Origin of the sequence: Mycobacterium sp. 29Ha, from assembly GCF_032883055.1 — a bacterium.
In the GTDB taxonomy this organism is placed as follows: Bacteria; Actinomycetota; Actinomycetes; order Mycobacteriales; family Mycobacteriaceae; genus Mycobacterium; species Mycobacterium gallinarum.
The window spans coordinates 1-57,171 of sequence record NZ_JAMQTI010000026.1; the positions used below are offsets into that span (position 1 = coordinate 1).

At 65.2% G+C, this 57,171-nt stretch carries 54 protein-coding genes and 2 pseudogenes; 31 read left to right on the forward strand and 25 right to left on the reverse strand.

What is annotated here, in order from left to right:
• Positions 1-130 precede the first annotated feature (130 nt).
• The 5 genes and pseudogenes from M1248_RS26545 (at position 131) to M1248_RS26565 (ending at position 4,050) form a co-directional block, all read left to right on the forward strand.
• Positions 131-1,558: pseudogene (locus M1248_RS26545) on the forward strand (aromatic ring-hydroxylating dioxygenase subunit alpha).
• Positions 1,555-2,181, forward strand: coding sequence for a 3-phenylpropionate/cinnamic acid dioxygenase subunit beta (locus M1248_RS26550; RefSeq protein WP_317150207.1), 627 nt, complete (start codon positions 1,555-1,557; stop codon positions 2,179-2,181). The pseudogene M1248_RS26545 and the gene M1248_RS26550 overlap by 4 nt, the downstream one beginning before the upstream one ends.
• Positions 2,178-2,462: a dihydrodiol dehydrogenase gene (locus M1248_RS26555; RefSeq protein ID WP_174262169.1), complete on the forward strand. Its 285-nt coding sequence runs from the start codon at positions 2,178-2,180 to the stop codon at positions 2,460-2,462. The genes M1248_RS26550 and M1248_RS26555 overlap by 4 nt, the downstream gene beginning before the upstream one ends.
• On the forward strand, positions 2,459-3,271 hold the full coding sequence (gene hcaB / locus M1248_RS26560; RefSeq protein WP_317150208.1) for a 3-(cis-5,6-dihydroxycyclohexa-1,3-dien-1-yl)propanoate dehydrogenase: 813 nt from the start codon (positions 2,459-2,461) through the stop codon (positions 3,269-3,271). The genes M1248_RS26555 and hcaB overlap by 4 nt, the downstream gene beginning before the upstream one ends.
• A gap of 2 nt (positions 3,272-3,273) precedes the next feature.
• Entirely contained in the window at positions 3,274-4,050 is a 777-nt protein-coding gene (locus M1248_RS26565; RefSeq protein ID WP_232076330.1) for an IclR family transcriptional regulator, read from the forward strand.
• A gap of 15 nt (positions 4,051-4,065) precedes the next feature.
• Here M1248_RS26565 and M1248_RS26570 read toward each other — a convergent pair whose 3' ends face one another.
• Positions 4,066-4,512, reverse strand: coding sequence for a hypothetical protein (locus M1248_RS26570; protein ID WP_317150209.1), 447 nt, complete (start codon positions 4,510-4,512; stop codon positions 4,066-4,068).
• Positions 4,513-4,932: 420 nt separating this feature from the next.
• On the opposite strand from M1248_RS26570, the gene M1248_RS26575 reads away from it, so the two are divergent.
• Positions 4,933-6,072, forward strand: coding sequence for a serine hydrolase (locus M1248_RS26575; protein WP_317150210.1), 1,140 nt, complete (start codon positions 4,933-4,935; stop codon positions 6,070-6,072).
• Between the two features lie 45 nt (positions 6,073-6,117).
• Here M1248_RS26575 and M1248_RS26580 read toward each other — a convergent pair whose 3' ends face one another.
• The 6 genes from M1248_RS26580 to M1248_RS26605 form a co-directional block, all read right to left on the reverse strand.
• On the reverse strand, positions 6,118-7,041 hold the full coding sequence (locus M1248_RS26580) for a DUF4436 domain-containing protein (protein ID WP_163734866.1): 924 nt from the start codon (positions 7,039-7,041) through the stop codon (positions 6,118-6,120).
• 142 nt (positions 7,042-7,183) lie between these two features.
• Positions 7,184-8,065, reverse strand: a complete 882-nt coding sequence (locus M1248_RS26585; protein ID WP_163734868.1) for a DUF4344 domain-containing metallopeptidase — start codon at positions 8,063-8,065, stop codon at positions 7,184-7,186.
• Between the two features lie 110 nt (positions 8,066-8,175).
• Positions 8,176-9,435 (reverse strand): hypothetical protein, encoded by a 1,260-nt coding sequence (locus M1248_RS26590; RefSeq protein ID WP_317150211.1) that lies wholly within the window; start codon positions 9,433-9,435, stop codon positions 8,176-8,178.
• A gap of 95 nt (positions 9,436-9,530) precedes the next feature.
• A complete protein-coding gene (locus tag M1248_RS26595) occupies positions 9,531-10,013 on the reverse strand; it encodes a hypothetical protein (RefSeq protein WP_317150212.1) in 483 nt (160 codons plus the stop codon).
• Positions 10,014-10,059: 46 nt separating this feature from the next.
• Positions 10,060-10,446, reverse strand: coding sequence for a DUF2237 family protein (locus tag M1248_RS26600; RefSeq protein WP_083128014.1), 387 nt, complete (start codon positions 10,444-10,446; stop codon positions 10,060-10,062).
• Positions 10,447-10,654: 208 nt separating this feature from the next.
• The gene (locus M1248_RS26605) at positions 10,655-13,027 is read right to left on the reverse strand and encodes a lysylphosphatidylglycerol synthase transmembrane domain-containing protein (protein ID WP_317150213.1); all 2,373 of its coding nucleotides are present in this window, start codon (positions 13,025-13,027) and stop codon (positions 10,655-10,657) included.
• A gap of 133 nt (positions 13,028-13,160) precedes the next feature.
• Here M1248_RS26605 and M1248_RS26610 point away from each other — a divergent pair, with 133 nt between their 5' ends.
• The 3 genes from M1248_RS26610 to M1248_RS26620 all read left to right on the forward strand — a co-directional run bounded on the left by M1248_RS26610 (position 13,161) and on the right by M1248_RS26620 (position 17,463).
• Positions 13,161-14,519, forward strand: coding sequence for a cytochrome P450 (locus M1248_RS26610; protein WP_317150214.1), 1,359 nt, complete (start codon positions 13,161-13,163; stop codon positions 14,517-14,519).
• A 71-nt stretch (positions 14,520-14,590) separates the two neighbouring features.
• A complete protein-coding gene (locus M1248_RS26615) occupies positions 14,591-16,393 on the forward strand; it encodes a bifunctional serine/threonine-protein kinase/transporter substrate-binding domain-containing protein (RefSeq protein ID WP_317150215.1) in 1,803 nt (600 codons plus the stop codon).
• A gap of 107 nt (positions 16,394-16,500) precedes the next feature.
• Positions 16,501-17,463, forward strand: coding sequence for a hypothetical protein (locus tag M1248_RS26620; protein WP_317150216.1), 963 nt, complete (start codon positions 16,501-16,503; stop codon positions 17,461-17,463).
• Here the strand turns inward: M1248_RS26620 and M1248_RS26625 are convergent.
• Positions 17,457-19,049, reverse strand: a complete 1,593-nt coding sequence (locus tag M1248_RS26625) for a serine/threonine protein kinase (protein WP_317150266.1) — start codon at positions 19,047-19,049, stop codon at positions 17,457-17,459. The two genes, M1248_RS26620 and M1248_RS26625, sit on opposite strands and share 7 nt — an antisense overlap.
• A gap of 178 nt (positions 19,050-19,227) precedes the next feature.
• Between M1248_RS26625 and M1248_RS26630 the strand changes: the two genes are divergently transcribed.
• Together M1248_RS26630 and M1248_RS26635 are read left to right on the forward strand one after the other, a co-directional pair.
• Positions 19,228-20,670 carry a peptidase gene (locus tag M1248_RS26630; protein WP_317150267.1) on the forward strand — a complete coding sequence of 481 codons (1,443 nt, stop codon included), beginning with the start codon at positions 19,228-19,230 and terminating at the stop codon, positions 20,668-20,670.
• Positions 20,667-21,332 carry a DUF4333 domain-containing protein gene (locus M1248_RS26635; RefSeq protein ID WP_317150217.1) on the forward strand — a complete coding sequence of 222 codons (666 nt, stop codon included), beginning with the start codon at positions 20,667-20,669 and terminating at the stop codon, positions 21,330-21,332. The genes M1248_RS26630 and M1248_RS26635 overlap by 4 nt, the downstream gene beginning before the upstream one ends.
• A 91-nt stretch (positions 21,333-21,423) precedes the next feature.
• Here the strand turns inward: M1248_RS26635 and M1248_RS26640 are convergent, their stop codons facing one another.
• Positions 21,424-22,260, reverse strand: a complete 837-nt coding sequence (locus M1248_RS26640) for a peptidoglycan recognition family protein (protein WP_317150218.1) — start codon at positions 22,258-22,260, stop codon at positions 21,424-21,426.
• A 114-nt stretch (positions 22,261-22,374) separates the two neighbouring features.
• Between M1248_RS26640 and M1248_RS26645 the strand changes: the two genes are divergently transcribed.
• On the forward strand, positions 22,375-23,952 hold the full coding sequence (locus M1248_RS26645) for a serine/threonine-protein kinase (protein WP_317150219.1): 1,578 nt from the start codon (positions 22,375-22,377) through the stop codon (positions 23,950-23,952).
• 151 nt (positions 23,953-24,103) lie between these two features.
• Here the strand turns inward: M1248_RS26645 and M1248_RS26650 are convergent, their stop codons facing one another.
• Positions 24,104-25,456: a DUF4185 domain-containing protein gene (locus M1248_RS26650; RefSeq protein WP_163734895.1), complete on the reverse strand. Its 1,353-nt coding sequence runs from the start codon at positions 25,454-25,456 to the stop codon at positions 24,104-24,106.
• A 331-nt stretch (positions 25,457-25,787) separates the two neighbouring features.
• Between M1248_RS26650 and M1248_RS26655 the strand changes: the two genes are divergently transcribed.
• Together M1248_RS26655 and M1248_RS26660 are read left to right on the forward strand one after the other, a co-directional pair.
• Entirely contained in the window at positions 25,788-25,991 is a 204-nt protein-coding gene (locus M1248_RS26655) for a cold-shock protein (protein WP_083128005.1), read from the forward strand.
• 378 nt (positions 25,992-26,369) lie between these two features.
• Positions 26,370-26,924, forward strand: coding sequence for a DUF5994 family protein (locus M1248_RS26660; protein ID WP_163734898.1), 555 nt, complete (start codon positions 26,370-26,372; stop codon positions 26,922-26,924).
• On the opposite strand, the pseudogene M1248_RS26665 reads toward M1248_RS26660, so the two are convergent.
• Positions 26,852-27,066 (reverse strand): annotated as a pseudogene (locus tag M1248_RS26665) (hypothetical protein); the annotation flags it as partial. The gene M1248_RS26660 and the pseudogene M1248_RS26665 overlap by 73 nt on opposite strands.
• On the opposite strand from M1248_RS26665, the gene M1248_RS26670 reads away from it, so the two are divergent.
• On the forward strand, positions 27,017-27,157 hold the full coding sequence (locus tag M1248_RS26670) for a hypothetical protein (protein ID WP_317150220.1): 141 nt from the start codon (positions 27,017-27,019) through the stop codon (positions 27,155-27,157). The pseudogene M1248_RS26665 and the gene M1248_RS26670 overlap by 50 nt on opposite strands.
• A gap of 124 nt (positions 27,158-27,281) precedes the next feature.
• Entirely contained in the window at positions 27,282-28,532 is a 1,251-nt protein-coding gene (locus M1248_RS26675) for a KasA/KasB family beta-ketoacyl-ACP synthase (RefSeq protein WP_163734901.1), read from the forward strand.
• 35 nt (positions 28,533-28,567) lie between these two features.
• Here M1248_RS26675 and M1248_RS26680 read toward each other — a convergent pair whose 3' ends face one another.
• Together M1248_RS26680 and M1248_RS26685 are read right to left on the reverse strand one after the other, a co-directional pair.
• On the reverse strand, positions 28,568-29,452 hold the full coding sequence (locus M1248_RS26680; protein WP_317150221.1) for a cyclopropane mycolic acid synthase family methyltransferase: 885 nt from the start codon (positions 29,450-29,452) through the stop codon (positions 28,568-28,570).
• A 44-nt stretch (positions 29,453-29,496) separates the two neighbouring features.
• The gene (locus M1248_RS26685; protein WP_410506732.1) at positions 29,497-30,408 is read right to left on the reverse strand and encodes a cyclopropane mycolic acid synthase family methyltransferase; all 912 of its coding nucleotides are present in this window, start codon (positions 30,406-30,408) and stop codon (positions 29,497-29,499) included.
• Between the two features lie 380 nt (positions 30,409-30,788).
• Here M1248_RS26685 and M1248_RS26690 point away from each other — a divergent pair, with 380 nt between their 5' ends.
• The 3 genes from M1248_RS26690 to M1248_RS26700 all read left to right on the forward strand — a co-directional run bounded on the left by M1248_RS26690 (position 30,789) and on the right by M1248_RS26700 (position 34,551).
• Entirely contained in the window at positions 30,789-32,336 is a 1,548-nt protein-coding gene (locus M1248_RS26690; protein ID WP_163734910.1) for a serine/threonine-protein kinase, read from the forward strand.
• A gap of 104 nt (positions 32,337-32,440) precedes the next feature.
• Entirely contained in the window at positions 32,441-32,908 is a 468-nt protein-coding gene (locus tag M1248_RS26695) for a cyclic nucleotide-binding domain-containing protein (protein WP_163734912.1), read from the forward strand.
• Positions 32,909-33,183: 275 nt separating this feature from the next.
• Positions 33,184-34,551, forward strand: a complete 1,368-nt coding sequence (locus tag M1248_RS26700; RefSeq protein ID WP_163734917.1) for a serine/threonine-protein kinase — start codon at positions 33,184-33,186, stop codon at positions 34,549-34,551.
• Positions 34,552-34,566: 15 nt separating this feature from the next.
• On the opposite strand, the gene M1248_RS26705 is transcribed toward M1248_RS26700, so the two are convergent.
• On the reverse strand, positions 34,567-34,896 hold the full coding sequence (locus M1248_RS26705; RefSeq protein ID WP_163734921.1) for a hemophore-related protein: 330 nt from the start codon (positions 34,894-34,896) through the stop codon (positions 34,567-34,569).
• 116 nt (positions 34,897-35,012) lie between these two features.
• Positions 35,013-35,645: a TetR/AcrR family transcriptional regulator gene (locus M1248_RS26710; RefSeq protein WP_317150222.1), complete on the reverse strand. Its 633-nt coding sequence runs from the start codon at positions 35,643-35,645 to the stop codon at positions 35,013-35,015.
• 61 nt (positions 35,646-35,706) lie between these two features.
• On the opposite strand from M1248_RS26710, the gene M1248_RS26715 reads away from it, so the two are divergent.
• Entirely contained in the window at positions 35,707-36,705 is a 999-nt protein-coding gene (locus M1248_RS26715) for a hypothetical protein (RefSeq protein ID WP_317150223.1), read from the forward strand.
• A gap of 67 nt (positions 36,706-36,772) precedes the next feature.
• Positions 36,773-38,023: a serine hydrolase domain-containing protein gene (locus M1248_RS26720; protein ID WP_317150224.1), complete on the forward strand. Its 1,251-nt coding sequence runs from the start codon at positions 36,773-36,775 to the stop codon at positions 38,021-38,023.
• Positions 38,024-38,089: 66 nt separating this feature from the next.
• Here M1248_RS26720 and M1248_RS26725 read toward each other — a convergent pair whose 3' ends face one another.
• From M1248_RS26725 to M1248_RS26750, 6 genes are all read right to left on the reverse strand, one after another.
• Positions 38,090-38,761 (reverse strand): helix-turn-helix domain-containing protein, encoded by a 672-nt coding sequence (locus M1248_RS26725; RefSeq protein WP_317150225.1) that lies wholly within the window; start codon positions 38,759-38,761, stop codon positions 38,090-38,092.
• Entirely contained in the window at positions 38,754-39,983 is a 1,230-nt protein-coding gene (locus tag M1248_RS26730; protein WP_317150226.1) for a cytochrome P450, read from the reverse strand. The genes M1248_RS26725 and M1248_RS26730 overlap by 8 nt, the downstream gene beginning before the upstream one ends.
• Positions 39,984-40,179: 196 nt before the next feature.
• Complete coding sequence (locus tag M1248_RS26735) at positions 40,180-40,623, reverse strand: STAS domain-containing protein (RefSeq protein ID WP_317150227.1); 444 nt, start codon at positions 40,621-40,623, stop codon at positions 40,180-40,182.
• Positions 40,624-40,928: 305 nt separating this feature from the next.
• Positions 40,929-41,936 (reverse strand): alpha/beta hydrolase, encoded by a 1,008-nt coding sequence (locus tag M1248_RS26740; RefSeq protein ID WP_317150228.1) that lies wholly within the window; start codon positions 41,934-41,936, stop codon positions 40,929-40,931.
• A 138-nt stretch (positions 41,937-42,074) separates the two neighbouring features.
• Complete coding sequence (locus M1248_RS26745; RefSeq protein ID WP_317150229.1) at positions 42,075-44,348, reverse strand: hypothetical protein; 2,274 nt, start codon at positions 44,346-44,348, stop codon at positions 42,075-42,077.
• Between the two features lie 3 nt (positions 44,349-44,351).
• The gene (locus M1248_RS26750) at positions 44,352-44,666 is read right to left on the reverse strand and encodes a WXG100 family type VII secretion target (protein WP_317150230.1); all 315 of its coding nucleotides are present in this window, start codon (positions 44,664-44,666) and stop codon (positions 44,352-44,354) included.
• 297 nt (positions 44,667-44,963) lie between these two features.
• Here M1248_RS26750 and M1248_RS26755 point away from each other — a divergent pair, with 297 nt between their 5' ends.
• From M1248_RS26755 to M1248_RS26765, 3 genes are all read left to right on the forward strand, one after another.
• Entirely contained in the window at positions 44,964-45,182 is a 219-nt protein-coding gene (locus M1248_RS26755; protein WP_317150268.1) for a DUF3072 domain-containing protein, read from the forward strand.
• 125 nt (positions 45,183-45,307) lie between these two features.
• Complete coding sequence (locus M1248_RS26760) at positions 45,308-46,168, forward strand: transglutaminase family protein (RefSeq protein ID WP_317150269.1); 861 nt, start codon at positions 45,308-45,310, stop codon at positions 46,166-46,168.
• 41 nt (positions 46,169-46,209) lie between these two features.
• Positions 46,210-46,629 carry a pyridoxamine 5'-phosphate oxidase family protein gene (locus tag M1248_RS26765; protein ID WP_174262171.1) on the forward strand — a complete coding sequence of 140 codons (420 nt, stop codon included), beginning with the start codon at positions 46,210-46,212 and terminating at the stop codon, positions 46,627-46,629.
• On the opposite strand, the gene M1248_RS26770 is transcribed toward M1248_RS26765, so the two are convergent.
• Positions 46,614-47,408, reverse strand: a complete 795-nt coding sequence (locus M1248_RS26770; RefSeq protein WP_163734957.1) for a hypothetical protein — start codon at positions 47,406-47,408, stop codon at positions 46,614-46,616. The two genes, M1248_RS26765 and M1248_RS26770, sit on opposite strands and share 16 nt — an antisense overlap.
• Positions 47,409-47,538: 130 nt before the next feature.
• Here M1248_RS26770 and M1248_RS26775 point away from each other — a divergent pair, with 130 nt between their 5' ends.
• Positions 47,539-47,958 carry a hypothetical protein gene (locus M1248_RS26775; RefSeq protein WP_317150231.1) on the forward strand — a complete coding sequence of 140 codons (420 nt, stop codon included), beginning with the start codon at positions 47,539-47,541 and terminating at the stop codon, positions 47,956-47,958.
• Positions 47,959-47,967: 9 nt separating this feature from the next.
• Here the strand turns inward: M1248_RS26775 and M1248_RS26780 are convergent, their stop codons facing one another.
• Entirely contained in the window at positions 47,968-48,843 is an 876-nt protein-coding gene (locus tag M1248_RS26780; RefSeq protein WP_317150232.1) for a formylglycine-generating enzyme family protein, read from the reverse strand.
• A gap of 41 nt (positions 48,844-48,884) precedes the next feature.
• On the reverse strand, positions 48,885-49,472 hold the full coding sequence (locus tag M1248_RS26785; protein ID WP_163734970.1) for a TetR/AcrR family transcriptional regulator: 588 nt from the start codon (positions 49,470-49,472) through the stop codon (positions 48,885-48,887).
• 199 nt (positions 49,473-49,671) lie between these two features.
• Here M1248_RS26785 and M1248_RS26790 point away from each other — a divergent pair, with 199 nt between their 5' ends.
• From M1248_RS26790 to M1248_RS26815, 6 genes are read left to right on the forward strand one after another with little or no spacing between them, the layout of a single operon-like run.
• Positions 49,672-50,337 carry an HAD-IA family hydrolase gene (locus M1248_RS26790; RefSeq protein ID WP_317150233.1) on the forward strand — a complete coding sequence of 222 codons (666 nt, stop codon included), beginning with the start codon at positions 49,672-49,674 and terminating at the stop codon, positions 50,335-50,337.
• A gap of 36 nt (positions 50,338-50,373) precedes the next feature.
• Positions 50,374-51,591, forward strand: a complete 1,218-nt coding sequence (locus M1248_RS26795; protein WP_317150270.1) for a sedoheptulose 7-phosphate cyclase — start codon at positions 50,374-50,376, stop codon at positions 51,589-51,591.
• Positions 51,584-52,408 (forward strand): O-methyltransferase, encoded by an 825-nt coding sequence (locus M1248_RS26800; RefSeq protein ID WP_317150234.1) that lies wholly within the window; start codon positions 51,584-51,586, stop codon positions 52,406-52,408. Before M1248_RS26795 ends, M1248_RS26800 begins: the two co-directional genes overlap by 8 nt.
• On the forward strand, positions 52,405-53,736 hold the full coding sequence (locus M1248_RS26805; protein ID WP_317150235.1) for an ATP-grasp enzyme: 1,332 nt from the start codon (positions 52,405-52,407) through the stop codon (positions 53,734-53,736). The genes M1248_RS26800 and M1248_RS26805 overlap by 4 nt, the downstream gene beginning before the upstream one ends.
• Entirely contained in the window at positions 53,736-54,764 is a 1,029-nt protein-coding gene (locus M1248_RS26810; RefSeq protein WP_317150236.1) for a D-alanine--D-alanine ligase, read from the forward strand. Before M1248_RS26805 ends, M1248_RS26810 begins: the two co-directional genes overlap by 1 nt.
• Positions 54,761-55,540, forward strand: coding sequence for a TauD/TfdA family dioxygenase (locus tag M1248_RS26815; RefSeq protein ID WP_317150237.1), 780 nt, complete (start codon positions 54,761-54,763; stop codon positions 55,538-55,540). The genes M1248_RS26810 and M1248_RS26815 overlap by 4 nt, the downstream gene beginning before the upstream one ends.
• 2 nt (positions 55,541-55,542) lie before the next feature.
• On the opposite strand, the gene M1248_RS26820 is transcribed toward M1248_RS26815, so the two are convergent.
• Complete coding sequence (locus M1248_RS26820; RefSeq protein WP_317150238.1) at positions 55,543-57,069, reverse strand: MFS transporter; 1,527 nt, start codon at positions 57,067-57,069, stop codon at positions 55,543-55,545.
• Positions 57,070-57,171 lie beyond the last annotated feature (102 nt).

Here is a 57,171-nt window from a genome sequence, read left to right on the forward strand (position 1 = left end):
ACACACCGCACGCCCGCAGCTGCTTGACAACTTACGGCCCTGGGATGTCTAGCGCCCCGGTGTAGAGAATCCTTCTAACTGGCGGAGATGGCTTTCTGTCCGTCAGAGAACCGCCGGTTGGAGATTTGCGATGCCCGACCTAGTGGATGTCCTGGCTGCGGTGCGCCGGGGCATGATCCCCGCCCACATCTACAACGACGCCGAGATCTTCGCCCTCGAACGGGAGCGGATCTTCGGCCGGTCCTGGATCTTCGTCGGACACGAGTCGGAGGTTCCGCTCGAAGGTGACTACGTGGTCAGGCGCGTGCTCGACGATTCGTTCGTCATCGCACGCGACTCCAAGGGCGAGATCAGGGCGATGTTCAACATGTGCCTGCACCGGGGCATGCAGGTGTGCCGCGCGGAGATGGGCAACGCGTCGAACTTCCGGTGCCCGTATCACGGGTGGTCGTACCGCAATGACGGACGCATCCTCGGCTTGCCGTTTCATCAGGAGGCCTATGGAGGTGACCAAGGGTTCAAGAAGCGCGGTCAGACGCTGCTGCCCGCCCCGAGCCTCGCCAGCTACAACGGACTGATTTTCATCAGCCTGGACGCCAACGCTGAACCCCTCGAGGACTATCTCGGCGACTTCCGGTTCTACCTCGACTACTACTCGAGGCAGAGCTCGGCCGGTTTGGAGGTCCGCGGTCCTCAGCGATGGCGCATCAACGCCAACTGGAAGATCGGCGCCGAGAACTTCGCCGGCGACATGTATCACACCCCGCAGACGCACACCTCCGTCGTGGAGATCGGCTTGTTCCGTGAGCCCAAGGCGGAAAAGCGCAAGGACGGCGCCACCTACTGGGCCGGGGTCGGCGGGGGCACCACCTAGAAACTGCCGCCCGGCGATTTCCGGGAGCGGATGCGCTACGTCGGCTACACCGACGACATGATCGCGCGCATCGAACAGATCTGGTCCTCGGATCAGCAGAAGCTGGTCGGCGGCGACGGCTTCATGATCTCGGCGGCGTCCTGCTTCCCGAACATGAGCCTGGTGCACAACTGGCCGAAGGTGGAGGACGGTGACAGTGTCCTGCCGTTCATCTCGCTGCGGACGTGGCAACCCATCGACGAACACGAAACCGAGGTGTACTCCTGGTTCGCCGTCGACGCCGCGGCACCTGAGGAGTACAAGAAGAAGTCCTACAAGGCCTACTTGATGTGCTTCGGCTCGACGGGCATGTTCGAGCAGGACGATGTCGAGAACTGGGTGTCGCTGACCAACACCGCGGCAGGCTCGATGGCGCGGCGTCTGCAGCTCAACAGTCGGATGGGGTTGCTGGAGGACGATACACCTGTCGGAAAGCGCCTGCCACCCAACGAATTTCATGGCCCAGGCGTAGCACAGGTCGGCTACAACGAAGCCAATCAGCGTGCTCTGCTGCGATTGTGGGCCGACCAGGTGGAGCGTCCGGTCGAGGCCTCGGCGACGGTCGCGGTCGGGACGTGCGCCGACGGGATCGAGCCACTGGTACAGACAGCCAGCCTTCCGGTTACAGATCGAGCGCGGGTATGACTGCGCCGCAGCATGATCGAGGGGCCGGGTTTCGCCGCTTCGGGCGCGGCGAGACGTACTCCGAGCAGTCGGTACTCGGCGACCACGCGGCGCGTGACCGTCGCGTCGGAAGCACACTGCCCTTCAGCGATGAGCGCCACCTGCGCGCCCACCAGTTCCTCGTCGATGAGGCATACCTGCTCGATGCTCAGGCGTACGACGAGTGGTTGGACTTGTTCACCGACGACGTGCACTACGTGATGCCGGTGCGAGTTTCGACCGCGTTGGGCACCGGGTACGACTCGTCGCCGGGCATGGCTCACTTCGACGAAAACAAGTACTCGTTGGGCCGCCGGGTCGCCCGGTTCCGCACCGAGCATGCGTGGACGGAGGATCCGCCGTCTCGACTACGGCACTACATCACCAACGTGCGCACTTTTGCGACCCCCAAGGATGACCACCTCATCGTCGACTCGGCCGAGCTGCTGTTCCGTAGCCGCGGCGATGTCAACGAAGCCGCGACCGTGTCGTGTGGCCGTGAAGACCTGCTGCGGCGCGAAGGAGACCGCTGGAAGATCGCCCGGCGCACGATCTTCATCGACGAGTCGGTCATCCGCATGCAGAACCTGGCGATCTTCCTATGAGTACCGGAGACGACCGGACGTCGGCACTGCCGCAGAGTCTGCTCGATGCCCGCGTCGGCGATCCGATCGTCATTGCGAACGAGTTCAGTGCCACCGAGGTCTACCGGATCGAGACCCGTAACGGGACGCGGCTGCTCATCACGTCACCCCGCACGGGACGCTGGATCACCCTCGACGCGTTGGAGGTGGAAGCCCTGACTTGGCAGAACACAGCCACACTCGAGGCGATGATCAGCAACCCCCACGCGCCGCTGATCCCCGACGCCGAGGACGACCGATGACCGGATGGCTCGACGGCAAACGTGCGCTGATCGTCGGGGCCGGATCCGGTATCGGCCGAGCCGTCGTGGACGCGTTTCGCCATGAGGGCGCGCAGTTGGTGGCGCTGGAACGTGACGCCGACAAGTGCATCGCGCTGCGCGACGAAGTCCCCGACGTACCCGTGATCGAGGGTGACGCGACGACGAGGTCAGCCAACATCGACGCGGTCGAGGCCGCCGTCGACGCGTTTGGCGGCCTGGACACCTTGGTCAACTGTGTTGGCGTATTCGACTTCTACCAAGGCCTGACCGACATCGCCGAGGACAGCCTCGACGCGGCCTTCGAGGAGATGTTCCGAGTCAACGTGTTGAGCCATCTGCAGTCGGTCAAGGCGGCAGTCTCGGCCTTGCAGCGCGGGACTGGATCGTCGATAGTGCTCGCGGAGTCGGCATCCTCGTTCTATCCCGGCCGCGGCGGGGTTCTCTACGTTTCGTCGAAGTTCGCGGTCCGCGGTTTGGTCACCAGCCTCGCCTATGAACTAGCGCCCCACATCCGGGTCAACGGTGTCGCGCCGGGCGGCACGGTCAAGACCGATCTGCGAGGCTTGACCGCGTTGGGCCAGAGCGAGTTTCGACTCGGTGACGGTCCCGATCGCGCCGATGGTCTGAAGGCGCGAACTCCCCTGAACGTGGCGTTGACGGCCGAAGATCACGCATGGAGTTTTGTGTATCTGGCTTCCGATCGCGCACGCGGAATCACCGGGGACACTTTGCATCCCGACGGCGGGTATGGGCTCGCGCCTAGTCCATCGCCGACGAAGGTCATGTGATCGTGACAACCGCCGGCGGACCGATGCCGCAATACCCGATCGAATCGGTGGACAACGCGTTGAAGGTCGTACTACTTCTCGCGGAACGGGGCGAACTGCGGTTGACCGACGTGAGCGACTATCTCGGCGTCGCATCCTCGAGCGCCCACCGAATGTTGGCGATGTTGCTCTATCGCGGTTTCGTCCAACAAGACCCGAAGACAAAGATCTACACCGCAGGCACTGCGCTGACGAAGATCGCCTTCTCGATTACCCGTCGTCTGGACTTCCTGGCGCCGCTGCGGCCGTATCTGGAAAAGCTCAGCTCCACGCTCGATGAGACGGTGCACCTGTCGATGCTCGACAACACGGCGGTCTGTTTCGTGGACGCGATCGAAGGCTCGAAGGTGGCGCGGACCGCGTCACGGGTGGGTATGGCGCTGCCCGCGAGTACGACCGCGTCCGGAAAGGCGATGCTCGCCGGCCTGTCGCTTGCTGAAATCGAGAAGCTCTATCCGACCGAAGAACTCGTCACCCTCACTGACCGCAGCATCAAGACCAAAGCCGGATTGCTACGAGAGCTCGCACAGATCCGGCGGCGCGGTTACGCGTGCAGCTCTGAGGAGAGCGAGGCGGATGTCTCGTCGATTGCGGTCGCGTTCCCGGTTCGGGAAGGGCTGCCGCACCTGGCCTTCAGCACAGCGATACCGCGTCCGCGGATGAGTCCGACGGACAAGCGTCGCATCGGCGAGATCGTGATGGGTGTGGTCGACGATGCGGCGCAGCTGCTGAAAACCTAGGCTGTTCAACCGCGCTCAGGCGGCGTGGCGGTCCGACCGTGGGCCGTCGATGATGCCGGTGGCGAAGGCGTCGGACGCCTTGCGGGGGTGGCCGCTGAGCATGTTGAGCTTGATCGCGAACATCTGCGCGTTCCCGCTCGCACCGTACGAGTACGGCTGCCTGCGGCGGATGTCGGCGCCTGCGTTCTTGATGACGAGGTGGACCTCGTCGTCCGGGTGACCGGGCGAGCGAGTGACGTCGACCTTCGCGCTGAGCCCGCCGACGGGCAGTCGTTCGGCGTCGCGGCGAGAGCCGACGAAGAGATGGCTGGGGGTCAACCGCAGGTCATCCCACGACATCAGCACGCCGTCCACGCGATTTTGACGCTGTTGGTATTGCTCCAAAACGAACGCGATGGCCATCACTATCGCCAGCGGGATGGCTATCGCACCGATCCACGCGTGCCCTAAGAATGGGTCCATCGTTCCCCCCTTCACATGGATGCCTGGGTCCAAATGAATTCATCGACGGTGATGTCCATCACACCATTACCCGATGGCGAATTTGCCAAAATCGGAGAATTTCAAGTCAAAATCTGTGAGAAATCCTGGCAGCTCCTGTGACGTCGGTGTCAGGTGTGACCAGCTGAGACGCATGTGACCAGTGAGGGTCCCCGCTGTCAGGTCATCGGGACCCGGTCGGTCTCGGAGCGGACGCGTCGATGAGGTTCGCCGCGACGCTCACCCGGCTCGCGACGTCGGATCGGCATCAGCGTGATCGTGCCGTCCAGACGGAGCTCGGCGGCCAATCCCGTTGCCTGCTGGCCGATCTCATCCTCGGTGTTTCGCTCGTACAGCAGTCACCCAGGATGCGTGGATATATTGTCGGCGCGGGAGGTAGCCATGGTGACTCGTTGCGCCGGGGCAACCCGCAAGCGACAGCTGGCGATTCGCCTTGTCGCCGTTGCACTTCTCCTCGGGGGGTGCAGCAGCGCACACGAGCCGGCACCGGGAACCCACGACAGGACCGAGGCCACCGCGGCGTACGCGCCGGACGAATCCGCGGCCCGCAGCCAGGACGTGCTCAACCGCGCCATCAAGCTTGACGAGCCCGGCTGCTCCGCCGCGGTCGGTGTCGACGGCAACGTGGTTTGGAAAGGGGTCCGTGGTCTCGCCGATCTGAAAACCGGCGCCGAGATAACCGACAGCACAGTCTTCGACATCGCTTCTGTGTCCAAGCAATTCACCGCCACCGCGGTCCTGTTGTTGGTGGAGGCGGGCCAGCTCTCGCTCGACGACACCCTGGCCTCCCTGGTGCCGGGGCTCCCCGCGTGGGCCGAAACGGTGACCGTCGGACAAGTCATGCATCAAACGAGCGGAATCCCGGACTACATCGGACTGCTGGAGGATGCCGGCTATCAGTACAGCGACCGCACGACGCAGGAGCAGGCACTGCAGATCCTAGCCGAGGTACAGGATTTGGAGTTCGAGCCCGGCGATCAGTTCGAATACTCGAACTCCAACTATCTGTTGCTGGCCGACATCGTCCAGCGGGTTTCCGGCCAACCGTTACCCGCCTACCTGAGCACGCAGGTCTTCAAGCCGCTCGATCTAGCCATGGTGATGGACGCCGGCAACTCGATCCCGGGCAAGGCCCTGTCCTACGGGTTCGACGAGGACACCTCCGAGTACACCGTCTGGAATTCCGCATGGGAGCAGGTCGGTGACGGCGCCGTCGAAACCACACCCACCCAACTCGTGCGGTGGGCCGATAACTATCGGACCGGAAAGTTGGGCGGCCGGCGCCTCCTCGACGAGCAGGTCGAAGGGGCCGCAGACACCGGATCCGGCGACGGCGATCGTTACGGCGCCGGCATCTTCGTGTACCCCGACGGCAGCCTCGACCACGACGGCTCATGGGCTGGATTCGTCAGTGCGTTCCGCGTCAGCGCGGATCGACACACATCCATCGCTGTCACCTGCAACACCGACACGCAGGACCCAGTGGCGATCGCCGACGAGCTACAGGACATCTGGGAATAGAACTTGGACCTACCGAATGTCGGTGCGTCCAAGAACTACTCGGTTCTAGTCGACCTGTTTCCACCAGGAGATGACAGCCATCAACATCGCCGTCACCAAGGCGACCAGGACCCACAGCACGAGGCCGACGTCGATCCACGCGCCCGGCGGCGGTGCTCCCGGCAAGATGTTCCGGAGCGGGACAACCGCGAACAGCATCGCGGCGTACCACGTCAGGAACGGCATCTGGAACGCCTTCCGTCGTGTGATCACCTGCAGGGCAGTGGCAATCGCCAACGTGGGCAGCGTGATCAACACTATGCAGATTCCGAGATCGAATGCCAGCGGACCGAGTGACCGTTTCATCGTCACCTGCATCGCTTCGTCGGTGCCCGAGGTCTGCGGTCCCGGAGGAACCTCTTCGGCTGTGATATCCCAGCCCTGCAGCGCGCCCTCTACCTCCACGCGGGCAGGCATGAACTGCCGCTCTTCACCCGATCCGACAAGCAGCGTGGCGCTGATCGGCTCGCTCCTGTACGAGTCGAACGGCCAGTTGTTCACGTCACCGTTGAGGTCGAGGGTGGTCGTCTTCTCGGCAGGCGCCTCCCCTGCGGGGAAACTCAAGTCGCCCAACGTGTTCCACGGGAACAACCGCACCGATATGTCGGTGTTGAGTACCTCGAGACGTTCATCGGTGAGGTCATCCTGCGGAATGACGAGCACCTTGACATCGGCTTGATAGTCGACGGTGCGCAAGGCCTTCACGGTCACGAGGACGACGGTTTCGGATCCGTCGCCGGTGTCGGCGGGGCCCAACTCGGTCGACGAGCCCGACAGCCACCAGTAGGCGAACAGCGTGCCGACGTAGGCCAGCAAGACCACCGCGACGACGCCGACGATGGTTCCGACGCGCCGGCCCGATGTGGGCTCGGGAGCGCCGTGGCGCGAACTTGCCTGGCGCTCTGGCGCCGCTGGGCTCTGGGGTTCCACGGACGGAATGTTAGGGCTGCTCGACGGTTCTGTCCTTGCTTTAGACACAGCCGTCTACGCCAATGTCAATAATGTTCACCTTTGCGCCTGCAAACCGACTACCAGCGAGTTATCAAGATCGAATTTCGTCGGTTGGATAGCGCTATTTCCAGTGGGGTTCGAGCAGCGTGGACCAGGCTTCGTCGAGTTGCTGCCACTCGGCCGGGCAGCCCGACGCGCGGTCTTCGGGCAGTTGTTCGTTGGTTACCAAGTCGCCGTTGGCGTCCGGGTTCGACCCGTAGATCCAGCACTCCAGGTTGTACACGCGCTGCAGGTTCAGTGAGTGTTCGTCCGCCATGTCGTCCGCGGTGAACTCGGTCTGCACCTCGGCAAGCGAGGCGAACGCGCGCGCGAAGTCCTTGACGGCCTGCACCGACTCCGGGTCGACCCTGCCGTCCTCGTCCGGCGTCAACAAGATGTATGCAGAGGCCTGATCGGCCACGTCCTCCTCGCGACCGGTCACCGGCAGGTCGTAGATGCTGACCGCCATGTGGCCGACCTCGTGGTAGAACGTCGCGTACTCGGAGTTGAGTGCCGACTCGACAGGGTCTGGATCACCGGCCTTCGTGAAAACCCCTTGGGCCCAGTCGGTGTCCTCGTAGCACATGGTGATGGTGTTGTCGCTCTCGCTCCAGAATGCGTTGGGCTGTCCGCACTGCGACCCGCGCAGCTGTATGTCGTTGGGCAGCACCAGTGTCTGGTTGATGTCGTCGGCGAGGTCTTCGAGCATGCGATTGTCCTGCTGAATTTTCTTCCCGTTCAGTGCCTCAGGCGTGTCGGCGTCTTCGTAGGTGACGATCATCGTTCCGCCAGGGCCGTCGGGGCCGGGCGCCTCCGGGGCGCCGTTCTCCGCATCGACTTTTCCCTTCGCCGAGGTTTCGGCGGCCGCGGGTGACTCCGGAGCGTCGGCCTCTTCACTGGGCGAGCTGCCGCACCCGGCCACGATCAATCCAGCCGCCATCAGCGGCACAATCCGACTGCGCATGGTTTCCCCTCAGCTGTGACCCCTGAAATTGACACGGTCGCAGATTTTGGGTGCGAAGTAAATGGTGACCAGCTGATTTGTTGAATCGGGATAGCGAGAGGTGCCGCCAGCTAGGGCCTCGCCGGGTAGGCCAAGGCTTCGACGACGCCGCCGCCGTTGGTATCACCGCCGAGCAGAACCGTAGACGTCCCCGCCTCCGGGTCGTAGTCGACGAGCGTCTCGCCGCTGCCGCACGACAGAGTCGCCTGAAGCTGAAGGTTGTCATCGTGGACGCCGAGCACGCGGACGCTGCGGCGCTCGTCCACCTGCGGAACATCCACCGCAGTGGTTGTTCCGTCGGCTTCGTTGAGCTTGCCGAGGAACACCATGCCGCATCCGCCGGCCGCCTGAACGAAGGTGCCCTGGGGCAATTTCCAGGCGTCCAGGTCGGCGACGGACGGACCCTGCGACCCGTCATTCTCCGCCGTCAGCGGGGTCGGCGCCGAACCGTCGACAGGTACGAGCCACAGCCGCGAATAGCTGAAATCCGTTCCGTTGCAACGCGCTACGGCGACGCCGACGTCCCACCACCGCGTCGGCGAGCAGTGGCTGGCGTCGGGGACCGGCAGAAACTTGCCCGGCGCGCCGTCATTGCCCATCATCGCCAGACCGGCATCGGTGCCGAGCATCAGCTCGGTGCCGTCGGAAGTGGAGAGGACTGAGGCGTTGAACTCGCTGCCGAGTTTGTCCACCGGAAATGTGAGCTGCTGCTTGCCGGTGAGGTCGACGCGTGTGAGCGATGCCGGGCTGTCGACGTCGTTCGACTTCAGCAGCAGCACCGCCTTGCCTTCGGGCTTCGTGTAGCGCGGGTCGGCGGAGTAGCCGCCGTCGACCCGGAAGGAGGTCCGCTCGCCGGTGCGCAGATCGACCTCCATCACGACCAAGTCGTCATCATGGCGGGAGAACAGCGCGCGGGTCCCGTCGCCGGACCAGTCGACAAGGGTGGGCAGCGAACCGGATTCGCCGGGCGCTTCGAAGGTCGTGATCGCGTAGCGGCCCCCCTCGGGGTTGACGAGGTACAGCGTCGTCTCCGAGTTGTAGGGCGTCGGGTCGCCTGGCTCGACCTCGTCACCGGCGTTCGTCGGGGTGGCGGCGTTCCACATCGCGAGCGTCCAGCCGGGGCCGACCTCTGACCACGGTACGTCCTGGATGGGCGCTTCCTCGTTGTAGGCGGCCATCGTTGCGGCATGGGGTGTCGCCCGCGTTGAGGTGGCTGGCGCCGACGGCGCGGGTTCGCCGGGGCGCGCGGCCGGTTGCGTCGACGACGAGCATCCGACCACCACCGCCGCTGTCGCCGCGACGACCGCGGCTCGACGCAAGATCTGATTCATGTGCAGTCCTTTCCAGTGGTGGAAGGGTGCACAAGACGGCTTGGAGGATTCTTGATGCGGTCGCCATCGGGGGATTGAACTAGGCGATCGACCTGTCAGCGTGGGGTGAACTTGACCGCGACGATCTTGTCGCGGGCGAACCCCTCGGCGAACTCGTCGACGGTCGGGATGCGGTCGTCGCGGAATTTGAGTCCCATCATCGTCTGGGCTTTCTTGACGCCGTAGGACTGGGCGGCGCGGTGCGCGAGATCGGCGACGGCGGCCGGGTCCGAGATGACTTCGCCGTGCATCTTCGTGGTCTTGCCGTTGTGTAGAACCTCGGCGTCGGCGCCGCCGCTGAAGTTGTGCTTCCACCCCGCGTTCGCGATGGCGTACAGCGCGCCGTCGATGTGGTGAGCGCTCACCGGAATCGAGAACTGGCGGCCGGATTTGCGTCCCTTGAAGTTGAGCACCATCAGCTGCTTGCGTAGTGAACCGGCCAGTGGTGTGCCCAGCAGCCTGCGCAGCAACGGGTTGACGATACGGAGCAGCTTTTCGGGTGGATGCCCAGCGGCGACTGCGGGTTCCTGATCGGTCATAGCGCTCACGGTATGCCTGATCGGAGACGCGCTGATAGGTATTGCGTTAAAGGTTTTCCAGGTCGTCGGGGACGTCGACGGCGTTCTCGCGCAGCGCCTCGATCGGTACGACGTCGAGCGTGCGTTCGTGGGTGCAGGCCAGGACGACCGGGGCCGCGTAACCGTCCTGGTATGCCCTCAGCCAGTTCACCGCGGTGACGCACCAACGGTCGCCGGGCTCCAGACCGGGAAAGCGGTATTGCGGCATCGGGGTGGACAGATCGTTGCCGATAGAGCGTTGATGCTCGAGGAATTCTGCGGTCACGACGGCGCAGATGGTGTGTCTGCCCACGTCCTGCGGTCCGGTCGAACAGCAGCCGTCGCGGTAGAAGCCGGTCATCGGATCGGTGCCGCACGGCTCGAGCGGGCCGCCCAATACATTGCGTTCACCCACCGTCCCATTATGGCCTCCAGGTGTTCGCGGCTCGCTGCATTCGCTCGCTTGATCGCGCGCCGGCTCGAGGTGCCTACATGCGAGCTGCCAACGTCTGAGCGACTTTGTCGCTGAAGTTCCCCGGCCCTTGTAGTAGGTGAGCGACATTTTCGCTCAGAGGTTGGCACAGAGAGGTATTCACCCAGCAACCACCGGGCTCGACCCAGGGCTAGATCCGCCCGTTCTGCGTCATCCACCGCATGACCTGCCAGCCGACGAACACCGGCAGCCAGGTCGTCAGCACGCGGTAGAGCAGCACCGCCGGAACGGCGATCGCGGCGGTCATTCCGAACGCGGCCAAGCCGCCGATCAACGCGGCCTCCACCGCGCCCACTCCGCCGGGCGTCGGCGCCGCCGAGGCCAACGTGCCGCCGATCATCGTCACGACGGTGACGGTGATGAACGAGGTGTCGCCGCCGAACGCCTCGATGGCCGCCCACAAAGCGAATGCATTGCCGAGAGTGGTTGCTGCACAACCGAGTACGATGACCGCCAGTCGCTTCGGTTCGCGGCCCAGTTCGATGAGATGGCCGATCACCTCCTGCAGTCGCGGCCGCACCGACGTCGCGAGCCAGCGTCGCAGCCGGGGCACCAGCAGGAAGGTGCCGATCAATCCCAGCAGCAGGCCGGCCACCAGATACAGGACGTTGACGCTGGGCACGAACCGAGAGAGGTTGGCGGACACACCCGCCGCGGTGCTGAAGAAGATCAGCAACACGATGTGGGTCATCACCTGGACCGATTGTTGCAGCGCGACAGCGGTCGTCGCGCGCATCGGGGTGACGCCGCCCTTCTGCAGATATCTCGCGCTGAGTGCAAGACCGCCGACGCCCGCTGGGGTCGTCGTCGCAGCGAACTTGTTCGCCACCTGCATGACGATCAGGCCCCATAGCTTCACTACGCTGTCGGCGGCCGCCCACAGCGCTGCCGCCGCACCGAGATAAGTCAGCCCCGACGCCGCCAGTCCCAGTAGTGCGAACCACCAGTTCGCAGTGCGGAGTTCGGTGAGAAAGGTCGGGACCGAGCTGATGAACGGATACGCGACGTACACCAGCGCAATCAACAGTACGAGCTGGATCAGCTGGCTGCGCGTGAATCGGGTGACGGTCTCGGTCCGGATCTCATCGACGCGTGTCTGACGCTTCACCTCGTCACGCGCGGTGGAGATGACGGTCTTCGCGTCTCGCACAGATTGCCGGATATGCAGTGGCACAGCTGCTTTGGTGAGACGCCGCGATGCCGATAGCACAGTGTCCTTGCCGAACGCATCGATCGCCGCCCGTACGGCCGACGGCGCGTCGTACAGATGGGTCGTCGTCACCAACAACTGTGCGATGTCCGAGCGCAGCTGCGCGTCGGTCGCACCGTACTCGGCGCTGCCGAAGCCACCGAACAACACGGTCTCCTCGACGGTGATCTCGCTGGCGCGCAGGTCCCCGTGTGAGATCTGGCAGTCGTGAAGTTCGCGCAACGACTCCCAGACCCGGTCGACGGGAATGGCTGCCGTGCAATCGCCGAGCGGCGTCCCGTGCGCGGGGGTGTGCGCGTACAACGTCCAGCTGCGCTCGAGCCCGGCTACCGCGATCGTGGAGATGTTGGCGAGCTTCAGCTGACCGATCGCGATCACCATCAGCGCCCGGTGTTCCACCGCGCGACGCATCGACGCGTGCAGGGGTGCGGTCTCCCTATCGCGGAACCGCACCTTTCGCCACACCTGAAGCAGCACACCGCCGCCGCGCTGGTGCGGTCCGTACATCTCCATCACGGCCGTCGTCTGCTGCTGGTCGCATTCCGCATGCAGGATCAGCGGCCCGGCACCGGACGGCCGCACCACCTTGAGTGCGGTCACGACGCACCCGCGACGCGCCATGGCGCGAACAGCCCCCTCCAGCGGTACATCGAGGCCGGGAGTGCCGACGACGAGCACGACCAGCGCGCCGATGAACCAGCCCACGGCGAGCCCGAACAGCGAGCGCGCCGGAACCACCGCGCTGATCACGAGATGGATCGGTACGAACGCCAGCAACAGCGCCCACCATGACCGCCGCCACCGCGCGGGCAGCCAGGGCCCCGAAACGGTGAGCACCGCGGCGAGCATCGCGATCCAGCGCGGGTCGTCGACGAACTGCGACGGCACCGTGTCGAGCCGATCCCGAAGGTCGAAGTGCCATTGCGGCGCCGCGATGCCCGCGTTGGTGATCGACAGCGCCAGACCGGCGATCGCAGCGGCGGCCGCGTATGCGCCGAGGAGTTTCCACTGTCTGGCGACGATGAGGCTGACCAGGATGACGAACGGCAACGCCAGGATCGCGACGCCGTACGCGAGGTACACCAGGTTGGCCTGGGTGGGGGTGAGGACCGCGACGATCTCGGAGATCGACCGTTCCAGGGCGACCCACTCGTTGCGTGTGATCAGCGAGCTGGTGATGACGACGGCGAGAAACACCGCGGACAGGACCAGCCGGAAGATGTCGTTGGTCCGGCGGGTCAACGGTTGCAGCAAGCTACCCGTGACGGTGATGTCCCGCCCGTCAACTCGCATAGACAAAGGATCTTTCGGATGCGGCGCGCCGGTGCGCGACTCGCCGACACATTAGCCGCACATCTCGTTGTCGAGGCTATCGGAAACGCCCGACCCGTTGCCTGGACCGACTCCCGCACGTAGCGTATTAGGCATGAGTCCAACAGCGCGAAATGCTCTCCCCCCTGGGCCCAAAGTGCCCGCGTCGGTGCAGCTGGTGTTGATGATGCGATGGTGGCCGCAGTTCGTCGCGTCGTGCCGGCGTCGCTACGGCACGATCTTCACGCTGCGTAACACGATGATGGGCGAGATGGTCTATCTGGCCGACCCGGAGACCATCAAGACGGTGTTCGCCGGCGACCCTCGGATTTTCCATGCGGGCGAAGCCAATTCGATGCTGGCCGGTTTGTTGGGCTCGAGCTCGGTTCTGGTCATCGACGGCGACGTCCATCGCGAACGGCGCAAGCTGATGATGGCGCCGTTCCATCGTGACGCGGTCGCACGCCAGGCCGACCTGATGGCCGACATCGCCGCGGAGAACATCGCCGGCTGGCCGGTGGGCCAGGCGTTCGCGGTGGCGCCGAAAACGTCGGAGATCACGTTGGAGGTGATCCTGCGGACGGTGATCGGCGCCAGCGATCCGGCGCGGCTCGCCGCACTGCGCGACGTGATGCCCCGGCTGTTGAAAGTCGGCCCCTGGGAGTCGTTGGCCATCGCGAAACCGAAGCTGCAGAAGAGCCCGGCATGGCGGCGGTTCGCGCGCAATATGGCCGAAGCCGACCGGCTGCTATACGCCGAAATAGCCGAACGACGCGCCGATCCGAACCTCGCCGAGCGCACCGACGCCCTGGCCATGCTGGTTCAGGCCGGCGCGGCCGATGGAACCGGGATGAGCGACAAGGAATTGCGTGATCAGCTGATCACTCTGCTGGTGGCGGGCCACGACACCACGGCGACCGGGCTGGCGTGGGCATTGGAGCGGCTCACCCGGCACCCACAGATTCTGGCGCGAGCCGTCGCCGCGGCCGAGGCCGGCGATGCCGCCGGTGACGAGTACCTCGACGCGATCGCCAAGGAGACGCTGCGGATCCGCCCGGTGGTCCCCGACGTCGGCCGGATCCTGAAGGAACCCGTCGAGGTTGGGGGATACCAGCTACCGGTCGGGGTGATGGTCGTCCCCAGCATCACGTCGGTGCACGCTGATCCGAACGTCTACCCGAACCCCGAGAAGTTCGATCCGGACCGGATGGTCGGCGCGACGCTGAGCCCGACGACGTGGTTCCCGTTCGGCGGCGGCAATCGGCGTTGTCTCGGTGCAGGTTTCGCGATGGTGGAGATGCGGATCGTGCTGCGCGAGATCCTGCGCCGGGTTGAGTTGAGCACCACCTCCGAGCCTGGTGAGAAGACGAGACTCAAGCACGTCATCATGACGCCGCAGCGCGGCGGACAGATCACCGTCCGTGCCGTCAAGAAAGTCGCGCCCACCGGCCCAGTTCAAGCCGCCCACTCGTAGGACTTTCTGGCAAACGTGATGTAGTTTCGATCGACACGTGACGCGGGGGGCCCGCTGCCGAGGAGTTGACGGTGGATGCGACACCATTCGGGCACTATCAGCTTCGAGGGCTGATAGGCCGAGGGGGAATGGGTGAGGTCTACCGGGCCTACGACACCAAAACCGACCGCATCGTCGCCCTCAAGGTGCTACCGCCGAACATGGCGGCCGACGAGACATTTCAGGCCAGGTTCCGGCGCGAATCCCAGGCCGCCGCGGGCCTGAACGACCCACATGTGGTGCCGATCCACAGCTTCGGCGAGATCGACGGCCGCCTGTACCTGGATATGCGGCTGATCGAGGGCCGCAATCTCGGGACGATGCTCAACGAGACCTCCGGTCCGCTGGATCCCGAGCTTTCGGTCAAGGTGACCGAGCAGGTCGCGACCGCATTGGACGCCGCACATGCCGCCGGGCTGATCCACCGCGACGTAAAGCCGTCGAACATCCTGATCACCGAACGCGATTTCGTCTACCTGATCGACTTCGGGCTGGCACGAACCGCAGGGGAAGTCGGGTTGACGACGGCGGGCAGCACGCTGGGAACGATGGCGTACATGGCGCCCGAGCGGTTCGAGGGCAAGCCGGTCGACGCGACGTCGGACATCTACGCGTTGACGTGCGTGCTCTATGAATGCCTCACCGGCGAGCGGCCCTATCCGGCGCAGAGCCTCGAACAACAGATCGCCGGGCACATGACCCAGCCGATTCCGCGGCCGTCGGCCGTTGACCCGAAGTTGGCGGCGTTCGACGCGGTCATCGCCAAGGGCATGGCCAAGTCGCCGGGAAAGCGGTATCAGTCGGCCGCCGAATTGGCCTCCGCCGCACGGCGTGCGCTGAATGCACCGGTGCGCGTGGCGGGCAGCGGACGGCATTCGGCCCGACGTGCCGCCCCCGCCCGACGGCACGTGTCCGGGCGCCTCGTCGCGGTCGCCGTCGCGGTGGCGCTGGTGGTGGTGGCCGGCGGTCTCGGGGTCTGGCAATGGCGAGGCGGGTCCGATGGTGCTTCGCCCGCGAGCGTGGCGGAGAGCTCGTCGACGATGACGCCGGGGCCGCAGCCCGGCGCGGTGGAGTCGATCGCCGCCACGGTGCCCGAAGACATCAGGTCGACGGGCCGGCTGATCATCGGGGTGAATGTGCCCTATGCCCCAAACGAATTCAAGGACGCCAGTGGAGCGATCGTCGGTTTCGACGTCGACCTGATGAATGCGATCACCCGCACCCTGGGGTTGGTGCCGGAGTACCGCGAGACGGCATTCGAGGCGATCATTCCCTCCGTGCGCGGCGGCGACTTCAATGTCGGGATGTCATCGTTCACCGACACCAAGGAGCGCGAGGAATCGGTTGACTTCGTCACGTACTTCGAGGCAGGCACCTTGTGGGCGCACCGTCCCGGCAGCGGAGTGGATCCGAACAATGCGTGTGGCTTGTCCGTCGGTGTCGCATACCCGTCATTGCAAGAGGCGGAGGAGATTCCGGCGAAGAGCGGCGCCTGTGTAGCTGCCGGGCAGCCGCCGATCGACAAGAAGGTGTTCGTCAGCCAGGACGACCTGACCGCAGCGCTCATCAACGGGGAAGTGGATGCGATGTCGGCGGATTCACCGGTGACGTTGTTCGCGATCAAGACCTCGGGCGGTGAACTGGAGACCGCGGGCGAGGTGTTCGACTCGGCTCCCTACGGGTGGCCGGTGGCCAAGGGCTCAGGCCTGGCGCAATCGCTGCTGAAGGCGCTCGAGCACCTGATTCAGACCGGCGAATACAAGACGATCGCGACGATGTGGGGCGTCGAAAAGGGCATGATCCTCACACCGAGGATCAACGGCGCGGCCAAGTGATTCCCACCGTCTGAGGTTCCTCGGCTGCGCGGCGGTGTCAAATTGTTATCAACAGCGTGCCGCCTTGCTGCGCGGAGTCCGCGCCGACAGCCGTGATACTGGGGGAGATGGCCACCACGACCAACAGCCGACCGATGCCGGGTCCCAGAGACACCCGCTCGAAACAGAATCGCCCCCGCCGATCTCTGGTCGTGCTCGTCGCCGTCCTGGCAGCCGTCGGTATCGTCGGGGGCGGCATCGTCATCGGCCGCAACATCTCGGCGGAGCCGAAGTCGTCGCAGAGCAGCAGTGCGCCGCCACCCCTTACCCAGGCGCCGTCGTCGCCCGCGACACCCGGCATTCCGCCGCCCGTCGACGGCGGGCCCTTCGCCACCGAGTTCGACTCTCTCGCGGCCCAACTCAATGCCAGCGTGGGCATTGTCGTCCGACCGGTGGGCGCGGGACCGGCGCCGGTGACGGCAGGCGAATGGAGCACCGGGACGGCATGGTCAACCATCAAGGTGCCGCTGGCCATCGCGGGCCTGCGGGAGACCGACCAGGTCACCGAGGCGATGCGGGCCGCGATCACCCAATCGGATAACGATGCGGCCGAATCGATCTGGGCGAGCCTGGGTGATCCGCCCGAGGCGGCCAAGAAGGTGGAAGCGGTGCTCGCCGACGCCGGCGCACCGACCGCCGTCGAATCCCGAAAGGTCAGGCCGGAGTTCACCGCATTCGGGCAGACGACGTGGTCGCTCGCCGATCAGGCTACGTTTCTGTCGTCAGCAGCGTGCGACTCCCGTGACCAGCCGATCATGGATTTGATGGGGCAGGTCGAGTCCGACCAGCGCTGGGGCCTTGGCACGCTCCTGGGCGCGAAATTGAAAGGTGGCTGGGGTCCTTCGCCGGAGGGCAACTACCTTGTCCGCCAGTTCGGGGTCATCCCCGTAGGGGACGGGTTGGCGGTCGTCGCGGTGGCCGTCGAACCAAGGTCGGGCGCATTCGACGACGGGACAGCGGCTTTGACGCAGATTGCGACCTGGCTTGCCGACCACGCCGACCTGCTGCCCGCGGGTAACTGTCCTCAGTAGAGATAGACGACGGCGTCCCTGCCGCCGGTGCAGGTGATGTAGGCGTTGCCTGGACGCGCTCGGCACTCCATCACGAAATTTGCCCCGTCACAGCGGAATCCGTTGCCGGGAACACAATCGACGGCACCGGGCGCCGACACCTCCCGCAGGTCACGGCTGGCGTCACCGTACTTCTGCCAATACGAACGCAGAACGCTGTCGGTGAAGAAACACGAGGTGTCGGCCGAGCCCCGGCGTGCGTGCGTGCCGGGATCGTTGCGGCCGGGCAGCGCGTAGTCGCCGGTGCAGCTCGTCGGGTTGGCGCTGGTGTCCTTGCCGACCAGTGGCGGTGGCGGAGGCGAACCCACCGACAGCGGATTCGCGGTAGGCGTCGGGTCCGGGGATTTCGTATCGGTATCGGTGCCGGGCCGCTGGACAGGGGGATCCGAAGGATCGGGCTGCGCCGTGGGGACGGGCTTGGAATCGTCGTTGGTCAGCACGCCGATTGCGATCCCGATGCCGCCCAACACCAGCACCGCGACGCCCGCGATGGCGGCGGGCATCAACCACTTGCGTGACGCTGCCTTCGGAGGTGGGGAACTGGCGGCCGGTCGCGGCGCGCTGGGGGCGGGCGGTGGAGGGTACGACGGCGGCGGCGTGTTGTACGACGGCTGCGGTGGGGCGACGTTGGTCGGCCGGTGCATGGTCGGATCGCCGAAGCCCGGGGCCGTCCGCGGACGGTTCCAGGCCTGCTGTGTCGGCACCGGCATCGTGGGACCGGGATCCGGGGCGGGCCTGATCGCGGTGTCCGATTCGACGGCGCGCTGTGTCGCCCGGCCCAGCGCTCCGCAGCTTCCGTAGCGGTCGTCGGGTTCTTTGGCCATGCCGCGCGCGACGACGTCGTCGAATGCCGGTGACAGGGCCCGATTGGCCTGGCTGGGCTGTGGTGGCGGCATGAACAGGTGCGACGTCATGATCTGCTCGATGCTGTTCGACTGGAAGGGCGGTTCGCCCGTCAGGCATTCGAACAGCACGCAGGCGAGCGCGTACACGTCGACCGCGGGAGTGGCTTCGCGATCGCGGAATCGTTCCGGAGCCATGTAGGTCCACGTGCCGATCTGCATGCCGGTGTTCGTCAAGCCGCTCTCGCCCTTGGCTTCGGCGATGCCGAAGTCGACCAGGTAGGGGAAGTCCGACGGTGTGACGATGACGTTCTGCGGTTTCACGTCGCGGTGAATCAGGCCGGCGGCGTGCGCGGCATCCAGGGCGGCGGCGACCCCTCCGATGATGAACGACGCTCGGGCGGGTTTCAGCGGTCCGGCGCTCAGTAGCTCCTGCAGGGTCTGGCCCTCGACGAGTCGCATGTCGATGTACGGGTGCCCGTCGATCTCACCCCAGTCATGGATCGGAATGACGTGCGGTTCTTGAAGAACGGCGGCCGCCCGCGACTCACGCTGGAAGCGGGTCCTGAACTTTTCGTCCTGCCAGAACTGTTCGGCGAGGATTTTCAGCGCGACGGTACGGCCCTTCTTCGTATCGTCGGCCCGGTACACCTCGCCCATGCCACCTCGTCCGAGCAGGCCGGTGAGCCGGTAGTGGCCGAACATCTGGCCGACGCGCGAGTTCGGAGAATCCACCTGGATCTCACCTCCTCCACCACGCAGTATCCGTCGCGCGCGGGATTCTTCGCATAATCTTCCTGCTGAAGTCCAGCGGAAGCGGCAAAGTTGGGCGGGAAGACTGCACTGACAGGGGTAACTGCAAGTGAACGACGTGGTGCGGGTGATGCGGCACGGCGCGGGCGCGACGGTGCGCAGGGGCTTCGCCCGCCTGGTGCCGGTCGTCGTCTGCGCGGTGCTGTTGACGGCGTGCACACCTACTGTGATCGACGGCCGGGCGACGTCCATGCTGTTCAACCCCGAGCGCGTCGGCGGCCTGCCGGTCAGCGAGGGGCCCAGCGGTCCGCGTCCGAATGCGCCTGCGCCCGAGGGCACCGTGGAGTACTCCGACGACGGCCCGATGGATCGACTGGCGCTGTTGGCGGTCAACGATATTCAGGACTTCTGGGCCGATAACTACGAGAAGTATCTGGCGGGTCAGTTCGAACCGGTGGACACCCTGGCGTCCTACGATTCGACGGATCCGAACAGTCCGGAGCTGTGTGGCTCGTCGATGTACGACAGCCCCAACGCCGCGTTCTGCTTCCGGCTCAACACGATGATCTGGGACCGCGGAGTGTTCCTGCCCGTCGCGCAGGAGTATTTCGGTGACATGGGCGTCGTCGGCGTGATCGCCCACGAGTACGGGCACGCGCTGCAATGGATGGCCGGGATCGCCGACATGGACACCCCCGGCCTGGTCAGAGAACAGCAAGCCGACTGCTTCGCCGGGGTGTACCTGCATTGGGTGGCCGCCGGAGATTCGCCGCGGTTCACGCTGAGCACCGGCGACGGTCTCAACCACGTGCTCGCCGGGGTCATCTACATCCGCGACCGCTTGGAAGGCGGACCGTCCGACGACCCACACGGCTCGGCACTCGACCGCGTCAGTGCTTTTCAGTTGGGTTTCACAGGTGGTGCGGACCAATGCGCGGCGATCGACATGGACGAGATCACCAAGCGTCAGGGTGATCTGCCCGAACACGTCACCTTCGACTCCGGCACCTCGCTGGACAGCCCGATCAACGACGACACCCTCGCGAAGCTGATGGCCGTGCTGGACACGACTTTTCAGCCGGCCGAGGCTCCGACATTGACCACCGACCGGTCCGAATGCACGGGTGCCACGATCACCGAACCGACCTCCTACTGCCCGGACTCCAACAAGATCTTCGTGGACATGCCCGCGCTGCAAGCGGCGGGAGCGACCAAGAACGAGGAGAGCGACGAGGTGTTGGTGCAAGGCGACAACTCCGCGTTGTCGATAGTGACGTCGCGCTATGCGCTCGCGATACAGAAGGAGCGTGGCGCGAAAATCGACACACCCGTCGCGGCGCTGCGCACGGCCTGTCTGACCGGCGTGGCGCAGGGGCAGATGACCGAAGAGGACGGCGCCGACTTCATCCTGTCGCCGGGAGACACCGACGAGGCGGTGGCGGGGTTACTGGCCAACGGACTGGCCGCCAGCGATGTCAACGGGGTTCCGGCACCGGCGGGCTTCTCCCGGATTTTGGCCTATCGGTTGGGGCTTTCCAGCCGCATCGACGAGTGTTTCGAGCGGTTCACATGACGCGCCCACCCGACGGAGGCTCCGGACAGCCACCCGGACAACCGTGGTGGCAGCGCCCTGGCGGTGCTCCGCAGCCCGGCGGGCCGGCAACCCCACCGCCGCAGCGCCCCCAGTACCCGCCGCAGCGGCCCCAATACCCGGCGCCGCAGCGGCCTCAGTACCCGCCGCCTCCGCAGCAGCCGCCTCCGCACTACCCGCCGCAGCAGCAACCCGGTTGGCCGCCCGCGGCCCGTCCGACTCCACAGTGGACACCCGCGGAGACGCCGGCGCAGCAGTACGGCCAGCAGCCCGCTGCACATCAACCGCCGCCGGCGAAGCCTCGACAGTCGCGACTCCCGATGATCGCCGGCGCGGTCGCCGCGGTCGTCGTCATCGGCGGCGCGGCATTGATCGGGGGACTTTGGATCTCCGGATTCCTCGGCGGCGGAACGGTTCTCGACGTCGGCGCTGCCGAAGCCGGTGTGACGGAGATTCTCAGCAATCCGATCAACGGCTACGGCGCGAACGACGTGTCGGCTGTGAAGTGCAACGGTGGCAAGAATCCGAAGGTCGAAGTCGGCGCGGGCTTCTCCTGCGACGTGACCATCAAGGGCGCGAAGCGCACGGTGCAGGTGGTCTTCCAGGACGACCTCGGCACCTACGAGGTCGACGGACCGCGCTAGGGAGTTTAAAACGCGGACAGGAAGTTGCAACGGAGTATGGCCTCGGTGCAATGGCACGTAGAACACAAGTGGATTGTGCGGCGCGAAGCCGTCAGCGGAGGCCGGCTTCGATATCGGCGACCTGTTGCGATGCTTGCGGGCCACAAATGTTCGGCAAGGTCACCGGACCGGAATTGACGAGACTGTCGATGCGGTCCTTGAGATCACCGGACGTCACATGTTCGTAGAGGCTCGAACCCGGGCACGCCGTATCGGGACTGGCATCCCGGTGGCCTGCAAGGGTGTCGCTTGAAATACCGAATTCTTGTGCAGCCCAGGCGAATGCGAGGGCCGCACCATTCAATTGAGCCTCCGAAACCTGTTCCTCGTCAAAGTTGCCTTCGCAAACGACCAGGAAGTGCCCGGTGGTGTCGTAGCTTGTCGCCGTATCGCCCGCGAGCCATGGATCTCGAAGCTGGTAGATGTTTCCGTTGCGGTCGACGCTGATGTGATACGCGATGTCGATCCAGCCTTGCGTGTCTTGGTGATAGTGCTGATGCTGCCGTAGTCGGGCCGGTGCATTGTTGTTTGGCCCGAGGAACGCCGCAGTGTGGTGGATCGTCATCCGAACCGGTGTGTGAGGCCTGCCCCCGGGCCTGGGCGCGGCTGCGCCCCAGGATTCGCGGCACAGGACCTCACGCGAGGCCGGGTTGACCGCCGGTGCTGCGGAAGTGATGGGCGCCGGCGGTGGGGCCGCCGGAGCCGACACGGACAAAGAGTTTGCCGCCGGGTTTGCCGGCGGGACGGTACTGGAGGACGGGGGAGTCGGATGGTCCCAGATCGCGCAGCCGCCCACGGTTGCCACCAGGCCGGTGCCGCCCAGCCAGAGCAAGCGCCGACGGCTGAGATCTTGACCGCCATCGGACCGGTCGGGCGGCGCAGCGTCCATGATCAACACCATACGTAACTAGCGGCATCGATTGCGGTGTAGTTGCCTTTTCTGAATGCAAACCTTCCTGTCTAATCTGCCTGTCGGCGCCATCGATCTTTGTAAGATCTGCGCATGCCCATTGCCGATGGTGCGAACTTTGCTGGATACACCATCGTCCGATTACTGGGTCGGGGCGGAATGGGCGAGGTCTACCTCGTGAAACATCCGCGGTTGCCGCGTCTGGAGGCGCTCAAGATCCTTCCGGAAGACGTCAGCGCCGACCCGCATTTCCGCTACCGCTTCGCTCGTGAAGCCGACATTGCCGCATCGCTCTGGCATCCGCACATCGTCGCTGTCCACGACAGGGGAGAACACGACGGGCAGCTGTGGATTGCGATGGACTACGTCGATGGAACGGACGCAGCACAATTGCTGCGTGACCGGTATCCGCATGGGATGCCTCCGAAAGATGTGTTGGAGATCGTGTCTGCGATTGCCGACGCGCTCGACTATGCCCATGAGCGCTACCTGCTTCACCGAGATGTGAAGCCGGCGAACACCCTCCTCACAGACTCCCGTACGGGTGATCGACGGATTCTATTGGCAGACTTTGGAATCGCGAAGGCCGCCAATGACACACAAGGAATAACGGCGACGAACATGGCTGTGGGGTCGTTCGCGTACGCTGCGCCCGAACAGCTTTCGGGCGGCAAGCTCGATGGTCGCGCAGATCAATATGCACTGGCTTGCACGGCATTTCATCTTCTGACGGGTCAGCAGCCGTATGCCAGCTCCAATCCAGCTGCGGTGATCGGTAGCCACCTGTCGGCGCCTCCGCCGCGGTTGGGAAACCTGCGTGCGGACCTCGGGTGGATGGACCGCGCGTTGACCCAGGCTATGGCCAAGGAGCCGTACCAGCGTTTCGACACCTGCCGTGAATTCGCGACAGCCCTCGCGCACGGTGACGAGATGGCCTATGACGCATCGATTGCCGACACACAATATGCAACGCCACCCCCGATGCCAACGCCACCGTTCGCGCCTCCGCCGCTTGTGCCACCGCCGCCACGCGCCGCTGAGTATCCGCAGCCCGCGGTGCGTACCGACTCAGGCGCCGCCTCGACTGCTCGAACCACTTCGACCTCCCGCACCGCCGCGATGATCGGAATTGGTATCGCCGCGCTCGTAGCCGTCGGCCTCGTCGCCTTCGTTGGTGCACGTTTGGCGCAGCCACCCTCCGCGCCTGAGACAACACCGACTGCGTCACCGCCTGAGCCGACATGGCCCCGCGAGACGACGGACCGATCGCCTCAACCAGAGACGGTCACACAAACGTCGACTGTCACTCACTCTGTGCCGCCACCTACTCGTCGCCCGTCGAGCCCGCCACCGGGTGACCTCGGATTGAGCACGCCGATAAGTAAACCCGCGTGCAACGGCCAGTGGATCGTGGTTCTGGGAAGCGTCACAACGCCTGGTGAGTATGCGTCTGGCGTACAGCGACTGTTGAATCTCCATCCGGGTGCCTCTTACCTACGCACCGATCAAACGTGTCCATCCCTGCGTCGGACCGATGACAAGGGTGATGCGATTTACGCCGTGTATCGCCCGGCGCAGCACGATGCATGTGCAGAGGCTCGCGCGGCAGGCGGCGGAGCTTACGCAAAGATATTGGACTACACGACCAGGCCAGATTTCATCCCTTGCTAGGGACGCAAGAACCGCCCCAACTGATACGGCGGAGTTCTCATCCACGCCTCGTCGTGCAGATGCCGGTTGCGCGGCGTCATCATTTGATGACGCGCTGCAAGCCAATACTGCCTCCAGACCGCGACGCGCGGGTCGGCCCGACACAGAGCCTTTATGGCAGAACGGTTCTCATCAGCATGACGTTGTATGCCGACCACAGCGACACGTTGTAGTACAGCTCGCGGCCGGTCGACCACGGATGCAGGAAGGGCGCGTAAATGCCGCCGGGGAACTGCATCGACGGAACCAGCACCCGCTCTGGGCTCCACGGCCCCTGCGGTGCGGGCGCGGTCCTCATCACCATGTCGTTGGCGCCGTTGCCGTACAGCACCAGGTACTGCCCCAGATGCTTGTTGAACTGCGCCGACATCTCGCTGACGGGTCCGGGGATCACCGGCGTCGCCGCCCCGGGGTTGCCCGGCACCCACGAGTTGGAGGCCGAACTCCAGTACTCGTACCTGCGAAGGTCGGGCACGCTCTGCGGCAGCACCCGCGACATGTACGCCGCACCACCGCGCCCAGCCGGGGTGCCGAACGAGTAGAGGTATGGATCACCGGGCCCCGGCGTGAGGAAGGCGCCCTGCTGGAAGTTCTCGTTGCCCGCGACGTACTGGACCCGGTCGGTGCTGTTCGGCGACGCCGGGCGCACGGAGTCCGGATAGACGCCCCAGTGCTCGCCGTTGTCCGGTGAGACCGCGATCGCCGAGAAGTTCGTCGTCCAGCGACCGTCGCTGTCCCAATTCTTGATCGACATGAAGTTCAGGTACTGCTTGCCGCCGACTGCGATACCCGCGGTCGGGATGATGCCCTTCTCGGTCGGTGAGAACTTGATGCTGTTGATGATCTGCTTCGAAAGTCCTTGAGACCAAAGGGGAGAACTCGATGCCGACACCGTCTTGGACAGCACGCCGTCCCGGCTGCGGAACAGGGCGTTGTACCGCCACTGCTGGCCGCGCACACCGCAGTACCCATAGGTGTCGCCGAAGGCCATCAGCACCTCACCGCCACCGTTATCCCACATGATGCCCAGGTCGGTGCCGGTGATGGCGAAGCGATTGACGGTGTCGTTCGGGCTTTCCGGTCCGGTCACCCAGCCGACGAGTGACGTGCCCGGTGGCGCCGGAGGCGGAGGAGGCGCCGGCGGCGCCACCGGGTTGGCATCGGGAACAGGCTGGGCGGCATCGGGCACCACCGCGGCTTGCTGTTCGTATCGGGAGGCCCCTTGGACCTGCCCCAGACTCGGCAGCGCGGCGCCCTCATTGGCACCGGTAGGCCGCTGGCCCCGGGGTCGACCGTCGCCCGGCAGGTCCGGGGTCTCGCCGGAGTTGGATGACGCGGGAGGCTGGATGGCCGCGGCCGCACCGCTGCAGGGCTGGGCGAATGCGGTCGGTGCCACGCCGATGGCCACGGTCAGAACGGTCGCCGATACCGCTGACAGCGATGCGATGAGATGACGCGGCGACATGTCACACCTTTCAGGGCACGACGTCGCGGTGACGTCATAAGCGGCTTCATGTGACGATAGTGACCAGTGGGATTTTTGTGACTATTGCTACCCGGATGGATACCTTTCCGTGACCGTGTCGCAATCGATGTCCTACGCAACCCTGGTGTTTCGTTCAGAAGTGTTGCTGCTCAGGAGAAGTCGGCGATGCTGTCCCGCCCATCTGCGCCCGCAATTGAGCCGAACGCCAAAAGGATTACCGCACAGGCGAATACGCCTTCGCCCCTGGGCGTGCTAGGCTTTAGACGGGTGTCTGTCGACATCCGTTACACAATGAGAGAAGTAGAAAAGTATGACGCAGGGAACTGTGAAGTGGTTCAACAGCGATAAGGGCTTCGGCTTTATTGCTCCGGATGGCGGAGCGGACGACGTTTTCGTCCACTTCAGCGAAATCCAGGGAAATGGATACAAGTCGCTCGAGGAGAACCAGCGTGTTGAGTTCACCGTCGAGCAGGGGACCAAGGGTCCCCAGGCAGTCGGTGTGTCCGCCGTATAACCTGATCTTGGTCGTGTGGGCTGGTGGGTACATACCCGCCAGCCCACACCGCTTTCTACGGACTTTGCAGTCGAGCGTGAAGGCGAATCACCGATTTGATCGATGATCGGGTAAATTGGATGTCAGGCCTTTCGCCTCAGCATTCTTCTGATGTCGCTCTCGCGATCAGCCTGCGGACGTATCTCCGTTCGCCCACTTCGTATGTATGGGCTCTTACCCGTATGTTTTAAGGACGTGTTCTATGGAATCGTCAGATCTGTTTTCACACCCCCACCAGCCACACGTCGCCGACAAGCGCGCGAGCTCCACGGAGCCCACTCCGATGCCCACCTTCTCGGACAGCGACCAGAAGAAGTCATCTTCCGCTAAGCCCTTGCCGTGAACGGCCTGTCGGGGACGCGCCGGTTGGCCCGCCCCGTTCGCCTTCTGCTCGCTCCCCAGTTGGGCTCCGACATCGACGGGGCGTGGTGGCCGCACACCGCCTCGGTTGGCGCGGAGCTTCCTGAACTCATCGGGCTCCTGCATGCGCCGCTGGGGGAAATCGTCGACATCGCCATCAACTGGTCGCCCACCGAGGGCCCGGTCGATTTCGACTCGATCATCAGCGGTGCCAGGACGGTTGACAGCCCGGGTCCCCGGCGTCCTCGCCTGATGAAGGTCGAGGGACGCGGTACCTGCGCGAATCTACTTGTGGTGCCGTATATGACATCCGCGAATCTCGGCGCGATGGTCATGCGCTGCGCAGCGGGTCTGCCCGCCGTGCACGCGGATCGCGGGAGTCAACTGTGGGAGACCGCGCGCACCGTGATGAGTGTCGCGCGGGCCGAGAGTGCGATCTGGGCTGGTCGGCTGCGCAGCCCTCAGTCCTCCAAAGCCCGCCCCACGAGCAATGGGTCCGGTTCGCCGACGACTTCGTCGTCCTTGTCGTCGTAGTCGAACTTCGCGCGAGAATCTCTGCTTGGCGGCTGACGAGCATGTCTTCGAACATCCTTGCCTGCCTTGAGAATCCGGTATGCTCCTCGGGGGTGCAGAACCCCATCACCTTCTCGACACCGGCGCGGTTGTACCACGACCGGCTCGTCGTCGTCCTCGTCGTTGACCGTGTAGCCGTGCGCGCTTGTCCAGAGTGCGTCGAGATCGATCTCGGGCACGGGTTTCAACGCTAGGGCAGTTGCCGCTAATGTTGGATTCAGGTGCGTGCAAAAAGTCGCTGCGCCGACGCATATTCGGTCGTACATTGGGGAAATCTCGACCAGGTCAGCTAGCGCAGTGAAGGAACTTTGGTGACCCATGGCGAGTAGGACCACCGGCGACGGACTTCCCGATGTCGTCGTCACAGCGCTGGCGTCGAGCAATGCCTTGGCGACCAACGCCGAAGAGACCTGGCAGCAGTTGCTGGAGGGGCAGAGCGGAATTCGCCGACTCGAGAAGCCATTCGTCGATGAATACAACTTTCCCGTCCGCATCGGAGGTGAACTCCGAGAGGAGTTCGACCAGTACCTCGACCGGGTCGAGCTCCGTCGACTGTCGTATATGCAGAAGATGTCGCGGGTGCTCGGCCGACGCCTGTGGGAAACCGCTGGATCCCCCGAAGTCGACACCCGTCGCCTCCTCGTTTCGATCGGCCTTGCGCTCGCCAGCACCGAGGCGATGATCAGGCTCTACGACGACTTCAAGGAACGTGGCGTGCGCGCGGCCAATCCGTTGGCTGTGCAGATGCACATGCCTAACGCGCCGGCCGCCTCGGTCGGCCTGGACTTCAAGGCCAGAGCGGGCATCACGTCGCCGGTGCTGGCAGACGCCTCGGGCGCGGCCGCCATCGCGGAAGCCTGGCAGGGCATCATCCTGGGCGAGGCCGATATCGCCATCTGCGGCGGCGTCGAGAACTGCATCGAAGCCGTGCCGGTCGCGGCATTCAACAACCTCGGGTGGTTGTCGACCAATGACGACGACCCGGCGGGTGCGTGCCGCCCGTTCGACACCGACCGCGATGGCATGGTGCTCGGTGAGGGCGCTGCGCTGATGCTCATCGAAACCGAAGAACACGCCAAGGCGCGAGGCGCTCCGATTCTCGCTCGACTTATGGGCGCGGCCATCACGTCAGACGGCTACGACGTCGTGGACGCCGACCCGACCGGTGAGCGGGCGGGCGACGCGATCAGCCGGGCGATTCAACTGGCCGGCCTCACGGCGACCGACATCGACCACGTCAACGCACACGCGACCGGCACCAAACTCGGCGACCTTGCCGAGGCCCACGCGATCCGGCGCGCGCTGGGCGACCATTCGGCGGCGGTATATGCGCCCAAGGCGGCGCTGGGTCATTCGTTGGGCGCCGCAGGCGCCGTGGAGGCGGTGTTGACGGTGCAGGCGCTGCGCGACGGCATCATTCCGGCGACCCGCAACCTGAAGTCCCTCGATCCCGAGATCGACCTTGACGTGGTGGCGGACCGGCCCCGGCCCGGCGACTATCGGTACGCGGTGTCGAATTCCTTCGGGCTGGGCGGCAACAACGTCGTGCTGGCCTTCGGCGCGCCCTGACGGCGGTCAGTCCATTGCCAAGCGACTGACCGCGGTCACCCCTTGATCAGGGTGAATTGGCCGAGTTCGCTGATGCCGCGCTCGAAGAAGTCCGCGCACCCGGTCAGGTATTTCATGTAGCGCTCGTAGACTTCTTCGGAGGTGGCGGCGACGGCCTCGTCGTGTGCGCCTTCGAGATTGTCGGCCCACGTTCGCAGGGTGCGTACGTAGTGCGGATTCAGGGTCTCGAAGTGGTGCATCGAGAAACCGGCCTTGCCGGAAAGCCCGATGATGTCCTCGTCGCACGGGATGGAACCACCGGGGAAGATCTCCTTGGCGATGAACCGCATGAACTTCAGGTCCGACATGACGATGGGAATGCCGAGGTCGGGCCAGCGCTTGAGCGGATGGCCCATGATCGTCTGCAGTACCAGCCGGCCACCCTCGGGAAGGATGCGGTAGCACGTCTCGAAGAAGGCCGCGTAGCGCTCCTTGGGGAAGGCCTCGAACGCCTCGATGCTGACGATGCGATCGACGGGTTCGTCGAACTCCTCCCAGCCGTGTAGCTCGACGCGGGTGCTGCGATCGGTGTCGAGGGTCTCGAAGAGCTGCCCGCAGTAGCGGTACTGGTTCTTGCTCAGGGTCAGGCCGACGACGTTGACGTCGTAGCGCTCGACGGCGCGTTGCATGACAGAACCCCAGCCGCAGCCGACATCGAGCAACGTCATGCCCGGCTGTAGATCCAGCTTGCCAAGTGCCAGATCGATTTTGGCTAACTGCGCTTCGCCGAGCGTCATGTCGTCACGCTCGAAGAACGCGCAACTGTACGTTCGCGAAGAATCTTGGAAGAGACCGAAGAACTCGTCCGAGAGGTCGTAATGGGCCTGAATCTCTTCGAAGTGAGGCCGCATATCGGTTGGTCCGGACTCGATGTCAGTCATTGTCGATGACCCTACTAAATAGACTCAGTTGATTCCGAAACGAATCAAGCCTTCTCGCAAGTGAACTGACACACATCGGTGTAGCCGTTGCGGAAGAGGTCGGCGCAGCCGGTCAGGTACTTCATGAATCGCTCGTAGACCTCGTCGGACGTGATCGCGACGGCCTCGTCTTTATTGGCCTCGAGATTTGCCGCCCAGGTGTCGAGTGTGCGGACGTAATGCGGTTGCAGGTGTTGCTCGCGTGTCACGGTGTAGCCGGCGCCGACTGCGTGCTTTTTGACCATCGACCCCAGGGGCAGACGACCGCCGGGGTAGATCTCGTCCATGATGAACTTGATGAAGCGGACGTTCGACATGGTCAGCGGCAGTCCCTTGGCCTTGATCTCCTCGTCCTCGGGAATGATGATCGTGTGCAGCAGCATGACGCCGTCATCGGGTAGGCAGTTGAACGTCTTCTTGAAGTAGTCGTCGTACTTGTTGAAGCCGAAGTGCTCGAACGCCCCGATGGACACGATGCGGTCGACGGGCTCGTCGAAGTCCTCCCACGGCTGCAGGCGGACCTCCATGTTGCGCTTGCTCTTGGAGTTGGCGAACCAGTGGTCCTCGATGTGCTGTTTCTGGTTTTCCGACAGCGTCAGACCGATGACGTTGACGTCGTATTTGTCGACGGCCCGCATGATGGTCGAACCCCAGCCGCAGCCGATGTCGAGCAGCGTCATCCCGGGCTGAAGGCCCAACTTTCCCAATGAAAGATCGACCTTGGCCATCTGCGCTTCTTCGAGAGACATGTCGTCGCGCTCGAAATACGCGCAGCTATAGGTCTGGGTGGGGTCCTGCCACAGCTTGAAGAAGTCGTTCGAGATGTCGTAGTGGAACTGAACTTCCTTCTTGTCCGAACCACGGGTCTGGGCCGCCGACTCAGATAGCCACTTGGATTTCGGGTCAGGCGTACTCACCTGGGATTTTTCAGTTGAACTAGCCACCGCGGCTCCTGTCACAGATCTTGCACGGGTACCGACTCGAACGTCGACAAGGAGGTGTTCCCCATCACGGCCGACGTTATGCCTCTGAATTTGTGGAGTACTACGCGGGGGTGCGCCACCCGGCTGGTGTCATCGCAGGTGGGCGGACATCAGTTCGCAATGCACCTCGACCCTTTGTAGACTCGGCTACTGAAGCAAATCGCTTGTGCTGCTTTGTTTTCAGTGGCCCCAATGATGGTGCCACAATCTGCCCGCTGTGGGGAGCGGGTTAAGGAAGAGCGCGCTGCGGGAACTCGCTTGAACGCAGCGGATCGACCTGCAAACACGCTTACCGGAAGAACGGAAGGATTCATATGGGTTCCCCGAACGGCGGCACTCGCGTGGGTACGCAATTCGGCCCGTATGAGCTTCAAGCGCTGATCGGCGAAGGCGGCATGGGCGAGGTGTACCGCGCCTACGACACGGTCAGAGAACGCCTGGTGGCGATCAAGCTGCTGCGTACGGAGGTAGCCGCAGACCAGGGCTTTCAGCAGCGGTTTCGCCGCGAGTCCCGCGTCGCCGCGCGGCTGCAGGAACCGCATGTCATCCCGGTGCACGACTTCGGCGATATCGACGGCGTCCTCTACATCGACATGCGCCTCGTCGAGGGCGCCAGCCTGAAGGACGAGTTGCGGGTCAAGGGCGCGCTCCCGCCGACCCGCGCGGTGTCGATCATCAGCCAGGTTGCGGCTGCCCTGGACGCGGCGCACGGCAACGGTCTGGTGCACCGCGACATCAAGCCGGAGAACGTGTTGCTGACGTCCGACGACTTCGCCTATCTGGTCGACTTCGGCATTGCGCATGGCGGCGGTGAGGCGAACGTGACGAGCACCGGGCTGGTCATCGGGTCGTGTGCCTACATGGCGGCGGAGCGGTTCAGCGGAGGCCGCGGTGGGCCCGCCGCGGACGTCTACTCGCTGACCTGCCTGCTCTACGAGTGTCTGACCGGCCGCGCCCCGTTCGAGGCGGGAGATGTGCGGCAGATGATGGGTGCGCACATGTTCTCGCCGCCCCCGCGGCCGAGCATCATGCGCAGGGGGATCAACCGCGCGTTCGACGACGTCGTCGCGAAGGGCATGGCGAAGCAGCCGAACGACAGGTATCCGACTGCCGGTGAGCTGGCAAAAGCGGCTGCCGCGGCGATGACGGATTCGACGCCGGCGCCATCACCGATGCCACCCGCGCCGAGCAATACCAGGCAGTTCTCGGCGCTCGACCCGAACCCGGCGCGGACGGGCTACCAGCGGCCGCACGGTCCGGTGCCGCCACCCGTCCCGTCGGCCAAGAAGTCGCGGTTCAGCCCGACGCAGGTGGCGCTGCTGGCAGCGACGATCGCGATGTTCACAGTGGCGGTGGTGCTCGCGACGGTGCTGGTTTTCGGCGACCGCGACGGCGGGTCGGCACCGCAGACCAAGCTCGCGCTGCCGACACCCTCGACGACGACGGTCACGACCACGCCGACGGACGAGGAGTCGCCGTCGACCACCACTCCCACCACGACGTCGCCGTCGGCCAGATCCGAACCCATTTCGGGGGTGTCGGGCACAGACGCGCAGGGGTTCGTCGGCCGTACGGCGCGCTGTGATGCGGGCAGCACGCCTGCTGCGGCGATCAGAACGTCGAATTCCATTGCGGTCGTGTGTGAGTCGGCGCCGGGCACCTATTACTACCGTGGTGAGCGGCTGCGCGACGGTGCCAATCTGCAACTGTCCAACGCGGTTCCGTCGGGCGGCGGATTCACTGCGGTCAACCCCGCCGACGGCGCCCGCTACGAGGTGCAGCCCGACATGCTGACCATTCTGAGCAGGGGCGGTGTGGATTCGGCGGAGCCGGCGCTGGAGTACGGCGCGGATCAGCGGTAATACTGCGATTTCGCTCCGAAATCGCAGGGATTATGGCCGCATCCGTGTCGTTTGATGGATAGGCTCACGTCGTCAGGGGTCACATCGCGGATCGGGGAACGACCATGGACAATCGCTCGTACGAACGCGCCAGCGCTGAGGCCCGCAAGCAGGAACAGCAGGAGAGTGCCCGCCGGCTGCGCGAGTTTCCGACGTTCGAGAAGTTTTCCGACGACGACCTGAAGAAACTCGTCGAGGCCGCCCATCGCACCTCGACATCTGGGCCGTGGCCGCTGATTCGCCAACACACTCCGTCGGACGCCTGCTACATCCTGCTCAGTGGCGAAGCGGGCGTGTATGTCGGTCACGAGCGCATCGCCCTCGTTGGGCCGGGCGAGATCATCGGCGAATCCGCGCTTCGCCGCGGCAAACTGCGCAACGCGACCGTGACGACGACCGGTAGGGCCGAGGTGTTGCACATCGAGCGTGACGACCTCGAACGCTTGCTCACCGAAATCCGCGCCCTGCGTGAAACGTTGGATGAAACCGTGGCGCGCCACGTACCTGCATCGGCCACCGCCGAACCGAGTTGATCTGTCGCGGTGAGCTACTCGTCGCCGGCAACCGAAGGACTGTGGGACAACAGCCGTCGCCAGTGAGCCTTGAATGACGGCGAACCCGCGCGGCGATGGAGGAGCCCACGCTGCGCAATCTGAACAGCTTCCTGGAGTCGGGCCGGCTCGTCACTCCCGTTCCGATGCCGGTCACAGCGTCGAAGTAACCCCCACAGCAACCGCGTCGCGCGTTCGTGCGAAGGTTTGCGGATGGCGCGAAACGGCGATAGCGGCACCATGTGGGGTGTGGCGCCATGCCGCTAGCCGAAGGCGACGTTTTCGCAGGGTACACCGTCGTGCGCCAACTGGGCGCGGGCGGCATGGGCGAGGTGTATCTGGTCCAGCACCCGAGGCTGCCCCGATACGACGCTCTGAAGATCTTGCCGGTCGAGCTGACCACCGACCGCGAATACCTCGAGCGCTTCAACCGCGAGGCCGACCTGGTTGCGCGTCTGTGGCACCCGAACATCGTCGGAGTGCACGACCGCGGCGAGTACAACGGTCAATTCTGGATCACGATGGACTTCGTCGAGGGCACCGACGCCGCGCGGCTGCTCGCCGAGCACCAGGGCGGCGGGCTACCGCCCGCGGACGTCGTGCGGATCGTGTCGGGCGTCGCCGACGCGCTGGATTACGCGCACCAGCAGCACCTGCTCCATCGAGACGTCAAGCCGTCGAATATCCTTCTGGCCCAGTCGAACTCCACCTTCAGTCGCGCGCTGCTCGCGGACTTCGGCATCGCACGCTCGAACGCGGATACCTCCGATCTGACGGCCACCAACATGACCGTCGGCACCGTGGCCTACGCGGCGCCTGAACAGCTGATGGGCCACGCGCTCGACGGCCGGGCCGACCAGTACGCACTTGCCGCGACCGCCTTCCACCTTCTCACCGGCCAACAGCTGTTCCAGCACGACAACCCGGCGGTGGTGATCAGCAATCACCTCACGGCCAGCCCGCCGTCGATCGGCGACCGCATCCCCGAACTATCCGGATTGGGCCCCGCGTTCCAGCGCGCGCTGGCCAAGGCGCCCAGCGACCGCTTCGACTCGTGCAGCGACTTCGCCGAGGCGATGGCTCACGGCCTGTCTGAGGTGGCACAGCAGATCGGAGCCACCGATCAGACGATTTCGGCCCCCGCGTCGGGGCGGCAGAACAAGCACATCAAGAACGGCGGGTCGAGCAGGTTGCGGCTCGGACTGCTGGCAGCGGGTGTGGCCGCGGTGCTCGGCGGCGCGGCGATCGCGGTTGGGGTGACCATCGCGAATCGGGATGAGCCGGCGCCCCAACGTCCACCGGCCAGCGCTGAAGCGTCGGCTCCGACGAGCGCCCCGGTCGTGCCGGTGGTGCGCATCGGTGCGGACTGCGATCCGCTGGGCTCGGCGGGTGTCGCTACGACCGGCCAGCAGGCGTACTGCTCGCGACTGCCGTCAACCGGTGACCATCTATGGTCGATTTACCAAGGCCCGGTACCGAATCCGACCGCCACGCCGGCTCCGACCGACGAGGTGTACCCGCCGGGGATCGAGGAACAGGTGCGGGTGTGTGTGGGTGAAACGGGCAAGACCCGGATCGAGTGCCGCAGGGACATCCGCGACGGCAACCTCACCGGGCCGGCGTAGGCGGCGCCTCGCGAGTCAGAAGCTGTTGCAGGTGGCTGCGACGCCCAACAGCAGGCCGACGTACTGTGCGGCGCCCGGCATCGTCTGCAGCCGCGAGAGCATTTGCTGGCGCTCGGTGGGACCCGAGACGAGGTACTGCTGGAGAATGGCGACGGTCGAGGGTGAGGCGGTCAACTGGCCCGCAGCGGCTGGGTTCTGAGCCGAGAGCGCCCCGACCACCTGCGGATACGTGCAGGTGGTGTTGAGGAGCGGGGCCAAATCCTGTGCAGACGCCGTTCCGGCGCCGGCGGCCATCGACAGCAGCAAACCGCCCGAGGCGACGAGAGTCTTTGCTTTCAAGCGCATACGTCGACGCTAGCACGCATCAGCCCTGCTCACCATGTCTCTTTTCGATCGAGGACGCCTATTCCCCTTGTGGCAGAACGTCTCTGAGTAAACACTAAGAGAGCGGAATCGGGCGGTCAGAACATCATCTGGCGCAGCGAACGTTCCGTCAGCGCCTCGGTTTCCTCGTCGATGCCGACATGGGCGAGATCGCTGCCGATTGTGAGCATCGAAATGCCGTGCAGCAGCGACCAAATAGGGCCTGCGGTCGCGCGCGGATCGCCGGCGGCCAGCAGTCCGGCCTGCTGGCACCGCACGATTGTGTCGAGTAGATCGTCGAAGGCACGTATCCCGGCGGCGATCACCTCGGGGCTCTCCGTCTTATCGAGTTCGGCACCAAACATCACCTGGTAGTAGTCGGGATGGGTGACGGCCCACTGCACGTACTCCCTGCCCATCGCGAGTGCTTGCTCGGCGAGGTCGTCGTTGGCGGCGATCGTGGCATCCAACACCTCGTGCAGTTGGAGGAACCCCTGCGTGGCCACCGCGGCCAGCAGCTGTGCCTTGTCGGCGAAGTGTCGATAGGGCGCGGCAGCGCTGACGCCCGCGCGCCGGGCGACCTCGCGCAGCGTGAAGCCCTTCGGGCCCTTCTCCTGAACCAACTGCAACGCCGCATCGGTCAGTGCGCGCTTGAGATCTCCGTGGTGGTAGGCGCCCCGCTTGGCGTGCGGGGACTTGTCGGGATGGGGAATTTCCACTGGACGTGGCATGTTTACAACGCTAACATTCGCAAATGTGAATAGCGTTCACATTCGACGAAAGGGGCAGAACGTGACCGCCGCCCACGAAGCCTCGCGGATGGTCGCCGAGGTGCGCGACGATCCCGGCGCGCGCATTCGGTTGGCCGGCGACACGTATGCGCTTCGCGGCGCGCGGCGGCCCTTCCGCGCGTACCGGCGCGCGGTGGTGGCCTTCATGCGGTGGCAGCAGTCGCGGGGTGTCCTCAATGCATTGGACGCCGCGGCGCCGGGCAGCCCGTGGTGGCGTGCGGTCAACGAGGATCTGCTGCGCGACGCCCTCGAGGCGAAGCTTCTGGTCGAGCGTGAGGATGTCGTGGCGTCGCGACCGACGGTTCAGCACTGGGTGGACTTCTTCCGCGCGCCGTCGGCACGGTCCTGGTACCTGGCCCACAACGCGAGCGTCGTGGCCGGTTATCTTGCGCACGCGGAGCTGGCCGAGCGGGAGGGCCTGGCCGAGCGGTTCTTCATGAATGTGGTTCTGGTGCGGGTGCTGTACGCGCATGCTCTGGTGTTCGACGCGAACCTCGCGCTGGGTCGGTTCGCGCCCTTGGCGACGCTCGTCGGCCATCCGCGGGCGCGCGGACCGCAGGCGCTGCTGTCGATGAAAGATGTGCTGCCCGTGAGCTATCCGATCAAGGACGTGACGATCGAAGAGATCATCGACAGCGAGAACAGAGTGTTTCGGATGGTCGACGTCGGGGTGATCGCGCCGCGGGCCGAGGCACTGTATGCGATGTCGGCGCGCGCGCTGGGTGAGCCTCGTCTGCGATGGCTGGTCGACGACGGCGGACCCGCGTACGCGTGGCCGGCCGAGCACCGGCATGTGTGGCGGCCCGCCCGCACACCGTGGCTGCACCGAGTGGTGGACGCTGTGACCCGCCCGCGTAGGGCGCCCCTCCGGGGTCAAGGTGCTGTCGTGCCAACCTCAGAGCGACTGTGTCGCTCAACTACTACTGCCGATACCAACGTCAGCGACTCTGTCGCTCCGAGCTTGGCACGATCCCACATACCCCCAAGGCCCGTGCGCTGAGTCCCGCCTCGAGTCGCGTAGCGGCCGTTCCCCCGCGCGCCTGACTTTCGAGATCTAGGGTGCGGCCATGAAGGCAACGGTTCGGGTCGCGTCACTGGCGATGTGCCTGGGCTTGGTCATCGGCGCCTGCTCGTCGTCGGAGTCGACGACGGCATCGGAGACGGCCACGACGTCGACGGCGGCCAACCCGGCGCTCAAACCCATCGATCCCGCGGCGTTCCAAGCCGCCGTCGAGAAGGCGGCCAAGGACCTTTACGTGCCGGGCGCGATGGTGGTTCTGCGGACCCCGCAGGGGGAATATCGAGCAGCGGTCGGTACGACCGAGCTCGGCGCGCAGCGGCCGCCTGCCGGGGGTACGCATTTCCGGATCGCGTCGAACACCAAGACGCTGACCGCTGCGCTCATCGTGCTGCTCGCGCAGGACGGCAAGCTGAATTTCACTGATCCTGTGTCGAACTACTTGCCTGACGTTCCCGACGGTGACAAGACCACGATCGCCGATCTGCTGAAGATGCGCAGCGGCCTCTACAACTACACCGAAGCACCCGAACTCGCCGAATCCCTCGACTCCAATCCGGTGAAAGCCTGGACGCCGCAAGAGGCGTTGGCGATCGCGTTCGCCCAGCCCCGGGAGTTCGCTCCGGGCGCGGAGTACATGTACGACAACACCAACTACGTGGTGCTGGGCGTCATCGCCGAGAAGGTCGGCGGGCGTCCGCTTGCCGAACAGTTCAAGCAACGCCTGTTCGGCCCGGTCGGCATCAGCCAGACATCGCTTCCGGCGATCGACGACACGTCGATTCCGGCGCCGTACTCACACGGTTACATGTACGGCGAGAGCAAGTACGCGCTGGCCGACATCCCGTACCCGTCGGAGATGCAAGCCGAAATGCGTTCCGGTGCACTCAAACCGATCGACTACACGTATCAGAACCCGTCATACGCCACCGCGGCGGGCGGAGCCATCTCGACAGCCGACGACCTGGCTGAGTGGATCAAGGCGCTGGTATCGGGCAAGGTGTTCGACTCCGACTATCAGCAGCAGTGGTTGGACAGCCTACAAATCGAGGATGCGGATTCACCCGGCGGGCAGATGTACGGATATGGAATCTCGTATCAGCGTTACAGTCCGACCGCGCAGATGTACTACCACGGCGGCGAGCTGCCGGGCTTCAACTCGTTCATGGGTCATGATCCGGAAAACGATGTGACGCTGGTTATTTGGACGAACCTCACGTTGTCACCCGATGGCGCCACGACCGCCAACGCGTTGCTGCCGAAGGTTCTCAACGAGGTCTATACCGGGATGAATTACTAGGCCAGCACGTCTTCGACGAGGTTATCCGTCGTCCATTCCCGCTGCGGTAGAACATCTCTGAGCAGGTCAGGAAGCGGCAGTAGGCCGCCTGCGCTCCGGGCGGACACTGACAGGCTGCAGCGCCTCCATGACCTGCGTCAGCCGCGGGTAGACGATGGCAGGGCCCAGCCATCGAGAGATGAAGCGGCGCAGGACATAACCGTCACGCGCGGGTTCGCCGGGGTCGACGAGTATCGAGTGGAACGTACGCAGCCCCAACTCGGCGAGCTCGTCGAGCGCCGCCTCGTCGTAACCGTGCTTCTCCCAGTCGACGTCGCAGCGGTGCAGCATTGAGCGGCTGAAGGCCTTGGAGGTGTCGGACGTGAGCGAGACTGCCGCGCCGCTCTTGTTGCCGTTCCTGAGCAGATTGGCGAAGTGCGCATCTTCGGCCAGTCTCTCGACGGCGAAGGCGATGCCTTCGACCATCGCCGCCGCGGGCTCGGTCAAGCCCCTGGTGTGTTCGGCAAGTTGGTCGAGAAAGCCGTCGGCCGTGCGCATTCCGCTCGCCAGCAGCAGCTCTTCGGTACCCGGAAAATAGCGGTAGACCGTCTGCCGGGTGACACCGAGCGTGCGCGCGACGTCGGCGATCCGCACCGCGGATCCGCGTTCGGCGATGATCGCGTCGGCCACGTCGAGGATGCGGTCGATCGCCTCCTCGTCGGACGCCGGGGGGTTGCCCGACCAGCCGCGATTAGGCACTGCTGAACTCGATCGGCAGCGTCGTCGGTCCGCTCAATTCCATCATCGGCTTCCATGGTGCCGGACCGGTGCGCGAGGGGTTGGTCATTCGGCGGGTCACGATCTTGAGGGCCTCGGCGAGCTCCAGGCGGGCCAGGTTTGCGCCGAGGCAATAGTGGATACCGCCGCCGAAGGTCAGTACCGCGGGCGCGCCTGAACGGGTTAGGTCGAAGCGGTCAGGGTCGTCGTAGACCGCCGGATCCCGGTTGGCCGCCAACGTATTGACGATCACCATCGTTCCGGCGGGGAACAGATGTCCCGCGAAATCCGTGTCTGCGGTGACGGTGCGCAGGGTGCCGGATCCGATCGGCGAATGGCGAATCGTCTCTTCGACCGCGTTGGCCGCCAGTTCAGGGTTCTCCGCGAGCAGCGCCCACTGGTCGGGATGGTCGACAAGCGCATCGATGGACCCGGCTAGTTGATTGCGGGTGGTGTCGGTGCCCGCCAGCAGGAGCCCACCCGCCAGCATGCGCAGTTCGGCGGCGTTGAGGCGATCACCTTCGTCCTCCGCGCGGATCAGGGCGGAGAGCAGATCGTCGGTCGGGGTGTGGCGCCGACGCGCGACCATCTCGTCGACGTAATCGTCGAGTTCACCCCACGCGCGCATGACGAACGCCTCGTCGACACCGTCGGGATTGAAAGTGAACGCGGTGAATATCTCGTCGGCCCAACGTGAGAACAGCTGCCAGTCCTCGCGGGGTGCGCCAAGTAGGGCGCAGATGATCGGCACTGGATACGGCCGGGCAATATCGGTGACGACGTCGCAACGTCCCTGGGCGGCAACGTGATCGATGAGGTCGTTGATCACCTCGACGATGGTGTTGTGCATGCGCGCGCTGGCGCGGGGGGTGAACGCCTTGGAGACCAGGCTGCGCAGTCGGCGGTGCGGTTCGCCGTCGAGGCCGAGCAGGCTATTGACGATCTTGTCCCACAGGGGCCCCGACGTGATGCCTTGCACCATGAGGTTCATTCCGGGAGGGATCGTGAAGCGCGGGTCGCGCAGCATCGTCCGCGCCAACTCGTGGGAAATGATCTCGGGCCCGAATGGTCCGATGGCGATCGGGGCCTGTGCCTGTGCTTGGCGAATCCGCGGATAGACGTCTGCGGGCGTGTCCTTGACGTCATAGTCCAGCGTCGGGAGTCCGGCGTCGAAGACATTGGGGCAGAGCACGTCGACAGTCATTGGCTACCCGCTCGGGATGAGACGACAGAATTCACAGAATGTATGACTAGGACCGATGGAAGTCAACGAAATCGATAGAGAGCAGGTTCGCTTGCCATACGCAGTGGCAAGAATGTCTCGTCGAGAGCGTCAATGTGCGTTTCGCCGTCGGGGACTACCTGCTCAGTTCGCGAGCAACTGCGAGATGAGGCGGAAGCTAGACCGCAGATCGAACGTGCTGGTGGCACCGCGCCGTGCGGGTCAGGCGCTTCAGCGCCGACGTGAGGTCGTCGGCGAGCGGCAGTTCACCGTCGGGGTCGCAGATCGAGAGCAGGCGTCGCACGGGGTGGCTGCCGACGAGGATCCAGTCGACGTCGTTTCGGGCGCAGTGGACGCTGATGTAATAGATCGCCGTAAAGGCCTGGGTGCCCGCGAAGTCAACGGCCCGAAGATCGAGCACCAGTTGGCGCGAGATTCCAGTGTGCTGTTCGACGAAGCGGCCGAGCTCGCGTCCGTTACCGGCGTCGATGTCGCCGATCACCGCGATGGCCAGGCGTGACGCGGCGAGCCGTCGCACTGCAAACGTCGCTCTGCCGCATTGTCGGTGCTCATCTACCGACGCAGGATCCGGCCGACCGATACGCACGGTCCCATCCCTCATTGCACAACCCCAAGATCGTTTTTGTAGAGGTGTCGCCGGAGAGCGTCCCGGAATGAGTCCAGTACGCGGCACCAGTGCGGCGCTGCCGGCGGGCTGGGAACTCAACCAAAGTTGAGGGTAGTACGGATTTCGTCGCCCGTCTGCAGCTTGAGAAAATTTCCAGTTTTGTTCGGCTGCAAGACTTTTGGTCAGCTTGACTAAATGTCATCTTGCGTGCGTGTCAGTAACTGCACTTATGGGCGACGGAATCCGTAGCGGTGCCGAAGCGGCATCGGTAAATCGCCTGCTCGTGTCGCGATGCGCGATCACCTAACGATTTGCTGAGTCGTCCCCGGCTTGATGACACCTGTCTTGACGTCCTCGCCCGCGGCCAACAGGTAGGAGGCGACGTAACCGAGCACCTCGTCGGCCGCCGCGAAGCCACCGAGGTGACTCTCCTGTGGCATGAGGATGAGCTCGGCGTTGGGTAGCCGCTCGCTGGCCGCCTTGGCGTCGTCGAATCCGATGATGGAGTCGGCATCACCGTGCCACCACCGCACCGGCACCTTCACGTCCGCGAGTCGAAAACCCCAGTCGCGTCCGCAGAGTCGGGCATCGTCGAGCAGGGCCTGGAACGGCACCTTGCCGTCGAGCACGTGGATGAGGTCGTCGATGAACATCGCCTCGATGTCGGGATCGCTGAAGACGCGCTGGTCGCCGGCGGGCATGACCTTGGTCAGTCCCAGGTAGACGACGTGTGCGAGGGGGATGATCGGCAGGAGCAGTCCGGCCGTGATGCGCGCGAACGGTTCGCGCATTCTCGACAGGACAGCGCCAAAGCGGCTGGCCAAGGCGATGGCGCCGCTCGCCGTGGCGTCCGGCCCGACGGATGGGGTCACCCCGCCGAGAACGGCGACCGCGACGACGCGGTCGGCCAGCGCGCCGGTGCCCGCACAGGACAACGCGTAGGGTCCGCCGCCGGAGAGACCGACGACGCCGAGACGTGCGGCGCCGAGCGCGTCGGCCACACACGCCATGTCGTCTGCGAAGTCGGAGACCGAGTCGTAGACGTGCGGGTCGGACAGTCCTGAGCCGGGCCGTTCGATCAGGACGACGCGAAGACCGAGTATCTCGGCGGCGCGCCGACCGACGAGCGGAAGCTGGCGGCGGCCCCCCGGGGTCCCGTGAAACCACAGGATGACGGGGCCGTTCGGATCACCGTATTCGGCATAGCCGATGCGGCGGCCGTCGGGAAGATGGAACCGTCCCTCGGCCCGCGGGTTCTCGATGGCCGGCACGCCGGGCGGTCGCCGCCAGAGATTGAGCATGTTCATGCGCTACAAAGACTCCTTTGTCTGTAATTGCCAGAATCTTTGCATCTCGCGGTATGGGCCGGTCAGCCCCCCTCCGGCCAGCCGGGCGCCGCGGGCTCGGGGGTCGGCGGCGCGTCGAGTGTGGCCCTGATGTTCGGGTCATCCTCCCGTGTGCGGCTCGCCCGTGGGCAGCGCATCCCGGTAGCCGTCCGCGTAGCCGTCGATAGCCGACTTCACCGCCGGGTCGATACCCACGAAGTAACTGTTGAACGCTGAACGGAAGTTGTCGAGATTCGCTGTGAGTGGCTTGAATTCCCCGGTCTCGGGATCGATCAGATTCAGTTGCTCGAAGACGCCCGCGTTCCCGAAGTTCGAGTCGAGCAGCCGCGCGGCGACGGCGTATTGCATCATCTCGGAGGTCTCCTGCTTTACGTGCTCCATATTCGCGCCCGCGGGTGCATCGCCAACGAACATCTGGTGCAGCGGATCACCGGGCATCTTGCCGTTCCAGTCCAGAATCGCCGAGACGCCGGGGATCTCGCCGGCGATTGTCTTGCCCATGTCGAACCACATGCCGCGGCTTTCGTAGGCCTTCACGTCCTGCAGGTTCCCGTATTCGATGGCGTCGTTGTCGGCGATCCTGGCGGCGGTGTCGATCACCCCGCGCAGCGTGCCTGCCGACTGCAGATCGCCGGCGTTCGGGATCTCTCCCTTGATGACGGACTGCTCGAAGTTGGCCTGGTACTGCAGGCCGTTGGCATAGGCCTGGCTGTTGAGGATTCCGGCGGCGTCCTTGTCGCTGTCGATCACTGCGAACAGATCCCGCATGACCGGCATCTCCGGGTTTGTCAGGTCGTCCAGTGGAGCGAATCCCGTGCTGCTGTCGAGCTTGTTGCCGAGCATGTCGTCGATGAACGGCTTGTTGGCCTCCGCGAGTGCCTGGGTGAGCTCGGGGTTGACCTGGCCGACCGACTGGCCGCCGGTGCCAGGGATGTCGAGCAATTGGTCGGCGTTGGCACCCGTGCCGACATATGCGTCGACCGCGTGCATCGTCTCTGCGACGCGGGTGGCCTGCGCGAGCTGGGTGGGGTCCGTTAGGTCGGTCGGCACCGCACCGGTGCCGTTGAGCAGCGTGCCGGCCGCGGCGCCGTCGTCGGCCCACTGGTGCTTGAAGAGGTCGCCGATGAACTCGCCGTTCTCGGGCCCCGTGAGTGCGTCGTGCACAGCCATCTGGTCGCGGCCCGCCGCGTTGAGCATGTCCTGCAACGCAGGGTCGATCAGTCGCTGTGACATGTCAGGGTTGGCTTCCCACGGGATGTGGGGAGGACTGTGCAAGCCGTGCAGGATCTCCTCCGACTTGTCGAGCAGCGCCTTGTCCATTGCCGTGCCGTGTTGCAAATTGGCGTCGCCGGCCGACACGATCGCCGCGACATCGCGGTAGTTGTCGATCTCGGGGAACGGCTTCTCCATGTCGGGCATCTCGATCGTCGGATTGCCCTGATCGTTGGTCCCTGGTGTCGGCACAGCGGGACCGCGCGTGGGCCGCTCGAACGTTTCGCGGATACCTGACGGCAGGTTCGCCATACCGCCTTGCGTCGGCACACCTTCGGCGGGGTCGCCTGCCGTCTTGATGTTTTCGTTGCCCAGTAGCTGCAGCGCGTCGGCGACGGCGCCGCCGTTCTGGCCGTTGGCGTTCATCTGGTCAATCATCGAGCGAATCTCGGCCGGGCTCTTGCCATCCAGCGACCGCGACAAGTTGTTGAGGTACTCCATCTGGCTGGTGGGCAGCACCAGATCGCCGCGGACCAACGCCTCCTGCTGCTCGGGCGTCAGGTTGGTGTTCTCCTCGAGACGCGCCATCTCCTCCGGCGTTAGTTGGCCGTCCTGAAGTGACTGTCCGTCGTTGGTGCCCTGCTCCCCGGGAAGCCCGGGCTCGCCGCCGGTCGCGGCGGTCAGCACCCGCGCCAAGTCGGCATCGGCTTCCTCGGCGGCGGCCAGCACGGCCACCATCCGGTTCTCGACCTCTTCGGTCTTCGCCCTCAGCGCCTCGATCTTTTCGTCGGGCCAGCCGGTCGTGTCGGGCGGGGTGACCGTATTGGTGGCCAGGTCGATCTGGACATGCGGAGCCGCGTTGGCGTAATCGAGCAGGCTTTGGAGGTCGTTCTTCACCTTGCGGACGTCACCGGCGGCCTTCCCCGCGCCCATCGCGACGAGGAAGGCTTCCTTCTGCGACAGCGACAGCGTGGTGGCCGATTGGTTGATGGCCTGCTGCGCGGCCTCGCCGGCTTCACCCTTCCACGTCCCGAACACCGAGAGGTTGCGCAGCGTTTCCGCGGCTTCGCCACTGGTGCGGGCGCGTTGCGCCGCGGCCTGTGACACTTCGTCGATCTGCTCGGGTTGCCAATTCTGGACGTCGGCAAGCGTTATCCCCACGGATTACAGCCCCAGATCCGGACCCGCGTTTTCGATCTCGGTGGACTGCTGGTTGTCGGTGCCGACGTAGTTCGCCGCCGCTGACTTGAAACCCTCGACGTGCGCGATGAGCTCGTTGTAGTGGCGGGTGGTGTCTTCCTCCCACTTGGTGGCGACCTTGGCGAGCGCGTCGCCGCTGGTCCCGATCCAGCCGGCCTGGGCGGTGCCGATGCGTTCCTGTGCGACGCCGTGGTCTGAACGCAGACCGTCGGCGGCCACATCGACGTGGTCGGCGGCCATCCGCACCTCGACCGGATCGACCTCCAAGTTCTTGCCCATGTCGAACAACCCCACCCTCGGATAGCAGCTCTTATGTTTGCTGAAACATTACCACTGGTCTGAGCACCCCCTGTTCGCCAATTTCCGGCCGCCTCGGTGCCGATGAACGTCAGTGCTGGTCACACGGATCTGCGCGTATCCGGCTGGCAGGATTTTCGGCGATACGGTCCGCTGCAGTCCGTCGTGGCGCTGCGTTTGCGCGCGATTCTTGCATTCATCTGGGTCGAGCTGGGTTTGCTGGCCAGCCGGCGGGCACGAGCATGTTTCGAACACATGTGCGATGGCAATTCTGCGGCCATGACCAATGACACTCAGCAAGCCCCGATGGAGAACGCCGAGAAGGACACCTCCGAATGGGTGACCGGCGACGAGCCCATGACCGGCCCGCAGCGCAGTTACCTCGGCACCCTGGCCCAGGAGGCGGGCCGCGATATCCCCGACGACCTGACCAAGGCGCAGGCGTCCGAGCTCATCGACGAGCTGCAGCAGCAGACCGGGCGATCGGGGAGCTCGTAGCACTTCTCGCGCTGCCGACCTCCGCGAACGCCGTTAGGGTTACTCCCACCCGCGTCGCCGGCTAAGCAGATCGCTGTTGACGTCTGAGGTGATGCCTTTGACGGAAGTGGTGCGCGATGGCTGAGATGCCTAAGTGGCGACGATCAACTGCGGGCGCGGCGGACGTCGCACCGACGGACGAACTCAAGCGCGACGTCGGTGCCGAACTCGAAGTGGACGTCACGTCGCCCACCATGCTCGAGTTCCAGATCGCCATCGCCGATCATCCCGGTGCACGCGTGACCGAGTCGCTCACCTTCACCTGCAACGGCAAGCCCGTCACCCCGGACGAGGTCATCGGCAAGCACGGCACGCGGATCCACCGCTTCCCGGCACCCGAGGGCACCGTCACCGCCAACTACACGGCGACGGTCTACGGGCATGCTGACCCCGCGCCGGTGCACGACATCGACCTGATCACCTATCTGCGGCCGAGTCGCTACGCCGAGGCCGACAAGTTCTATGGTTTCGCCGCAACGGAATTCGCGGAGTATGCCGACTCGGAGACCCTGTTGGAAAAGGTGTCGTCGTGGGTGGGCACCAGGTTGAACTATGTGCCGGGATCCAGTGACCCGATCGACGGCGCGGCCGACACCGTGTTGGCCGGCGAGGGCGTGTGCCGCGACTACGCCCATCTGGTGGTCGCCCTGCTGCGCGCCGTGAACGTGCCCGCTCGGTTGGTCGCGGTGTACGCCCCGGGTTGTGAGCCGATGGATTTTCATGCCGTCGCCGAGGCGTATGTCGAGGGAGTCTGGCGCGTCGTCGATGCGACGTGCCTGGCTCCGCGGCAGTCCATGGTCCGCATCGCCACCGGACGCGACGCCGCTGACACCGCTTTTCTCGACAACCACAAGGGCGCGATCACGTTGAAGAACATGGAGGTGACGGCCGTCGTCGACGGACCGCTGCCCCATGACTCCGTGCACGATCTCGTCTCGCTGCACTGACGCCTGGGAATGCGATCCGGCGGGACGCGGTTTGGCCGTATATGGCCAAGATGAGCAGCGATGACCGCGAGAAGTTCCTGTCCGATCTGCACGTCGGGGTGATCGCGGTCGAACGTAAAGACCGTGCGCCGCTGAGTGTCCCGATCTGGTACGGGTATGAACCCGGTGGCGACGTGCTGTTGTGGACCGAATCCGATTCGCTCAAGCACCGGTTGATTCGCGACGCCGGTCGGTTCTCCATCACCGCTCAGGATGAGCAGCCGCCGTACAAGTACGTCACCGCCGAGGGTGACGTCACCGACATCAGCCCCGCGACCGACACCGATGCACGCCCGATAGCCGTCCGTTATCTCGGCGAGGAGGCGGGCAACCAGTTCACCGACGCGAACCTGACCCCGACGTCGGTGCTCATCCGGATGCGGCCGCAGCGGTGGCTGAGTTTCGACTACTCAGAAGAATGATTCGCGCGTGCGCGCTGACGTCCTATCGCCGCGACGGTCGCAGTGACGACGAGCACGGTGGCCACGACGGCGGTCGCCGATAGAAACGTGCTGTCCCGCCCGGCCGCTCCGATCGCGATCGCCACGAGCGCCCACACCACTCCCGCCGCATAGCCGGGGGTGCCGCGCAGCATCCTCGTCAGGATCAGCGCGCAGACGACCGCGGCGGCCAGCACGATGAATTGCCACCAGACGGTCGATGCTGAGACACCGCTCTGGATAAGCGCGGCAGCGACATTCGCGAACACCGCGATGCTGCTCCAGCCGAGATAGAGCCCGAATGTCACGGTGGCCAGCAGCGCGACCCAGGGCGGGCAGGTCAGGTCGTGGCGCCGCCGCACCAGCAGCCGCATGATGTGGATCAGCGCCGACACCATCACTGCGAACACCGCGACACTGACCCACAGCCAGTCCTGCGCGGCCACGAGAAGCCAGACGCTGAATCCGATGAACGCCACGCTTGCGTCGACGAGCACGCTCGTCTCCCACCACGCACCAAGGCCGTAACGCAGGACCGCCAGGGCCGTCGCCGCGCTCAAGGCAGTGATCAGTCCCCAGAGGCTGAACGCGTAGCCGGCGGGAGTGATCAGTGCCTGATTCGTCGCTCCTGATTTCAGGAAGTCGGGAGCCACCGCATTCGCGATCACGGGCGCGGCGAGCTGGGTCAGCGCCAACAGCGCGGCGATCCACCGCCATGACCGCACCGACGGGGCACTCCTGTGCGTCTCTGCCGTGGTCAACGGTCTCCTCTCATGTGCGTCACCAGGTATTCGTAGCCGGACGCACCGCGGATGCCAATCGGCACATACGCGATGGCGGGAAGGCGCACAATCACCGAGACGACGACGTCTCCTCGGCAAAGGGTTTTGGATGAAACGACAATCTGCTGCAGTTCTGGGGGTGGTCGCAGCGGTCACCGGCGGTGGGATCGCCCCGTCGGCATTGGCACAGCCGGGCGCCTACAACCCGGTGGCTCAGTACCTCCGCACGGCCGGCAATGTGCGCTGCGTGGTCACCGCGGAGGCGGCCGCGTGTGAGAACCCCCGGGGATTCGTCGGTGCTCCGGTCAACAGTCCCCTCGCATCGGTCGACGCCGCCGGCAAGTTCACGTGGGCCGAAGGCGGTATCGGTCCGACCTCCGGCCAAGAAGTGACCATGGTCAACGGCCAGCCGTATCGGTATCACGGTTGGAGCCTGTTGTTGACGATCGAAGGGACGCGTCTGACCAACATCAAGAGCGTCCACGGCATGAACGTCTCCATCGACGGAACGACCATCACGCCGTACTGACCGCTCCGATCAGTCCACGCAGCGAAAACCGATATGCGACGTCGCGGTGTCCTGCGATTGCGACGAGCGCGCCGCCGCGCGGTAGCGGTGGCAGTACTCGGGCGCGCACAGGTGTGAGCCGCCCTTGAGGGTCTGCATCACCGCGGGGTTGGCCGAGAGCATCGGAGTGCAGCAGGACTTGGCGGGCTGGCCGGGTCGGTGTCGCGGCCGGTAGTGGGTGGTCGTCCATTCCCATACGTTGCCGATCATGTCGACGAGTCCGAACGGGTTGGCGGGGAACGTGCCGACGGGCGAGGTGCCGGTCCAGCCGTCGGCGCCGTCGTTGCGGTAGGGGAAGCGGCCCTGCCAGGTGTTGGCCATCAATTCGTCGCCCGGTCGCACGGCGTCGCCCCAGGGGTACACCGTTGTCGATCCCGCCCGCGCCGCGAACTCCCACTCGATTTCGGTGGGCAGTCGACGCTCGGCCCACTGGGCGTAGGCGTTCGCGTCGGGATAGGCGATCTGGACCACGGGGTGCTCGTCGAGGTTCTCGATCGACGACTCCGGTCCGCGGGGGTGCCGCCAGCACGCACCGGGCATCCAGGTCCACCACAAGCGCCAGTTGCGCAGGTCGACAGGGCCGGCCGTGGGCTGGAACACCAGTGCTCCCGGTGCCCGATCCTCGGGCGGTACGTCAGGGAAATCGGCTGGATCCAAAGGCTTTTCGGCGATCGTGACGTAGCCGGTGTCGTCGACGAACTGGACGAACTGGGCGTTGGTCACTGGGTGGCGCTCGATCGCGAACCCGTCGACGGTGGCGGTGTGGGCCGGCGCCTCTTCGGGATAGAAGTCATTCGAGCCCATGCGGAACGAACCACCGGGGACGTCGATCAGTTCGGTCAGCACGGTCTCAGGTTAGGCACGTCGGAGCGACACCTGTCGAGAGTTCAACGCGACCGCTTGCCCTTCGAGCCCCGCAACACCAGGTCGACGGCCGCCTCGATGACGTCGTCGTCGGGCACCGACCCGAACATGATCGTCGGGCACGCCACCACCCCGGCGAGCATGGAGATCGCCGCCTCCAACTCGACACCGTCGAACACCTCCGCGAGCATGCCGCGGATCGGTCGTTGCGCGTCGGTGTTGATCTGATCGCGCACCCGTGCCATCTCGTCGACCGACGCCCACTGGGCCATCACGGCCAGGATCTGATCGAGCCGGTACTCCAGCACGACCCTGCGGAAGATCGTCAGCTCGCCGACGAGGTCCGCGCGCAGATCGCCGGTCCGCTCCTGATGGGGCATCTCGCCGATCGCGCCGAGCGCCAGCAGGATGAGATCGACCCGCGACGGCCAGTGCGTGTAGAGGGTGGTCTTCGAGTAGCCCGCGAGCTCCGCCACGTGACCGTGCGTCAAGGCATCCGTGCCCTCGTCCGTCAGCACCCGCAGTGCGACGCGCGAGACGTCGGCCCTGGTGCGGGCTACCCGCGCGTCCTGCGCGCCGTCGCCTGCGGCGAAGCGCTCAGCAGGAGTCACGGCGATGCCCTTTCGCGATTTGGCCCTTGACACTGGCCTAGAAGTTATCTAATGGACGGAGTGTCCATTATTGGAGAAATTAATCACAATTGGACGTTTAGACCATTAGTGGACCGGGGATTCAGCGCCACGAGGGCGGGTCGTGGAGGGCTCGCATCGCAGTAGTCATCGACGCCGAGTCAACGGAAAGGCCGTTCCCATGTCCGCAATCCTGTTCGGGTCCATCAGCACACTCGCCGACACTTCGGAGCTGCAGCGCCGCGCCTTCAACGAGGCATTCGCCGCGTACGGCCTCGACTGGCAGTGGTCCCAGGACGACTACCGGAAGATGCTCGGATCCAACGGTGGCGCGCAGCGCATCGCCGACCACGCCGCGTCCTGCGGTGACGACGTCGACGCCGCGGAGGTGCACGCCGCCAAGTCGTCGATCTTCCAGGAGCTGCTCGGCACGCAGGCGGTGACGGCACGCCCCGGCGTCGCCGAGACGATCAAGCGGGCGCGAGAGGGCGGGCACAAGATCGGCCTCGTCACGACCACCTCGGGCGAGAACATCGCCGCGTTGCTCAACGCACTGCAGGGCGAGATCGACGCCGGCGACTTCGACATCATCGTCGACAAGTCGGCGGTCGAGGAGCCCAAGCCCTCGCCCTCGGCGTATCTCTTCGCGCTGAGCGAGCTCGGCGTCGATGCGGCGGACGCGGTCGCCATCGAGGACAACGAAGGCGGTCTCAAGGCCGCCGTCGAGGCGGGTATCGCCTGCGTCGCGTTCCCGAACCAGAACACCGCGGGCGGCGACTTCAGTCTCGCGACCGAGACCGTCGACGAAATCGACCTCGACCGTCTGTCCGAGCTGGCCACCGCCTGACCGGCCCCGCGACCCGAGGAGAACATCGTGAGCAACATGCAGGCACGAGTCATCAGCGGCAACAACGCCTTTCACGTCGAGGGTTACGAGAAGATCGAGTACGACCTCGTCTACGTCGACGGCATCTTCGACACCACCCAGTGCGCGCTCGCCGACTGCTACCGCCCTTACGGACGCGCGCTGATGGTCGTCGACGAGACGGTCTACGCGCACTACCGCGAGCGCATCCACACCTACTTCGACCACCACGGCATCGCGCTGACGGTGGTCCCGGTACAGATCCGCGAGACGGCGAAGTCGCTGGACACCTTCGAGCGAATCGTCACCGAGTTCGACACCTACGGTCTGGTGCGTACCGAGCCGGTGCTCGTCGTCGGCGGCGGACTGACCACCGATGTCGCGGGTTTCGCGTGCGCGAGCTACCGGCGCAACACGCCCTACATTCGGATCCCCACCACGCTCATCGGGCTCATCGATGCGAGCGTGTCGATCAAGGTCGCGGTCAACCACGGCAAGATCAAGAACCGGCTGGGTGCATACCACGCGTCGCAGAAGGTGTTCCTCGACTTTTCGTTCCTCGCGACGCTGCCCACCGACCAGGTGCGCAATGGCATGGCCGAGCTGATCAAGATCGCCGTGGTCGGCAACGAGGAGATCTTCACTTTGTTGGAGGCGTATGGCCCGGATCTGCTGCGTACCCGTTTCGGCCATCTCGACGGGTCGGACGAGCTGCGCAGGGTCGGGCACCGGCTGACGCATCAAGCCATCGCGACAATGCTCGAACTGGAGGCGCCGAACCTGCACGAGATCGACCTCGATCGGGTCATCGCGTTTGGCCACACCTGGAGTCCCACACTTGAACTCGCGCCGCCGACGCCGTTCTTTCATGGGCACGCCATCAACATCGACATGGCGCTGTCGGTGACGCTGGCCGAGCAGCGGGGGCTCTTGTCGGCCGCGGACCGCGACCGGGTCCTCAATGTCATGAGCTCTCTGGGGCTGGCGCTCGACAGCGAGCATCTCACCCCCGAACTGCTCAGCACGGCGACCGCCGCGATCCTCAAGACACGCGACGGGCTGCTGCGCGCCGCGATGCCCGACCCGATCGGACAGTGCACGTTCCTCAACGACGTCACCGTCGAAGAACTCACCGACACAATGACTTTGCACAAGAAGCTGTGCCTGGAGTTCGACCGCGGCGGGGACGGGGTCGACATGTGGGCGCCGACCGACGTTGCCGTCGCCCGTGTCTGATCTCGACGAGTCGCTGACCGCGGCCCCGCGTCCGGTCACGCCAACGACCATCCTGGCCGCCGAATCGTGCGACGCATACGCCGAGTTGGACGCGTGGGGCGGGGCGCCACTGCGGGTGCTGCAACGGTTGGGCAGAGTCCGGGATCTCGCCGGTGGTCTGGACGGCTACCTGGAGCGGTGCACGACGCCCGCGTCCCCGGCGCTGGCGCGACTGGCGCAACGCACCAACGCCACCGCCTGGGACGTCCGCTCGGGCGGGGCGTTGGAGCAGGAGATGTTGTCCGGCCATGTCGAAGGGCAACTGCTGAACTTCCTGGTCCGGATGGCCGGTGCCCGGCGGGTGCTGGAGATCGGCATGTTCACCGGGTATTCGGCGTTGGCCATGGCCGAAGCGGTACCCGACGACGGCGTGGTCGTGGCGTGTGAACTCGATGAAAATGTCGCGGCGTTTGCGCGCGAATGCTTCGACGAGTCGCCGGTCGGTGATCGCATCACCGTGGAAGTCGGTCCTGCGATGGACACACTGCGTCGCTTGGATGGCGCGGGTGAGCCGTTCGACTTCGTGTTCATCGACGCGGACAAGGCGGGGTACCTGGGCTATCTGGACCTGCTGCTCGACAGCGCGCTGCTGGCGCGTGGGGCAGTGATCGCCGTGGACAACACGCTGATGCAGGGCCAGCCGTACACCGGGGTGGGTGTGACGGCGAACGGGCAGGCGATCGCGTCGTTCAACGAGGCGGTGGCCGACGATCCGCGGGTCGAGCAGGTGGTGCTGCCTCTGCGAGACGGATTGACCTTGATCCGGCGGGCGACGTGACCGCGACCGCCGTCGCTGCGCCATCGGTGGTGGCGCGTCCCAGCGCCGGCCGGACGGTCTTGGCGCTACTGGCGTTGAGCCTCGTGGCGCCGGTGAATCTCGCAGTGGTCGCCGTGGCGCTGCTGACGCGGAAACCCTTGTCGCGCGGCGTCCCCGATGTTCCACGGACGGTGCTGATCAGCGGCGGCAAGATGACGAAGGCGCTGCAGCTGGCGCGGTCGTTCTACACCGCAGGCCATCGCGTGGTGCTGGTCGAGTCGAAGAAGTATCGGTTCACCGGCCACCGGTTCTCACGCGCCGTCGACCGGTTCTACGTGGTGCCGGACTCCACGTCTGCCGGTTACGCCAGGGCGCTGCGCGACATCGTTCGCCGGGAGAAAGTGGACGTCTATGTGCCGGTGTGCAGTCCGGCGGCGAGCGTGCCAGACGCCGAGGCTCGGGCGCTGCTCGACGATGAGTGCGAGGTCATGCACGCCGACGCGGCAACGGTGCGGCTGGTCGACGACAAGGTCGAGTTCTCGCGCATCGCGCGATCATTGGGCCTGCGGGTGCCGGACTCGCACCGGATCACTGACGCGTCGCAGATCGACGAGTTCGACTTCCCGCCGGGGCGCGACTACATCCTCAAGCGCATCGCATACAACCCGGTCGGTCGCATGGATCTCACGCGGCTGTCCGCCGAGACCCGTTCGCGCAACGCTGATTTCGCCCGCAGCCTCGGCATCACCGCAGACGATCCGTGGATTCTGCAGGAGTTCGTCGAGGGACGTGAGTACTGCACGCACGGCACGGTGCGCGACGGGCGCTTACAGGTCTACGCATGCTGCGAGTCGTCAGCGTTCCAGATCAACTATGCGCACGTCGACAAGCCCGAGATCCTCCACTGGGTGGAGCGCTTCGTCGGTGCGCTGGGTGTGACCGGTCAGCTGTCGTTCGACTTCATCGAAGCGGATGACGGGCATGCGTATGCGATCGAGTGCAATCCGCGCACGCACTCGGCGATCACGATGTTCTACGACCATCCTGACGTGGCCGATGCCTATCTGCGCGACGCGCATCCGATGATCACCCCGACGACATCCTCGCGGCCGACGTACTGGCTGTACCACGAGGTGTGGCGGCTGCTCACCCAACCGAATCGCCGAGCCCGGCTGGCGACGATCCTGCGCGGGACTGACGCGATCCTCACTCGGTGGGATCCGTTGCCGTTCTTAGCGGTTCATCACGTACAGATGCCGTCGCTGCTGGTGCAGAACCTCCGCCGACGGGGTAGCTGGTCGCGGATGGACTTCAACATCGGCAAGCTGGTCGAGACGGGCGGCGACTAGTGTCGAGGACCGTCCTGCACCTCGTCGGTTCGCCGGTCGACGAGTTTCACGCCGAGCTGTCGGCGCTGTACGCCCGCGGATGTCTGGATGTCCTGCAGGACATGTACGACAACCGCGTTGCGTACGTAGCCCCGGGCGGGAAGTGGCAGTTTCCCACCTCGCTGTCCTCGGCTGCACTTGCCGAGGCACCGTATCTGTCTGCGGCCGAGGCCATCGCACATCTCGGATCGCTCAGTGTGAGTGTGGTTGTGCCGCAGATGTTCTGCATGCCGGGGATGACCTCTTACCGCGCACTGTTGGACGTTATCGGCATTCCGTTTGTCGGCAATTCGGCTGCGGTGATGAGCATCGCGGCCGACAAGGCGAAGACGCGAGCGATCGTCGCCGGGGCGGGTGTGGACATACCGGACGGTCGCGTCGTGCACGATGCCACGCCGACCGATCTGCCTCTGCCTGTCGTGGTCAAACCTGTCGGTGCGGACAACTCGGCAGGCGTATCGCTGGTTCGCGAGGCGGATGAGTACGAAGGGTCGGTGAACGCAGCCTTGGCGCACAGCGGTGTCGCGCTGGTCGAGTCGTACGTCGAATTGGGCCGAGAAGTGCGGTGCGGCATCGTTGTTCGCGAGGGCGAGCTGGTATGCCTGCCGCTGGAGGAGTACGCCGTCGACAGCGTCACCAAGCCGGTCCGCGACGCCGCCGACAAGCTGGCCCGCCGCGACGACGGCGAGCTGTTCCTGGTCGCGAAGGATGCCGAGCGCGCGTGGATCGTCGACGTGGACGATCCGATCACCGAGCGAGTATGGGAGGCCGCGCGTCGCGCCCATGAGGCGTTGGGGTGCCGGCACTACAGCCTGTTCGACTTCCGCGTCGATCCGAACGGTGAGCCATGGTTCCTCGAGGCGGGACCGTACTGCTCGTTCGCGCCTACCAGCGTGATCGCGGTGATGGCAGCGGCGGCGGGCATATCGGTGGAGCAACTCTTCGCCGACGCATTGGCCGAACTCGACCGGGAGACAAGCCGCGCATGAAAGTCACCGCGCTGAACCCGGTCGGCGCCGTGGTGGACGGAGTGCGTGTCGACGCGCTCAGGCAGGCTCACGTCGACGTACTACAACGCTTGCTCGGCGAGCACGGCGTGCTGGTGTTCGGCGACCAGAGCATCGACGACGCCGCGTTCACTCGGTTCCTGCGCAGCTTCGGCGAATTGATGTTCACGACAGGGGAGACGCCGGTCGACGGACATCCGTACCTCAACATCGTGAGCAATGTCGGCCGCAAGACGCCGCCGCGCTCCACCTTCCACGTCGACACGAGCTACGTCCGAACTCCGCCGGCGTACACGGCGTTGCGCGCCGTGGAGGTACCGGAGACGGGTGGACAGACGTTGTTCTCCAACCAGTATCGGGCGTACGAGAGGCTGCCGAAAGACATCCGCCAAGACGTCGCGATGCGCTCGATCACGCACGTCGTCACCGGCGTCGAGGTCGGTGACGACGACGAGACGTCCGCGGTGCACCCCGTCGTGCGCAAGCATCCGGTCTCGGGTCGTCGGGCCCTGTATCTGAGTTCTCCGGCGCGGTGCGCAACGGTCAGCGGCCTGACGCCTGAGGATGGGCGGGCGCTGGTCGAGCATCTGATCGAGCACTGCACGCGAGACGAGAACGTCATGCGTCATGCCTGGATGCCCGGCGATGTCGTCATGTGGGACAACCGCTGCGTGATGCACAAAGCGGACCACACCGGTGTCGTCGGGCGGCGGGTGCTGCACCGCGGCATGGTCGCGGCGAAACCTCCGCCGCGTTGAGATCACGATTTGGCGGTCGGCTTGATGAGCCAGAGCGCCATGATGATCGCCACGACCGGTCCAACGGCCATCACCAGACTCAGCGTGTGAATCGCGTCGATTGCATTGTGCGGCGCTTGTTCCACCAGCAGTCGTGCCTGCTCGGGATTGACGAGGTGAGCCTGCTGGCCACCGTGCGCCGTCACCAACGCTTCGCGCGTCTCCGCACGGCTGATTCCGGATTTGGACAGGTCGTGCACGCTGTCCGTGAGGAAGAGGTTGATTCCGATGAGCGCGAACAAGGCCGGGCCGAGTGAGTAACCGCCCTCGTTGACCGCGCTCTTGACCGCCGATACCGCGCCACCGAGATCGTCAGGCGCGCTACTCATCATGATCGTCGCCTGCGGGGTGGTGACCAGTGCACCGCCGACGACGATCAGAGCCGCGGTGACGAAAACGACTGTGCGCCCGGTGCTCAAGTCGAACAGCCTCAGCACGAGAAGACCGGCGAGCATGGTGAGAAGGCCGGTGATCATCACCGCGCGGGGACCTACCTTTCTGATCACCGGGCCGGCGGCGGTGGCGGCCAGTGCGGCCATCGCGGTGGCGGGTATGAGTAGGAACCCGAACAGCTCGTGTGATTCCTTGCGAATCGTCACGAGGTAGAAGGCCAGCAGCACCATGGACCCGCCGAGCACGATGTTGAACATGACTCCGGCCGTCACCGCCGCGTTGAACCGGCCGGAGCGGAATACCCGCATGTCCAGCGCCGGGTCGGGGGTGTGCAGTTCTCGCATCACGAATCCGGCGCCGGCCACGACGCCGAGCGCGACGGAGGCGGTGCCGGTCAGGTCGATGCCGGTTTCCATTCGGGAGGTGCCGAAGATGAGGCCCAGCAGCGCGACGGCGAACAGGAACAAGCCGGGCAGGTCGAGGCGGCGGGTGGCACGCAGCGTTTCCGGCACGAACCGCCAGGTGATCACCAATCCGAGGACCGCGATGAGCGGCACCACGAGAAAGCATGCGCGCCAGCCGATCGCGTGTCCGAGTGCACCGCTGATCGCGGGCATCGGCGTGGCGATGGCGTATCCCGCACCGAAGTAGGCCGCGATCGCCGCCGCCCGCTTTCCCGGCGGGAACACCGCATTGGTGAGCGCAAGCGACAACCCGATCAGGAACGCGAACGCCACGCCGACGCCGGCGCGAGCGATCATGAGCACTGCTGCTACCGGTGCGGCGGCGGCGAGCGCGCTGAACACGATCACGCCCGACATGCCCAGCAGGTACATGCGGCGCATGCCGTAGAGATCGCCGAGGGCGCCGGCGCTGAGCACGGTGGCGGCCATCGTCAGCGTGGCCAGGCTGGCGACGAACGTCGACGTGCTGCCGGTGATGTGGAGACCAGCCGCGACGACCTGCAGGTTGGCCGACAGCGTGGTCGGGTCGCCGATGGCAATGCCGTAACCGATGCCCATGGCGGCCACCGTCATCACGGCGGCTAGTCCCGATACGTGGCGATCGCCAACTTCAGCGGGGGAATCGGTCGACACCGAGTGGATGCTACTGGCCGCGCCGCTGCTCAGAGAAAGTTTCGAACGCGGCGACGGGTTCCGTCGCCGGGTGTATCGGACGTCGAACCGGGTAATGCTCGT

Bases quoted from the DNA above. Each gene is read 5' to 3' on its own strand.
- M1248_RS26550 (WP_317150207.1), top strand. From the start codon at position 1,555: ATGACTGCGCCGCAGCATGATCGAGGGGCCGGGTTTCGCCGCTTCGGG.
- M1248_RS26555 (WP_174262169.1), top strand. From the start codon at position 2,178: ATGAGTACCGGAGACGACCGGACGTCGGCACTGCCGCAGAGTCTGCTC.
- hcaB (WP_317150208.1), top strand. From the start codon at position 2,459: ATGACCGGATGGCTCGACGGCAAACGTGCGCTGATCGTCGGGGCCGGA.
- M1248_RS26570 (WP_317150209.1), bottom strand. From the start codon at position 4,512: ATGGACCCATTCTTAGGGCACGCGTGGATCGGTGCGATAGCCATCCCG.
- M1248_RS26575 (WP_317150210.1), top strand. From the start codon at position 4,933: ATGGTGACTCGTTGCGCCGGGGCAACCCGCAAGCGACAGCTGGCGATT.
- M1248_RS26585 (WP_163734868.1), bottom strand. From the start codon at position 8,065: ATGCGCAGTCGGATTGTGCCGCTGATGGCGGCTGGATTGATCGTGGCC.
- M1248_RS26590 (WP_317150211.1), bottom strand. From the start codon at position 9,435: ATGAATCAGATCTTGCGTCGAGCCGCGGTCGTCGCGGCGACAGCGGCG.
- M1248_RS26595 (WP_317150212.1), bottom strand. From the start codon at position 10,013: ATGACCGATCAGGAACCCGCAGTCGCCGCTGGGCATCCACCCGAAAAG.
- M1248_RS26605 (WP_317150213.1), bottom strand. From the start codon at position 13,027: ATGCGAGTTGACGGGCGGGACATCACCGTCACGGGTAGCTTGCTGCAA.
- M1248_RS26610 (WP_317150214.1), top strand. From the start codon at position 13,161: ATGAGTCCAACAGCGCGAAATGCTCTCCCCCCTGGGCCCAAAGTGCCC.
- M1248_RS26620 (WP_317150216.1), top strand. From the start codon at position 16,501: ATGGCCACCACGACCAACAGCCGACCGATGCCGGGTCCCAGAGACACC.
- M1248_RS26625 (WP_317150266.1), bottom strand. From the start codon at position 19,049: ATGTTCGGCCACTACCGGCTCACCGGCCTGCTCGGACGAGGTGGCATG.
- M1248_RS26630 (WP_317150267.1), top strand. From the start codon at position 19,228: ATGCGGCACGGCGCGGGCGCGACGGTGCGCAGGGGCTTCGCCCGCCTG.
- M1248_RS26635 (WP_317150217.1), top strand. From the start codon at position 20,667: ATGACGCGCCCACCCGACGGAGGCTCCGGACAGCCACCCGGACAACCG.
- M1248_RS26640 (WP_317150218.1), bottom strand. From the start codon at position 22,260: ATGGACGCTGCGCCGCCCGACCGGTCCGATGGCGGTCAAGATCTCAGC.
- M1248_RS26645 (WP_317150219.1), top strand. From the start codon at position 22,375: ATGCCCATTGCCGATGGTGCGAACTTTGCTGGATACACCATCGTCCGA.
- M1248_RS26650 (WP_163734895.1), bottom strand. From the start codon at position 25,456: ATGTCGCCGCGTCATCTCATCGCATCGCTGTCAGCGGTATCGGCGACC.
- M1248_RS26655 (WP_083128005.1), top strand. From the start codon at position 25,788: ATGACGCAGGGAACTGTGAAGTGGTTCAACAGCGATAAGGGCTTCGGC.
- M1248_RS26675 (WP_163734901.1), top strand. From the start codon at position 27,282: ATGGCGAGTAGGACCACCGGCGACGGACTTCCCGATGTCGTCGTCACA.
- M1248_RS26680 (WP_317150221.1), bottom strand. From the start codon at position 29,452: ATGACTGACATCGAGTCCGGACCAACCGATATGCGGCCTCACTTCGAA.
- M1248_RS26690 (WP_163734910.1), top strand. From the start codon at position 30,789: ATGGGTTCCCCGAACGGCGGCACTCGCGTGGGTACGCAATTCGGCCCG.
- M1248_RS26695 (WP_163734912.1), top strand. From the start codon at position 32,441: ATGGACAATCGCTCGTACGAACGCGCCAGCGCTGAGGCCCGCAAGCAG.
- M1248_RS26700 (WP_163734917.1), top strand. From the start codon at position 33,184: ATGCCGCTAGCCGAAGGCGACGTTTTCGCAGGGTACACCGTCGTGCGC.
- M1248_RS26705 (WP_163734921.1), bottom strand. From the start codon at position 34,896: ATGCGCTTGAAAGCAAAGACTCTCGTCGCCTCGGGCGGTTTGCTGCTG.
- M1248_RS26710 (WP_317150222.1), bottom strand. From the start codon at position 35,645: ATGCCACGTCCAGTGGAAATTCCCCATCCCGACAAGTCCCCGCACGCC.
- M1248_RS26720 (WP_317150224.1), top strand. From the start codon at position 36,773: ATGAAGGCAACGGTTCGGGTCGCGTCACTGGCGATGTGCCTGGGCTTG.
- M1248_RS26730 (WP_317150226.1), bottom strand. From the start codon at position 39,983: ATGACTGTCGACGTGCTCTGCCCCAATGTCTTCGACGCCGGACTCCCG.
- M1248_RS26735 (WP_317150227.1), bottom strand. From the start codon at position 40,623: ATGAGGGATGGGACCGTGCGTATCGGTCGGCCGGATCCTGCGTCGGTA.
- M1248_RS26740 (WP_317150228.1), bottom strand. From the start codon at position 41,936: ATGAACATGCTCAATCTCTGGCGGCGACCGCCCGGCGTGCCGGCCATC.
- M1248_RS26750 (WP_317150230.1), bottom strand. From the start codon at position 44,666: ATGGGCAAGAACTTGGAGGTCGATCCGGTCGAGGTGCGGATGGCCGCC.
- M1248_RS26755 (WP_317150268.1), top strand. From the start codon at position 44,964: ATGACCAATGACACTCAGCAAGCCCCGATGGAGAACGCCGAGAAGGAC.
- M1248_RS26760 (WP_317150269.1), top strand. From the start codon at position 45,308: ATGCCTAAGTGGCGACGATCAACTGCGGGCGCGGCGGACGTCGCACCG.
- M1248_RS26765 (WP_174262171.1), top strand. From the start codon at position 46,210: ATGGCCAAGATGAGCAGCGATGACCGCGAGAAGTTCCTGTCCGATCTG.
- M1248_RS26775 (WP_317150231.1), top strand. From the start codon at position 47,539: ATGAAACGACAATCTGCTGCAGTTCTGGGGGTGGTCGCAGCGGTCACC.
- M1248_RS26790 (WP_317150233.1), top strand. From the start codon at position 49,672: ATGTCCGCAATCCTGTTCGGGTCCATCAGCACACTCGCCGACACTTCG.
- M1248_RS26795 (WP_317150270.1), top strand. From the start codon at position 50,374: ATGCAGGCACGAGTCATCAGCGGCAACAACGCCTTTCACGTCGAGGGT.
- M1248_RS26815 (WP_317150237.1), top strand. From the start codon at position 54,761: ATGAAAGTCACCGCGCTGAACCCGGTCGGCGCCGTGGTGGACGGAGTG.